The sequence below is a fragment of the Segatella maculosa OT 289 genome, from assembly GCF_000243015.1.
In the GTDB taxonomy this organism is placed as follows: Bacteria; Bacteroidota; Bacteroidia; order Bacteroidales; family Bacteroidaceae; genus Prevotella; species Prevotella maculosa.
The window spans coordinates 1-57671 of record NZ_JH594508.1; the positions used below are offsets into that span (position 1 = coordinate 1).

The window sequence follows — 57671 nt, forward strand, 5'->3', positions numbered from 1 at the left end:
GTGCCGTCCACGGTGATGCGTCCCATGATGGGTGCCGTACCGTCTTTCTTTACCTTGTCTTTCTTCAAATAGAAGATGACTGAAAATGTACTTCTCATTGCTTTTGTTCCTTTCGTTTGCAAAATTATTTACTGTGGAGCAGTTGTCCACTAAGCAAATCGAGGGGAACGCGGAATAAGAAACCGAAGGGTAGGAATTTTCAGCCTAACAGCCTATTTCAGAGCGAATTTCCTTGTTTCTCCACCTATCCATCCTTACCCTTGCAGGGGTTACGAATAGGAGATGGAACGCTGTCATAGTTTGGCATAAAGACCGTACATAGTTGGCATTACGCTGCTTTCCAAAGTCCTTTTAAGTCTTTGATTGATAACGTTATCGCTGCATTTTTCCAAATTTCAGATTTTATATGTACTTTTACCGTGTAAAAAGGCTGAGATTACCGCGCAATATGGCCCATTTTACGCGGTAATATGACTGAGATTGGAACGCAAGGTAGTTGTGGTTATTCGATGGGGAACAGACCGTAGAGTTCGGCATCAATGCGGTCGGTTATCTTTTGGAAGTCATGAGGGTTGTTTTCGAAGTCCGTATGGTCGCCATCTACGATGATCAGCCGGCCTTTATAGCCGCCTATCCAATCCTCATAGCGGTTGTTCAGCCCCGTGAGATAGTCTATTCGGATGCTTTTCTCGAACTCTCGGCCTCGCTTTCCAATGTGGTTCACCAGCGTGGGTATGCTCGAACGAATGTAAATCATCAGGTCGGGCAGGCTGACAAGCGATATCATCAGGTCGAAAAGGTCGGAATAGTTGGCGAAGTCGCGGTCGCTCATCATGCCCATAGCGTGGAGATTAGGGGCAAAGATGCGTGCGTCTTCAAAGATTGTGCGGTCTTGAATGATGGTGTCTTGCTGCTTTGAAATCTCAACCACCTCTTTGAAGCGTTTGTTGAGGAAGTAGATTTGAAGATTGAACGACCACCGTTGCATGTCGGCATAGAAGTCGTCGAGATAAGGATTGTTGTCTACGGGTTCGAAACGTGGGGTCCAATGGAATCTTTTTGCCAGCATTCCGGTGAGCGTTGTCTTGCCGCTGCCGATGTTTCCTGCGATTGCGATGTGCATAATCCGAATGATAGGGGGTTAAAACAAGCCGAACAAGCAGGCGTCTATCTTGTCGATGATGCCCGCAAAGTCTTTTTTGTTGTGCTCATAGTCGAGATTGTCCACGTCGACGACGAGCACTCTGGCTTTATATTTTCGATAAATGAAGTCTTCGTAAAGGGAGTTCAGGTTCTCAAGATACTCGAGAGGCATCTGTTGTTCGTAGTCGCGACCGCGTCCTTGAATGTTTTTCACGAGGTGAGGCACGCTCGCTTTCAGATAAATCATCAGGTCGGGGTAGCGCAGAATGTGGGTCATCGCGTCGAAGAGTCCCATGTAGACGTTGAAATCTCGCGCGGTCATATTGCCCGTTTTGTGGTTATTGGCAGCGAACACGTACACACCTTCGTAGATGGAACGGTCTTGCACGATGGTTGTTTCGTCTTGATGAAGCTGCAACAAGTCCTTGAAGCGTTCTTTCAAGAAGAACACTTCCATGTTGAACGACCACCTTGGGATATCTTTATAGTAGTCTTCAAGATACGGATTGTGGTCCACGACCTCGTATTTCGGCGTCCAGCCATAGTGTTTGGCCAGCATTCTGGTGAGTGTGGTCTTTCCGCTTCCGATGTTTCCGGCTATTGCAATGTGCACGTTTGCTGTTGTTTTGTCTGCAAAGGTAAGGCTTTTTATCTATATGGACAACAAAACGGCAAAAAGAAACCTTGCCGTTTGTGGGGCAATAAACGGCAAGGTTATGATGAAAATACAGCTCACGGGCTTTGTTAATGTACCTTGGTGATGAAGGCCCGCACGCGCATTGGGTTCAGGTTCTTGGGATTGGCAGCGAAATATATGCCGAAGCCATGGGGACCGCTGTTGGGATAGAAAATAACATGAAAAGCCGAAGCCAGGTTGACATGCTCATTACTTGCCCAATACCAGCCATGAGAAGGAAGACCACTACCCCAAACCGGATTGGTTCCTCCAGCCTGCACGCTGATAACCTTTACCAATCGGTCGTTCCATGCTTGATGTGTATTGTTTGGCCATGTGGTCAGTGAAGCAGGATTGAAGCCACCCATAGCTTGTGCGGCCAGTTTCCATTCGCCTATCGAAGGAAGATACCACGAAGTCAACATTCCTCCACCAGCCGTGAGTGGCTTTAATGGAGTGTAATGTGTCGCCTGATAGAAAGCCGGGAAGTTCAAGTCGTTGGCATGGGCAACGCCAGAGGCCGAATGGGCAGCTGACCAAGTATGATTGAAGCCGTCCATGTCGTTATAGACCGTAGCAAAGGCATCTGTGGAAACGACGTTCTGCTTCACGGCAGAGTTGCTCCAATTACAAGTACCGCCTGCATCTGTCAGTGCCATAGCCTTGTTACTTGAAATCATTGCAGCCACGGCAGTTTTCCCGGCCTTTCTTCCCACAGCCAACGTACTGATACTTCCATCTTGGAAGAGATAGTTGTAGCTATAGAACAGTTTGATTTTCACCTTATAGGACTCGTTCCGCATCAAGCTTGACCGAGGGAAGCCACTAAGTGGAAGGCTTTTTCCTACAAGAGACTTGCCATAGAGCGAACCCGAAGTGAAGTTGATTTTGAGGTTTGAAGCTGTCTGTACGCCATTAAAGAAACTACAGAGGAAATATCCGTAATCTGATGTTGAAGTGTAGGTATAGTTGGAGGCTTCGGTTGTGGCGTTGGGGAAGCTAAATTCCGAAGAGGTTACGGCACCTCCACTCGCCGCATAGTTCGACATCAGGTCATCATAAGTGAATGCAGTTATGCCATTGTTGGCACTTGCCGTGGCTTTGATGCCCGTTATGTCCCAATAGGTGGTCAGTTCGAAGCGCATGCGGGCAGCCTGATGCTTCATCTCGAAGTTCACGCGATAGTGCTTGCCGCTGATGGTTACTGTCTTATAATCGAGAAGTGCTCCGGCGGCATCGGCTTGTTGAATTGTATAATTGAACGAACCGTCGTCGCTCACCTTGTCATTGAAGCAGAAGAACGTATAGGTGCCGGGCGGAAGCTCTATCTCGTGCTGCGTACCCGGGTCAGGAGTAAAAGTCTTCGTAGCCCCAGTGCCACTCACAGTGCCTCGCAACGTGCCACCTACACGACCGACTCCCCACTTGAAAGCCGTAATCGTGTAGTGTTGGTTGCTGATGTCGGTGGCACGTGTAGCCTTGTGTGCAGCCTCTTTCTGTTCGCGCTCGATGCTCACTTCAGCTTCAATACCATTGCCCAAATCTACGGTTTGTGTCCCGGGCAAGGCCTCAGCAGCCCGCGACTCCACCTCCGTTTCCTCGCCATAGGGTTCTTCGGTCAGCGTGAACTGCGCTGCACTCATCACTATCTTACCGTCGTTCTTCTCATCGGCCTCTTCTTTATTGCTGCATGCCGCGAGCATCATCATACCCGCAAGGCAGAGCAAGGGAATTATCTTTTTCATCTTTGAACTTGATTTACTTTACTTTGAACTTTGATGTTTGAACATTGAACTTTATGATTAGCCCACTATTAGCCCATAAGCTCATGTTCTTCTCCTTTTTTGAGGTTCTTATATATCGAACTCTCCGCTATCGACGTCTTCGTCTCCCTCCCATTCTTCCTCCGTTGAACCGGGAACCTGCGGCTGCACGCTCGTGCAGAGGAACAGTTCTTCTTCCATCGGATAGACTTTGGTTTCGGGAACGATGTATTCCTTCTTCTTCATTTTATTATCTATAATCTATGTTGTTAGTATTTATCCTGCACTTTTTGCATATAGGGACGCAAGAACCATGCCTCCCTACGGTGAATAGCGTTTGTTTCGTTCTTATTTTGCTCATAATGGAACACCAGGTATAGGACAAAGGGAACTCCTCGGGAGTGCTTTACCTAAACGGATTGGGAGGTATTCCTCGCGCGCGTTAGAGTGTTTATAGGTCGCTCACCTGTATGCGTTGGCAAGTTATTTGGACCAGCCAAATAAAAAGCGTTGAAAGATGCAGAGAAACCAAAGCTTCTTTGCATCGCGCTTCCACCATTGTTATAATCGTTTGCTAATCTCATTGCGGCGGCAAAGGTAATGCTTTTTCCCTTAACTGCCAAGCCTGCCACCCACTTTTGTCGATTTGCACCTTCATTGACAACCCTTAGAAAGCAAACTTTTAACTTGAATGGTTGTCTTCTATATGGAGACTTCTCCAAAACTCGCCTTATCCAGTATCTCTATGAAGGCATTATATTATGGTAATTTGAGTTTAATTTCATTATTATTGGGTATTGTACGAACTGCCATATCTTTATAATTTTGCTCGCTGTAACAATTTTAATCTTCCAACTGAGAAGTTATCTTCATCTACAAACCCGACTGATGGTATTCTTGTTCTGTTCAGAAGAACGTATAGGAAAGCATATCGGGGGGAGGGATACAAAGCGGGAAGAGCAAACAAAAAACATAATTAAAAAACAATAGGAATGAAATTCATAAGAACAAGCACCCTGTTGCTCTTTATTGCCTGCATAACAGCAGCCTGCAGCAATGATGACAAAAGTGATGTAGAGATGACAAACGGCGTAGCCCTCTCCGTTGTTGGTAATGCTTTCATGGCAGAGGACGACACAGAGGGAATTACCCTTCATGTGTTAATGGCCTTCGCACCCAGCAAGAATGAAACCATTGAAATCGTTATGACGGGCAATGAAGGCGATATTGTGCGCATGGACCACAATACGTTACACTTCAAAGCTGGGCAAAAAGAGGCCACAGTGAAGGTTCTATCCAATGCAAAGCATGTGCTTTCTATTCCAAAGACACTAAGCATCAGAGTTGGGAACACGTCGAATCCTCATATAAAAGCGGCAGATGACGGGGTGAAAATCACTATTACACCTGATTCTGACATACCCACATTAACTTCACAGCAGCTGCAACTCATTGAAGGATATAAGCAGAAGTATGGCTTCGACCTGACCGCTCTACTTGGCAAAGTGCCCGTTGAGGCAACAGTCTCATTCAATACAGCGGACAAAGAGAGCTACTTCAAAGGTGAATCACAGGCTACCTTCAAAGGCTTCAGCATCATCACACTTAGCGAGAAAGCCACAGAAGAGACACCTGTACTGAAGATGGTAGACAATCCGATGGGACTAACCTCATTTTTCTATGACGTCCTGAAACGTAAAACAGTAGAGGACCATGAGTTCTTCCTCAAGCAGCCATACGGCAACGCCATTGTCCAAGCCATCAAATACGACGCAGCCAAGGAACAGTTCAGCGTGACACTCGATGATATCAAGCTTGTCCCGTCCTCTGGTAAGATTGATTTTATCGTTGAGCGACCTAACGTTTACGATGATAAGATTCATGCACTGCCTTTTGTCTATTATTTCTCAGCTTGGGAAAGGGTGAAAAAACTACGCGACGAAGGAGCGACCGTCTACATAAAAGAAAACGGAAAAACCGTAGGATATCAAGTAACCGACGAGTTTCTTTTGGCAGGCGGCTCAATAGATCCCCTACGCTGGCTTGCCGTCAGCGATGTCAGTCGCGACACTTTCAATAACTCACCTTCTGACTGGATAGAACCCAAGGGGAATTTCGACTTTACCAAGGGGACTATGACGTTTGTCTTCCCCTGGGACTTCGATACAGCCAATGGTTACGAACAGGTGCGTGTCACTTACACCATGCACAGAGGAAAATAAGCATCTTATTTTTATTATTCTGTTTCAATTCCCGATTTTCACAACTTATTTTGTATAAGAAGATTTCTATTATAAAATCATAAAACAACAAACAATGAAAAGAAAACTGTTCTTCCTTCTATTGTTCGGCTGGCTACTCACACCACTCGGTGTAGAAGCTGTTGGACCAGTGAAGTTCTTTTGTATAGAACTTCGTAATGGTTCAAAGGCCGAGTTTGCGCTTTCAACCCAACCCCAGATTTCTTTTTCGAATGGAAGTATGATGGCTACTACGACGGAGAAAACGATTACAGCAGCTTTGTCGGATATAGTCAGCTACACTTTTAGTGAGAAAAGTATCAGTACGAGCATATCCATGCCAACCAAACAGCGTGCAGGAAAACCACAGGTAGACTACTCCGCAGGACATATCCGCCTAAGTGGACTCACAGCAGAAACAACTGTCAGTATCGTGACTATGAACGGGCAACAGATCTTTAAAGGTCATTCATCACCAGACGGTATGATGGATATTGACCTATCGCTCTACCCTACAGGCATCTATATGATTTGTACACCAAACGGAAACGTCAAAGTGGCTGTAGGAAAATAACAATTTAATGAAAACCAATCAACAACAATAAAAAAACAGAAATGAAAAAATATCTACTCTCGTTCCTTCTCTCTTTCACATTCGGAACACTCTTTGCACAGACCTACCAGATGAAGGTGGTCAAAAAAGGTGGTGAAATCGTACAGATTCCTGCTGATGACATCGAAAGAATCTCTTTCGAAGCAAGTAATGCTCCACAGCCTGCCACACAGTATGTCACCCTCTTCGGTGTGAAATGGGCCACAGGAAACCTTCAATACGATAAAGGAACATGGAAGATTGCCGACCATCAGTGGGATTATTTCAAACCACGTTACGGACTCCACAGAAACGCTTCAGAAGCCTACAAATTTGAGATTGAACAGGCTGACGACCAGATTGACCATTTCAACTTCGGTGTTTGTGGCAGTAATGCACTCACCTATTCGAAAGATGTGTATGGTAACACAACAAAAACCGATATTGCCGGGAAGATGTATACAGACGACAAATTCCTGAATAAAACCACTGATTTTGAACAAGCTGCCTTTGGTGATATCGCTTATTGGGCTACAAAAGGAAAGTATCGCCTGCCACGTTATGTAGAGATCAGCGACTTGGTGCAGAAAGGGAAATGGCAGTTCGGGTATGTCATCGTAGACGATAATAAACGAATCTATGGATATTTGGTGACTGAACCAGGAGAAGGAGAATTTGCAATGACCATCAGATCCCCTAAAGAAATAACCCAAGACGACCTATCAAAGGGACTTTTCCTGCCTTGTGCCGGCTCACGATACGACGACACCAAAGCCGTAAAGTATGCTGGATATGGTGGCTATTACACTTCATCCATTCTGTTTGAAGACTCAAAAGACTATGCACGCAGCCTTAGCTTCGACAATGATGGCGTATACGACAACAACGGCGAGAATTGTCGCAATGGAAATTCTATCCGGCCTGTGGTAGTAGAATAAGTTTCCCTATAAGAATTACGTCAGTTCGGGATAAGAATATTCAGATGGAAACCTCGAAGAGGCAGCAGAACAAAGGCGGGGGCGAGCGATGTGCGTAGCCCCCGCTGTCGTGACGGGAGCGGCAGGAACCTTGAAGAGGTGACGGAACGAAGCAAAAGTTGTTTCCGTTGGTCCGTCGCCTCTTTGGGGGGTTCCGCCGACATATTCTTTAACTTTTGACTCTTAGCGGAACTTCCGCTGATACATTTCTTAACATTTAACTCTTAGCGGAATTTCCGCAGATACATTTCTTAACGTTTAACCTTGGGCGGAACTTCCGCCGACACGCATTTTGGCTTTTGACTTCCGGCAGGGCTCCCGCTCATATGTATTTTACCCCCTTGGCTTCCGGCGGAGGTCCCGCTACGTATTTTTTTGTTTCTCGAAGTCTCGGCGGAGGTCCCGAGGCTCTTTTTTGATTTTTTTCCTCATTGTGATTTATCCCGAACTCGCGTAAGAATTAAAGGCTGAAATCCTATTTGGATTCCAGCCTTTTATTTTTATACTGACAATAGGTCACAATGGCTTCAATTCCAAAGCCTCATTCATTACATACGAACACATCAGTAGGATGTCGTCATATCCTCGGGCACACAGATATAAAAATCAGCAATGCCTTTATAATCATCTTCCAGATGTGAGATATCCTCTTGTCTGACCGCCCTCACTACCGTGTAAGTCGTTCCTGGTTTGTATTGTAACAGATAAGGAATGATTCCATCATGATTGTCTGTATGAAAGTTACCATTGAAATGGATGAATTTCCCTTGCAGGTTCTGTGCTATTCGCCATGCCATTGTGGCATCTTTGATAGCCTGCGCCTCAGCAATCTGGCGTGGGTTTGCATTCTTATTCTTCCCCATTAACCCCATAAGGGCAAATCCCTGTTCCACACTCTCATTCGTCTGAAAGCATATAGGGAGTGGTGCCATATAGGCTTTAGCCTCTGTTGAGAGCGAATCAAGATAGCTTAAGCCGTGTTCCTTCACAGCCGTAGCATAGCGACGAGGTATATTCGTAGCCACAACGGGGATATGATGCTCACGCGCATAGGAAATCAAGGCTGCATAATCCGTGCTATAATTAGGCCAAAGGCGTACTTCTTCCTCGAAGCGATCGCCTGTTATCTGTCCCTGGAGATACTCATCTAAGATGAGCTGGTTGTCACTTTCAAACATCTCCATACCCATTTTCAGTTCCTTCCTATGAATCTTGTAGAGGCTATTGAGCAGTTTCTGTTCCAGCCAATGCGTTATTACACAGTTATGGATTTCGCCCACAAAGACTACATCAACCTTAGTAATCTCCTTTACCAATTGGTCGTAAGTAATAACCTTCCCCTTACTATCATACAAACGATAGGCTTCAGGCTGTGTCTGTGCCGTCCCTTGCATTGCCGTAAAGATGCTGACGAAACAAAAAAGTACTCGTAATTTCTTTATCATCTTCATTTCATTTGTGTTTTATAGACTACATATCTTTGGCTCCAAACAATCATCTCGTTTATCATCTTTTGTAATTTCTCAGGTGTAATATCGTTCAGACACGCTGCATAACGGTCGAAATCGCACAGCGATTCTCCATTCTTAACGAGTGTCATCAATGCTGTCTTCCATTCGGTTGGAGCCTTATCGTTAAGTATCTTCTCCTTTGTGACAAGGAACGAACGCTTCATCTTGCCGAGTTCGGATGTACTGATGGGTGATGCCTTTAGCTGGGCTATGATATCCTTCAATAACCTCTCTACCCGCTGCAGATTTTCATCTTTCATCGAAACGGTAATCATGAAATGATATTTCTGCTGTGGAATACCATTATAATAGAGGTCTACATAAGGCGAATAAACAAGATTTTCCCTTTCGCGTAACACTTTCAATACACGATCTTGCAGTACGTCACGGATGAGTTTCATACAGAGAGAGTTTTGAAGCGAGGGCGTGTAGTTACCTACAAAGATATAATTGACCAGTGTCTGATGATCGTTTCCGCCCTCAAAGCCTTTCTTAACCATCTCTTTGCCAATGTGGAATGGAGTGTTGTTCAGTGGTAATGGCGACGGCTGTACATTCATCTGAGCAAACGTAGCGACAGCTTTTGGTAACACATCCGCTATCGGGAAGTTGCCTGTCAGAATAACCGTGAGGCGTGAAGGGTCGGCAAACAAGCGTTTATAATAGGTTGTCAGCGTATCAATATCGAGAGTGCCCAACACAGACTTTGTAAGGTGTCTCCTGCTATTATCCACCGAATTACCTACCAGCGAGTCTATCGTACTTGCCATCAGACGGTCGGTATCATGTGCAAGCAGCTTATCAAGGATTGTTTCTTTGCCTAAGTTTTCTATCTCTGCTGTCACAGTCTCCTCAAAGTCCTTACGATTTATTCCAGGGGAACACATCTTCTGATACACTAAATTGAAGAGTTCCGTACTTTTGCCTGCAGGGGCTGAAGCCAGGAGCTGGTGCCAAAAAGCATCTACACCCACGGTCATCGAGAGTTCATCCTGTGTCATAACAGACAATAAAGTATCATTTTGAACCTTGGACAGACCACCCATATCCACATAACCGACAGCATCATGTAGCTTCAACTGCATTGGAAGCGAGAGATCAGCAGTGCCCCCCCGGCCTATTGCGACTAACGAGATTGTGGAGTCTTCGTCTATGGTTGGACGAAGAATGAGCCTTAATCCATTCTTCAACACCACCTCCTCAGCTCCTAAGTCAGCCCATTTCTGTCGGCTTTCAATACTGTCTGGGGTGAAAACTGCTGGTTGGGCTAAGCATAAAGGGACTATGAAACGAGGTTCGCTCAACTGTTCCTTCATACGAAAAACATAGGGAGTTAAAGGCCGTTTCTCACCTATGCGCCATGCGTAATCAGCTCTTTCAGCTGTGAGACGAGCTGTCTCAGAACTGTTATTGACATAGGTATAAGCATACAATCGGTTACGGCTCAAATGTTTAAGTAGCCCTTTCATGACCTGTTGCAGCTGCTTCCCCGTTGTCATTGCTACTTGTTGTCGCACCCATTCCACCTCGTCGGGCTTCCAAAGCGTACGGTCACCGGCAGTGATATAATCTACGAAATCATCACAGATATTAGCGGAAAGATGTTGGGTGGTGTCAGGTATGAGATGAACTAAGCGTGTACCTATAAGTTGTTGCAGTTCGTCATGTGGCACTCCAAAGCGTAACAAACGGTGACACTCGGCAGACGCAGCACTTAACTGATGTTCTAAATCGGCAGTAGATGTACCCCGAAACGACAATACGAAATGATCATTATCGGCTAAGTACCAGTCGTCTGACACGTTACATCTTATACTATCTGCTGCAAAACGCTCCGACAGACACTGTACAAGCATACGCCTACGCTGCTTCTCAACGGCATCTTGTAATGTCCGTCTCACACAAGTGGTATGCGGAATGATAAGTTCCAACTTGTCTTCATGCCGAACGCTATCCTCTATCTCCATCCAACTTGCTCCCTTGGCATAGCACATTGGGAACTTAGTCAGGGATTTACCTGTATTATCTGAAGGTATTGTACCTAATGTCCGAGACAGTTTCTCTATTACTTCCGTAACACTGACCTGTCCAACAATAAGCACAGTGGCGTGCGATGGAACGTACCACCGCTTATAGAAAGCCTTCAGCCGGTTACCGTCAATGCTGTTTATGTCCTGCTCAGTACCAAGAGGAATCCGCTCAGCATAACGGTTATGCCCCATCTTGAGACTATAGAAATCATCATTCTGCTGATACCCGCGCAGTTCTTCTACGATGACACCCCGTTCCTTCTTCACCCGTTCGTTGTCAAAATCAATATCACAAAGCCAGTCGCGAAGGGCTAAGAAGGTTGTGTCAAGTACTTCCCGAAGATCTGAATAATAAGGTAATGAAAGCCAATAGATCGTGCGATCGAACCCTGTAAAGGCATTAATATCACGTCCGAACTTCATGCCTTGACCTTCAAAATAATCAACAAGAGCACGTTTAGGAAAGTGTTTTGTACCGATGAAGGCACAGTGTTCCAGGAAATGTGCACTACCCCGCTGGTCGTCTTCCTCCTGTAACGAACCGACATTCATTACCATCCGCACCTCAACACTATGCCGTGGCAAGGCATTAGGCAATATGATGTAACGCAATCCGTTACTCAATCTCCCCTCAACAGAACCTTTCGGTAGAGAAATAAGACTACACCCGCTTCGTGAAGATTGTGCCAAAGCATGTCCAGAAGACAGTAAACCGAACATGAAAGATAATAAAAGAGTGTATTGAATGAATATGTTCTTCATCTTATCCATATTATTTAGGGACATAAAGAATAAACAACATACGCCTGTTCATAACCATCTCGAACTGTTATGGATTAATTAGAAGGCCATCCGGTGTTCTGTTCCACCTTGTTGAATCGATATTCAGACACCGGAATAGGGAATGTCCAACGATAATCATCAGGCGACACACTGCCAGCAACACCGTTTCCCCACTGAGATTGTCGCTTCAAAGCTGCCGAATGAGTACGCTTGAGGTCGAAGAAATTAACCCCCTCGCCTATAAATTCGCGTTGTTTGTCAACCAAAATAAGATCTAAAAGGGCTTGATTAGAAAGACCCGATGGGGCTTCTGCCACACCTATACAATGCCAATAATGATTGATCAAAGTGCGTGCAGCCTCTGTATCCCCCTTCCTGCAATAGGCTTCAGACACAATATAATAAGCCCCGGCATATCGCATTGTATTGATATAAGCCGTTGTCTGACTTAGTTTATTGCATCGATTGTACTTCCCAAGGAGTTCTCTGACGGAACCATTCATCATAAAAGGATAAGTGAATGAAGCCTTTCGCACATCAGACGAGCCAAGGCTCAACTGCGGATTAACCATGAAATAATCACCCTCCTGAACACTATATTGAATACCAGCATAGTAAGTTGAGATAATGTTAAAAGCAAAGATACGTCCTGGATAGCTGTTTACTGCCCACAAGCTGTTAACTCCTTCCGCTGTAAAATAGGTATCATTACTCTTGGCCAAGACCTTATCTCCCGAATCAATGGCTCCTTGATAATCTCCTGAATAGAGTGCTAAATCAGCTAAAAGATATTGTACAGCCTCTTGGGAGAGCCATCCATTACGAGAAGAAGTGTGGCTTACTTGTGCAGCATCGGTAAGCAACTCCTTGATCTTTACTACACACTCACGTATTGAAGAACGCTGCTTATCCTCTATTCCAAGTTGACTTTTCAAGATAATCCCAGGTGCGTCAGGATTCACATCGTATGCTGGGGCAAAGAGCCTAAGCAACAGGAGATAGCACAAGGCCTTTAAAGTCTTGGCCTCTGAAGCGATTGCAAGTTTCTCATTTTCTTCGTTTGGCGTCTCTGTCTTCACTTCATTCATGCGTTCAAGTAATCCATCACACTGCGCAATCACATTGTAATAATTCTGCCAAAGACTTGGAGCAAGCTTACGGATTTCTTTGTCATTCCAGTTATAAAGATTCAAAGCATCAACGTCCTTTATGGAAAGAGAAGTAGGAACGAAGTCGTTTCCCAACAAAGAGAACTCATACTCCTGGTGAGGAAAGGATGAATAAGCTGATGCCAGCAGCGATCGTGCATTGGAAACATTCGTTATTGCATCCGGATCAGAGAACTGATCTTGGGGCGGAATATTAAGACTGCAAGCGTATAATGATATCAGACACAACCCCACTGCAATGCTTTTGAATATTAATATACTTTGTTTCATATCGTGTTGTCAATGCGTCTTAAGAGCAAACTTACTCTGTTTCATAACGTATTATCAGAATGTTAAATTGAGATTGAATGTGAATATCGGTTGCATTGTACCAGCAAGCGTACCACTCTCCGGGTCGGACTCCTTGTATTTGGTCCATGTAAAGAGGTTAGAACCTTGTAATCCGAAATTTGCATATTGTATGAATGGGATTGTCTTGTGGAGCCAATTAGACGAAATCCGATATCGCAGCGATACGCTTGAAAGTCTTATATAGTCACTACTGCCCACTGTCCGTGTGTTAGGATAGAGTGCGAGGTTCTCTTCTGCAATGCTTTGCGTGTAGAATGGAGTCCAGTATTCCTTATTTTCATCCCCCCGCTTAAACCACATTTTCCGTGTTTGTCCAGACACGGCATTGTAGATGGCTTTGTCGCTATTGCGCACATACTGATAAGAGAAGCGTTGTTTTCCACCAAAGACATAGTAGAATGAGATGTCTACATCGAACTGTTTATAAGAGAAGCTGGCATAGAAGCTGCCAGAATAAGGTGGCGTCTGATGCCCCAAAGCAACGAAATCGCTTCGCATGAGCGGCTCCGTACCCTGCTTCTCAACCCCTTCCGGAGTAAGAAAAACGGGATAACCTGTGAGTGGATTGATACCTAACGAGTGCAAACCATAGATCATATCGTATGCTTTTCCCACCTCATAATTTGGCACTATGGATTGTTCATCAAGATAGAGCTTGTCCGTCCAATAGAGGCTTACTACCTTATTGTCATTATAGGCAATGTTCCCTCCCACAGACAGTCGGCTGTCAAACCCGTCTAAAATCTTAGCATTCAGCCCCACTTCTATGCCCCGGTTCTGCAACACACCTATATTGCGCTTAAGAGAAGAGAAACCCGAACTTGTGGCAATGGGTACATCCAAGAGCGCCTGTTCAGTGCGGCGGTTGTACCAATTGACATCAAGCGTAATGCGTTTTAGAAATTCTATGGTCATGCCTAAGTCCGTGGACTTGTTCTGCTCGGCCCTCAAATCCTTGTTATAAAGAGATAATAACGATAATATCCGGCTGTTTTCATAAGATTGTTCACCAAACATGAAGGTCCCGACAGTATTAGACACCGTCACACCATTGAGGTTTGCCGTGACGCCATATGATGCCTTCATATTTAATTTTGATAGAATCTTATTATCTTTCAGCCAAGAATAATTGGTTGGTGTCCAGCCTAAGCCTGCTGCCCAAGCCGAATTCCAACGCTTGTCTGACGGGAGAATTGACGAAGCATCAGCCTTATAAGTAAAGTAAGCATCATAAACGGTATTGTAAGTATAGCCTGCCACGACACCTATACCTATCTGTGCATTCTTGTCGCGAGGATTTCTCACAGATGGCTGACGTAATCCGTGCAATGAATTATTAATCGCAGAGGGAGCATCAACATTACCTACTCCATATCCAGTGATACCCACCGCATCATAGTCATAAAGATAATAATCGAAGTTTGCCCCCAGTGTAACATCGTGAACATCGGCGAACACGTGGTTGTAAGTAGTCCGGACATTGCTTGACAGATTGACCGTTGTACCCTTCGTACGGCTATAGATACCCCTTGCATTGATTGGAATACCGGTGTTTTGTTCGTTATACGATGATGCGGGAGTAAAGCTGTGGCTATCATCCTGGAGATAGTCTAAACCTGCAATGTATGCTAATGTCAAGTCCTTCCAGGGTGTTAACGTCAGGTTAACATCCACTCCGGCATTTTTATCAGAGGCATCGCTCTGATACTGCTTAGTGAGATCGCGATACGTTCTATTAGGGTAAGAGTAGAGTTCGCCTGTCTTTTGCTCGTAAGGATTGAGATTATAAACTAACGAAGTAGGGTCGAAAGATGAACCATTAGGCGACTTACTCTTAGCATACCCACCTAACACACCAATCATCAGGTAGCCTATCTTGCCCAGTTGCTGGTCCAACCCCATTCGGACACTAAAGCGTTGCTTGTTATTTCCTTCTATTCGCCCACCTTGATAAGTATAGTTTCCTGACAGATAATAGGTTGTATTTCCGTTTCCTCCCTTTATACTGATATTGTGCTTTTGGTAGAAATTATTATGAATGAGTTCTTTGAACCAATCTGTATGAATGTTCCTTAATGCGGACAAGCGCTTTTCTCCCTCTGCTATCAACTGTTCTTTATTCGGATCGGAAGCATGATAGCGTTCGTAATAATCCCTACTGAAACGATAGCCCGGTGTTGCTGGATTCTGTAACAGACGCTCTAATTCTAATTTCTCATCCGTATCCATGAGCCGAACACCACGTCTTCCACGCATCGTCAGACCCATATCAATGCCGTATGTGAGTGTCATTTTTCCCTTATAACCGCGCTGTGAGCTTATCTCCAATACGCCGTTGGCAGCTTTTATACCATACAAAGCACCGGCAGCAGCATCCTTCAACACCTTTATGCTTGCTATATCCTGCGGATTGAGATTATAGAATGATTCGGCCGAGATAATCTTTCCGTCGAGTACATAGAGTGGTTCGTTGCTCGTATTGCCACGTCGAAACGAGGAATTTCCACGTATTCTGATTTGCGGTTTACTACCGATATCACCCGTATTTATAACGTTCAATCCCGGTATCATGCCTTGCAAAGCCAGTCCCATGTCAATCATGGGTTTCTCACTAAGGCGTTTCATATCTATTGACTCCACTATTCCTGCTTTTGCACGAAGGTCAATGGCATTGATATTACTCCTCGCCTTTACTACGACCTCACTCAACCTATTCTCTGCCGCCTGCATCTTTACGTCTATTCGCTCACGCCCGTCATAATTCAATTTCTTTTGAGAAAACCCGATATAAGTAAAGGAAATCACCGAGCCTTTATCAAAGTCGCCATTTAATTGGTAACGACCTTTGATATCTGTAATAGTCGCAATCTGAGTTCCCTGAATCCGGACACTCACGCCTACAAGTGGATCATTATCGGTATCTGTCACATAACCATAGATCCTTCGTTCCTGAGCCTCAACTTCTTGAAAAGGAAGAAAGAGGCCCAGCAACGTAAAAAGACACCACATTTGAAGGTTCTTCATGCCGTAAAAGGTCTATCGTTTGCTTTCAACCCATTTATTTGTTTGGGCTACTATCCAAGCCACGACAAGTGGCGTGCAAGACGGAAGAATACCATCAGCACTATAGACAATCTCTACTCCTGTCTTCTTTACAAGATCACTCTGCACTTCTGTCATCTTATGACGGTCTGCCATATGCTTCACATCAGAAGTCAGATAGATACCTTGGACAATGATTCGCTTTTTCTTTTGGGACGCTTTGGTCAACAATGGCATCAGTTCATTGGCAAAATCATGTCCCATCTCGATAAGTGCATGGTCGACATAGTTGATTTTCGTGTGCTCCTTTGTGTATTTATCAACATTCTTGAGAACTTCCGCCCAAAATCCATCACGCTCCGGATCACCATGGGCAAGGAAGATTACAGCCTCGTTAGGAGCATCCTTCGAGAGGCTTTGCACACGGTTCAACATACTTTCCTCTAACAAATAACTATAATAAAACGTAGGACCGAGGATGATAGGTGCCTTGGTATGTACCAATTCCGTTTGCTCCTCTGCCAGCTCCTCCCGCACATAGGGATTATATTTATGTCCGAGAATATTCGGAAGATCTTCTTCAGTATGGCTCGATGGCGCCATGAAGACAGGAAGAGCAAAGATCGTGTCTGCACCCTCAGCTTCACAAACTTTCACTACTGATGCCACAGAGGGTTCCGTATATTCCATGAGTGCGACCTTGACGATATCTATCCCCTTGAGCTTTTTCGTAGCCAACTGCTCTTTGACAAGTGGTTCGAGCGCTAAAACAGGTTTCCGCCAAGATTCCATAGGAGACCCATGGGCTACAATTATCAACGCAGTTTTAGCACTGAGAGTTGCAAAAGCGGTCAGCATCAAAGCTAACGCCAACATGTTTTTTTTGTTCATTGTCTTACTTGAATTATTTTTTTTACCTTAAATCTTAGTTGAATATAATGAAGAAATATAAATAAAATGTTTGGCAAAATTATAGTATTAAACAGAATAAGACAATACCTAAAAATAATGAAATATGTTTAAAGAGTCAACCAGCAAGTGCAACATTCCGAATAATACTTGTAAAACTCCAGCCTCGATGTTGCGAAGTTCAATTTTTCCCTTGGTCTTCCGTTGATTTTAGCCTGAAGCTATCCAATGCAACCTGCGTGTAATCGCTCGGCAAATTCGCTTCCGTTGTCTTGAGATGCTCTCGCATGCAGGGCATGAGCAGCCTCCATACGGTCTTGGCCGGCGGCATGGCCGCATACTTGCGCCTTTCCATGACGAGGAAGTTCGTGCTGCGCTCTACCCTATGTGAGTTCGATATGAGCCCTACGGAGAAAAAACAGGAAAAACTGCGTCTCTGAAGCATCAGATTAACGGAAAACAAAAAAGGAACACTCGTCCGGCGGCTCGGAAGATAGTAAAACAAAAAAAGAATGCTCGCCCGACGGCTCAGATGGAAGCTAAATAGAAAAAGAACTGTTATCCGAGGCCTCAGATGTGAAATTAATTAACAGGAAGTGTTATTCGAGGTCTCGGATGTAAAATTAATTAACAGGAAATATTATCTGAGGTTTCAGATGTGAAATTAATTAACAAAAAGTATTGTCCGAGACCTCAGATATGAAATTAATTAACAGAAAACACTATCCGAGGCCTCGGATGGAAGAAAAAGAAAGCTTAAACTGTTTTCCGAGGGCTCGGATGATAAAAAGGAACTATCGTCCGACGCCGTAGAACCATCGGGTGGGTTCTTTTACCCCGATCTGGCATAGTCTGTTTCTCTTAATCATACTCCTCCTCTAATCGGGCTCTTTCCAAGTAGATTGTGTACCTTTGCTCACGGGTTAAGTGCTTGTACATATGACAATACAAAAGTAATTAATCCTTGGGAGACAGTGGTCTCCCTTTTTTATTTTTTGTATTGCCGGCCGTTTTTATTCCTCCGTGTTGGAAACGGATAACCTTGTCGTTTCGCGCCAAGAACGTCCACTTCCAACACGGAGGTCTACTCTTACGATCACCCATTAAGAAATTGCACTTCTAGCTTGAATGTTTACTCTTTACTAACGAAAAAGTTTGCAAAACGTTTGCACATTCTAAAAATATATATTACCTTTGCATTCGCTTTTTGGATAAAAGTTTGTAATTAAAAATCATTGGAGAGATGGTAGAGTGGTCGATTACAACGGTCTTGAAAACCGTCGTGCTGCAAGGCACCGGGGGTTCGAATCCCTCTCTCTCCGCTGGAAGTACTCTGGAGAAGACTTCAGAAAACACTTCACAAAATCAGTAAGTATCGTAGCTTCAATAAGTTGCGATACTTTTGTTTTATACTTACATGTTTTTTCAGAGTACGTAAGGAGGGTGCCGAAACACCCAAAATACTCTCCTACGGTTACAATCTGGTTACAAAAAGATGAGCCGAATAAAAATTGTAACCAAGAGTACGTACAGAGATTGTTTAGAGTACTTATATGTTGCTGTTATTCAAATGATTATGTAGAACTTTGCAGTGGGGTATATGGAAGTTCATTGCATCCATTTAGGCTATAAAACACCTTTCGATGTGGATACAATTTCCCATGAACCCAGCTACAATTAAAAACAGTCAATGTATGAAATCAATTTTCAGAACAGTCTTCTATCTCAGAAGCAACTATGTAAACAAGGAGGGCAAGACCCCTGTGATGTTGAGGATTTATCTTAACAACGAACGGTTGTGCATAGGTTCAGCCGGGGTCGCCGTTGAACAGAACCAATGGGACAGTACGCGAGAACGGGTGAAAGGACGCAATACCGAAGCCCTAAGCATGAACTTGCAGTTGGACAGTATCCAAAACGACCTGCAAACCATCTATCGCAAGTTGGAAATGACAAACGACCTGTGCTTGGAACGCATCAAGTCCGAGTATCTTGGCAGGCAGGGTAATGTCTGCACACTCATGCAGCTTTTCGAGAAGCATAATACGGACATACAGGAACAGGTTGGTGTCTCGGTGAGTGTGGCAACGTTGCAGAAATACAACGTGTGCAAGAAACACTTTGCGGCCTTCTTGAACGAAAAGTACAAGCGCTGTGACATTCGCCTGTCTGAACTGACATTCACTGTCATTCATGACTTTGACATTTATCTGCGTACAACCGCTGGGCAGAATCCCAATACGGCCACGAAAACGATGAAGACTTTCAAGACCATCACCATACTGGGAAGGAAGATGGGCGTGTTGAACCACGACCCGTTCATAAATCATCATTTCCACTTGGAACCGGTAAACCGTGGCTTCCTCACGGATGAGGAAATCATGAAGATTGCCAACAAGGATTTCGGTATCAACCGCCTGGAACTGGTAAGGGATGTTTTCATCTTCTCTTGCTTTACAGGTCTGGCATATATAGACGTGTCCAACCTTACGCCGGACAATATCGTAACACTTGATGATAAGCAGTGGATTATGACCAAGAGGCAGAAAACAAGTGTGGAGACAAATGTTTTATTGCTTGACATTCCCAAGAGTATCATTGCCAAGTACAGTCATAAGACCTATCGGGACGGCAAACTATTTCCCATCCTAACGAATCAAAAAACCAACGCATATTTAAAAGAAATTGCCGACCTTTGCGGTGTCAAGAAGAATCTGACCTTCCATCTTGCCCGGCATACATTTGCGACCATGTCGCTCAGCAAGGGCGTTCCTATGGAAAGTGTGTCGAAGATGCTGGGACATACCAACATTAAAACGACACAAATATATGCCCGTATTACCAATAAGAAAATAGAACACGATATGGAACAGTTGGCTGGCAAGTTAGACAAGTTCAAAGTTGCTATGGGCATCAACTCAAAATAATGTACAACCCTAAACCAAGAAGATTATGACAACAACAAAGAAAGAGCTTTCTTACTTCCGTTTGAAGTTAGAGACTTATCTTAGTGAGCATTTCCCTGAAATGCTGAGTGACAATCCATTCATAACGGCAAGAGCTGATGAAGCCCTAACTTCTTACTGCGATGCTATAGCACAAGGTTTTTCTCACCCAGAGGCGGAGACAATGGCAAGTGAAGTCTTATACCAAGGTTTGCACTTTTCCAAGTATGACACGCTTGTATCCGTCTTAGAGAATGAGTTCGAGAAAGAACTTCCTTCTCCTCTTCCTGAAAGACTAACACCAATGCTTCTGAAGAACAAAGCTGTGCAAAGCGTTTTCGATAAGTATGAACTGACGGACGACTTTGGTGCAAGTCCAGAGTATGAGAAACTCTACACCGAACTGACAGGGACAATCGTTCTGATCATCGAGGTTAATGGTCTGCCAACCGTCGATAGTGAGAACATGACTTGATGTAACACCATCGGGAGCTTTTGTAGTGTCAAGAGCCAAGATAACTATTCTTCCCCACACACCAAGAGTTTGAGCAAACACTTGGCTTTGTGAGGCAGAATATCTTGTAACTGCTCTTGAAACTATTAAAAGCTCCGATATGAATACAATCATCATGAATTAAGACGTTCTTAAAAGTGCGATTTCTCGCCGAGACAATAGAAGCGAGCTTCCATTGTCCTCACGGCTTAACGAAATCGTTCACACACCTGCCTTCATCAAGGCAGACGCATCGAACAAAACCGATAATATCAAGCAGCAGCCGATTTCTCCCAAGCAAGTCCGCCGCTTCGGTTGGACACGCTTCATCGAACTCGCTATCCTGCTTTCTATCGTTATCGGTGCCATTTGGCTTATCTCGAAGATTGTAACGCCGCAAGTTATAACTGCCATCTCTGTCATTGTAGGTTTTCTGATACTACGCTTTATTGTCCGGATAATTCTGAAAGTGACAATTACGCTGCTGAGCATTCTCTTCTGGCTGGCGATACTCTGTGCCATCCTGCTATGCGTGCTTTGAGAAGCACGGCTCTGCAATACCTTTCATTTATCGTTCATTAGGTGGTTATCTCACATTTCGAGATAGCCACCTTTTCTATTTTCCACTACAGGCGTTGCACTTTCGCTTCTTTTCCAATGCTCCACAATATGCGATAACAAGGAGACGGATGCTTTTCCCTTTTTATCCGCAAAGGTAGTACGGGGCTTGTGGCTTTCAAAAGGTCTGTGCCGCTTGGTTTGTCTGGAAAATCTCCACACCTACATTTCACTTCGGGTAGTATTTTCCGCCAAAACCTTGTGCAGGCCTCGCCCCGCTACCTTGATTTTGCTACAAAAAGGAATCAGCATACTCCGATCTTTGGACGCATAAAAAAAATGTCGCTATGGATAAGCAAAAAGTAAATACAACATCTTCGATGAACAGAAAAGGATATAGCTCCTCCTCTCATTACCGCATTAACCCTGTGGCTGAAAAAAGTGAGCAAGTGTTGGCAATTAAGTTTGTACAATGGGACGTTCCCCCGTTGGAGAGCCTTTGTAACAGCAAAGTATATCTCCTGCGTATGAAACTCTATCGTGGCGAAATGATGAGCCGTGAGGAAAAGAATTGGCTATGTGAAGCGGTGAACTCAAACACCTATTTCCGTACAGCTGTTCCCCTGCAAGGCTATCGCTTTGACTTCTTTGATGTACTGAAGAAATACCTTATCAATCAGTACGGGCAATGGACAGAGTATTACGCACCCGACAGAACAAGCCTAAGAGCCTACCTATATGGGCGTATCAATCAAATAGTAGAAATCCCAAAATACTAAGCAATATGAAAGGAACAGAACATTTCACACGGACAATAGCCGAGTATCTCAATCAGCGTGCTATGACAGACCCCTTGTTTGCCCCTAACTTGATGAAGCCGAACAAGAATATCGAGGAGTGCATCACCTACATTCTTAATGAAGTGCAGAAAAGCGGTTGCAACGGCTTTGATGATGATGAAATCTTCTCTATGGCTGTTCACTACTACGATGAGGACGATATAGAGGTCGGCAAGGCTGTTTCTTGCCAAGTTGCCGTTAATCACGTTGTGGAACTAACGGAGGAAGAAAAAGCCGAAGCAAGACAGGAAGCCATTAAGCAATATCAGCGTGAGGAACTTGCCAAGTTACAGAGCCGTAACGCACGAGTGAAAAAGACCGAGAACATAGCAACCCAAGTACAACCATCACTATTTGATTTTTAAGCCTATGAAACCGAGAAACAAATTTGAAAAGGCAGTTTTGGAACAAAGCAAGCATCTTCGCCCGATAACCAAGACACAGAGCAAATGGGCATTCCGTGAGTGCATAGACCACTTCTCCTACCGCTTGCCAAAAGGTCGTACCACTTGTATGGATTGTGGGCATAGTTGGGTAATGAACAAACATAGAGAAACTTGCACTTGCCCTCATTGTAGGGCAAAGTTGCAGGTCAAAGAAACCTATGAGCGCAAGTTGCAGCAGAAGCAATATTTCACCATACTTACCACTTGTGGAGAGTTTCAAGTATTGCGTATGTTCCTACTTATTGTGGGTATGGAGAAAGGTTACAAAGCACAGACTTCTATAATTGAGATTGGGCAATGTTGGTGGAATATGCAGGGACGAAAAGCCGTGGTTGCCATACAGAGGGTATTGGGACACTATGTTGATACCTTTTCCTATTATAGTCCTATGGCAATCCGTAACGATAATGAAGCCTATCAGCATATTGCCTACTCACCGATATATCCGAAGTTCAAGGTTACAGACATACTTCGTAGAAATGGTTTTAAGGATAATTTCTATGGTATCGTGCCTACCCAACTTATTCCTGCATTGCTTACAGACAGCCGTGTGGAAACATTACTAAAGGCAGGTAGCACAGACCATTTACGTTACTTTCTTGGCAACAGGAGGACTTTTGAGGAACTATGGCAGTCCTACAAAATTGCAGTTCGTAACGGCTATGAGATAGCAGACATTTCTCTTTGGAGTGATTATGTAGATACACTTAGAAGATTAGGAAAGGATATTCATAATCCAAAGTATTTATGCCCCACAGACCTTAAAGGCGAACACGACCGCAGGCACGAGGAACTTCTCAAACTGCGTGAAAGGGAGGAGATAGAACAGAAGCAGCAGAAGGCAATCGAAGATGAGAAACGCTTCAAGGAACTCAAATCCAAGTTTTTCGGTATCTGTTTTACAGATGGCACAATCCAAGTCCACGTATTGGAGAGCGTGCAGGAACATTTGGAAGAAGGTGTATCAATGCACCATTGCGTATTTTCTAATGCATACTACCTTAAGGAAGACTCCCTTATCCTTTCGGCTACCATTGAAGGCAAGAGAATAGAAACTATTGAAGTATCATTACGGACATTGGAAGTGGTGCAAAGTCGTGGAGTGTGCAACAAGAACACAGCATATCACGAGCAGATAGTAAACCTTGTGAATGCCAATCGAGGTCTTATAAGCCGAAGAATGAAAGCAACAGCATAAAGTATGAACCATTAAATTATCAGAGATATGAAGACAGAGATTGAGGACATCATCTACAACTATGCGGATGAATTGAAAATTGGCGGACAAGGTGAAAGCCAAATACTGCATATTCTCATTAGGGTTATTAATTAACCATATCCAAATCTACAGAAGAGGTTTGTCAGTTTCTTCAAAAAGGGTCTACCTTTTCGGCAAAAAAGGTAGACCTTTTTAATTGAAAAGGTAGACCCTTTTGACGAAAAAGGTAGACCCTTTTCTGATAATAGGTAGATAGTTTTACTCATTTAGGTGAACCCCTTTGCGAAAAAGGGTTGATAAGTGTCAAAAGAAATATGTGCTTTTCTTGGAGATAATCAAGAAATTTCTTACCTTTTTGATATAAATCTATTAACAAGTTGAGGAGGATAAAGCCCCAGCCTCCAAAGGCTTAACAATCGGGGGCAACACTAATGACTATGGCGAACAGACCCATTGCTTATACGCTAAAGGAGCGTAAAGGAACAGTTGGAAATTTGAAAGGGAAAATCGTTGTGCAGGCTCATCCTACAGGACGAAAGAGAGTTGATCATCGTAGTTTCTGTGATGAAGTGGCACACGCTACAACGTTCACAGGTGCAGAAGTCGAGGCTGTTCTCAGACTTGCAGCTGAGATAGCAAAGAAGCACGTTGAGAACGGAGACATTGTAGACTTCGGAGACATCGGGACACTTACACCTTCTTTCCAGAGTAAATTGGTTGAGAAGGGAAAAACGGAGTTCAACCCAAAGGTTCATATTACGAAACCTGTGGTACATCTCACCCCTTCAAAGAAGTATTTTACACTTACTGGCGTGAGCTACGAACGTGTTTCAGCACCTGACAAGAAGTCTGGTGAGGAACATCCCAATCCAGGACCTCAGCCAGAACCGCATCCATAAAATAAGATGTATGTGTGATTGCTAACTATAAAATTGATGCGTGGAGACGATGTACTCCACGCATCAATTTTATTTAGTAGTATGACTACTATTTTACAAATCCATTCTTATAAAAGTCATACCAAGCTGCAATCTTTTCCGAGGTATTGGCTTTCAGAAGTAAGAGCATTTCACGAGTGAACTCCAAGTGACCAGTAATATTTGCTGTAACGATGTTTTTATCACTTACAGCCTGTGCGTTCACATATCCTGTTTCGTTCGTGTATCTTTCACCACCCCATTGTTTAAGTTGGTCGAGACCATTACCCGTATGTTTTACGTTGTTCAAGAAGCCATGAGCACACAGAAACGATGCTCCGTTGCATATCGCTCCTACTATTTTACCCTTATCCAATGCTTCTTGTACCAATGGCGCAACAAGTTCTGCTTCAGGTGAATCCCATCGATTGCCACCGATAAGGACTAAGGCTGCATAGTCTTTGGGCATATTCTCAAAAGAATAATCAGGTAACGTTTTGAATCCACCAATGGAACAGACTGCATCTAATGTCGGAGCAACTGTATGCACTCTGTACTTGATTTCACTACCTGGTATTACGCCAACATGAAGGGCTGTAGAGAGAAAAGCACCTTCCCAATCTGTGTACTCATTCAATAAGACGAAGAGTACCTTTTTTGTTTCTTTATTCATTGCTTATCCTATTTAATCGTAATACAAAGTTACAATTTTTCAGCAAAATAGAAACAACATCATAGGAATAATTCTTGGTTTAATATAGTCAGATGATAAAGAACAACGCAAACTCAACCTTTCGGCGTTTGACTAACCCATTCAAAACTTTACCCTTATATCGGCAAAACGAAACATACTCCCAATAGAAGTTTCTATCTCCAGCCTCTATCTTTCGCAGTAGCTTACTCTTTGGGTGCTTACCATATCCAAGCAATCGCCCTACACCCACATTGTAGGCAAGCAAGGTCAGCAGCAGGGCATCCTTACCATACCCTTTGAAGTGTTCAAAGCATTTCCAAAGGTCGGCACGGAGCAGGGAGTCTGCCTGCCGTTCCGTCATATCCGCTGTGAAACGCTCTCCTGGTTGCAGCTGATGCCCATATCCAACATACGGATAATTCTTCCAGCCGTGCATACCCTCAAAGTATTTCACTACGACAACTGCACGCTCAAAAGGTGGCAAGTCTGCCAGCCGCACCCTGCGCTGGGCAAGGGTCGGCTGACAGAACAGGCAGAATACACAAAGTAAAATGAAAGCATTTATCGTTCGCATCAATTATGGTCTTAGTGGCGAGAAGATGCAGGCTTATCCTTGCCCTCTTCCCGCTCGTTGTTAAAACTAAAGGTCAGCTGCTGAACCCTGCCGAAATTATCCTCCACATATACATCAATCGTCTGACGGTCAGATGACAACGAAGTGTAGTACAAGCGGAACACATCCTTCGTCAGCGGATAGCGGTCGTTAGGCTTGAACACCATACCGTTATCATTTCTTAGCAAACCTTTGCCATCAGACTGGAAATAACGTATCGTATAGCGAGTGTCGGCAAACTCACCGCCTCGCTTCAGCGTGCAGCGTATCTCAGCCGTCTGCCCCCTTATGATGTCCTTCTGAACCGGCATTGTCTCCACCGTAAACGGATAAGACTGCTGAACATCCAAATCCCTATCACAAGCAGATAGGCAAAACACGGCAAGGGTCAGCACACCCATTACCCATATCGTATTCAATATCTTCTTCATCTTTTCTTCTACTTAAAAGTTAAACCTTAGTCCTGCTGAAACAGCCGGACGGAAACGATGCACGTCCGTTCCAAATAGGAAACGTCCCTGTGCCTTTACAAGAAAAAGAACCCTGTCCGTGAGGAACACTTCCACCGAGCCATGCACGGCACCGCCATAGACAAAGCGAGAGCGGTCGAGCAGTGTCGCCCCATCGGGCAGCAGCTTTTTGTCCTCATTCAGTTGCTCATAGCCACCCAAGGCGGATATGCCGCCATAAAGAAACACGTTTTTACCTCTATCGAAAAGAACGGGGTGCATATAGCCCACCTGCAAGAGTGCATCCTTGAGTTTTACGTTATAATCTCGGTACGGAATATTCTGCTGTTCATACTCTGCCATAACAAAGGTATAGTTCTCACGACCCAGATAACGGGTGAGTGATGCTCCCATGCCGAAATTGTCAGCTGCAAGGAACTTTTCTCCCTTGATAAGCGGAGCACTCGCTACGACCTCTATGCCCCTTTGCTTGGGGATAAGTCGCTGTGCCTGCGATGGCAAGCTAAAAGCCATTGCCACCACTGCACAAACCGATAAAATGATTTTCTTCTTCATAATGTCTACCATTTCAGTTTGAGGTTATCAATCTTCTTTGCCAGCTGCAGGTCTTCTGCCGTTACATGGAAGGTCAGTGTACGACCGCCATTTTTTTCATAGAGTGTCACTTCAAGCTGCTTGTCTTCTGCAAGAGAGAACTGCTCGAGCGCAAACACAGCGTGTTCACTGCCCATGCCACGCACCTGCATTACCTGATGATAGGCACGAAGCGGCTGCAACACCTGTTCCTGTATAGCGGTGCGCTTTGCCATCTTCTTATCCACCACCTTAAAGGTGATGAAATCCACTGAGTACGGCATGTTTGTGCCGTTTTCCATACGAATGTGGAAATACAGCAAGCCGTTATGGGCATACAAGCCACGAAGCAGGAACTTCATGCCGAACTGCTGTGCACCGATATGCTTGATAGTACGCTTGTCGTTCTGATAGATAGTTTGCATCATCAGCTTTACTAATACGGGTGACTCGTTACCAAGTTCCTTAAAGTAAATGTCAGAGCGGTTGCTTGGCAGCCTGCCTTCCGTCGTGGAAAGAAAGTCTTTCATCTCTATGCTGAGCTTCTCCGGCTCATCGGCATACTTTACGTTGAAAGCATAGAAAGAGCCGTCCTCACAGATGACACTCATATTTGTCTCCGTTTCAAAATCCTTCACCGAAGCCTTTACACGCAGTACGTTCTCAGCATCCTCCGCTTTCCCTGCGATGATGTTCTGTGAACCTAAGTCTACATAGCGGATAGCAGAAGGGAAGATAAGATGCACGGTCTTGTCAAAGGTAACGTCAAGACCATACGGTAGTACGACACGCCCCGTTGGTATGGCACGGCTCATACCTTGAAAAAGTTCGTCCGAAGTAAGCGGACGGCATGGTGTCAGACCATCATTGTTTTCCTGTGCTGTGGCTGTTGCTCCCACCATGGCAAGCATAGCCATTGATAAAATAATTTTCTTCATTGTTCCTTTTTTATTTGATGTTATTTTTTACTTATCATTTTCGATTGTTTTATTTGCTCTGAACCAAGAAAAGGCGGTAGCCACCCTTGAGCGTAACCTTGATAGTACGCAGTTTCTTCTGAAGCAGCTGACTTGCGCCCTGCATCACCCCGCGGGCAGCCTCGGAGATAATCTGCTCCTTGGCAGAGGAAACGAAGGTAAAGGAGGTTCCCATTGAACCACCGATGTTCGCCCCGACTTCCTTAAGCGCATTGATATCCTCCGAACCTGGGATATACACGCCCTCCTGTCCGTCTATATCGTATGCCGAGAGCTTGACGGCTATGATATGTCCGTCCACCTCAATGCTTTTGACAAGCAGGTGCATACGGTTACCCTCAATCTTAGCGACGGCTATCAGTCGGCTCTGTCGTGGAATACGCAAGCCCTGCACTTTGGCACTTTCAAGCAGACGGAGCACGACATTATCACCCTCTTTGAGCGTCGTTGTCCTGTCCACCACCACTTTGAGTGTGTTGCGCATCGTGGGTGCAGCCGCACTTGCGAGCGAATGGAAGCCCAAGTTGCGTGCTTTCGTGCCATACTCCTTGATGAAGTCAGCATCGCTCATCGGCTGCCCCAGTGAGGACACTACCTGTTTGCGTTCCGCCAAGATTTCCATTGCAGGCAAGTCGGCCGAACCTCCGCTTATATTACTGCCCATACTCTGACCTTTGTTCGTTGCCGTTTGCCCTTTACCCTCGGTAAAGTCATTACCCAAAGATGGTGGAACGGCAGAAGCCTTGGGAAGATACTTCGCTGCCATTTGATAGCTCTTTTCCATCAAGGCAAGCTGTCGTTTCTCTTCATTGTCCTCCTTGCTGTCTTTGGCAGAGAGTTCCTTTTTAAGGTTATCTATCTCCGAGCGCAAGGCTTCACGCTCCTGCTCGTGTAGATCGGGAGCGTAAAAGGAGTTCAAAAGGCGATTATTCTCCTCATAGCGATGCATAGAGTTTTCTATCTTTGCCGTAGAAGCAGCTGTCTCTGCACGCTGCTCCTCTGATGGAGCAGTGTTCTGTGCGAAATAGTCCGACAGCCTGCCCATCTCCTCGCGGGTCTGTTCCTCCTCGTGTGCCTTGTCGCCTAATTCATAGGCTTTGAGCTTGTTTTCGGTGAGCTTTTCTGTCGTTGCCTGCGGGATGCTGTCATTGAGTCCCTGCTCCGCTGCAGTCTTATCCTTGCCCGACGGTGCGAAGATAAACCACATCGAGAGGGCAAACAGCAGTCCTAATCCTCCGAAGACCAAGCCTTTCTTCATTTGTTCTTTCTGTTTATTATCCATTTTCCTTGAGTGTTTGATGATGTTGTAGGTAAAAATTGCCGTGTAACTCTTGTAAAGTACTGTCCGTCCGTATCGGACTGTCCGTCAGCTTTCCCATGGGGATGGGTAGTTTCTCCTTCTTTGGAGGAAGGAAAAACTGCGCTATCATCCAAAGCGAGCAGAGCAGATAGATGAAACTCAGCCCATAGACGATTTCCTTTCTCTGCCTTATCGTGAGCCGTTCACACCGATGGCGGAGCCACAGGTGAAAGCGCAGATAGTGACGTGAGAGTAAAAAGTTTCTTTTCCTTGCCATAGCCTTATCGTTTATAGGTCTGTATATCTCGGTTTTCCTTTACAAGGAAGTTCTCCATAAGAAAACCTTGCGGGTTATTGTCCGAACGGACAGAATTCTGCAGCGTACAGGTTGTAACAAGACTGCGCTCTGTAACGTTACTCTGACGGACGATAAACTCCCTTGCATAGGTCGTTACCGCATAAGGGTAAGTATTAAAGTTGCAGTGGATAGAGTCCACCTCTATGCGCTGATTGACATTACCCGATATGGCACGGTTATAATAGCCCTTCTCTGCCAAGTCTTTGTAATAGTTGAAAGCCGACTTGTCACACAGTACGAAGGCACGTTCCATATTCTTCTCAATGGCATCCTTGTCAGGCGCAATGGTGAAGAACAGCTCATGGAAACGACGTACATGCTCCCTTGCCTCTACGGGACGATTACGACTTGCATCCTGACTGAGGGCAAGCATGAGCGACTTACCCTGGTCAAGCACATAGATTTTCTCCCGTTGCTCCTTGGCGAAGCTGTACGAGGCATAGACGGCATAACCGCTTACTGCCACGCAGACGATGGCAAAGACAAAGGCATAGAGTCTTATCTGTCTGAATGAGGTCTCGATATTACCAAGTGATTTGAATTCCATTTTTTCTTTCCTTTTATAGCTGTTGATGAATTAAGCATTATTGCTCCATTTCTATTTTCCTTTAAGCAGTGCACCCTTGATACGTCCACCGACATTTCCGATGACCGACCCGGCACCTGCTGCGGCATATCGTCCGCCCGTGTAGGCACTTTGTGCACCGCGCTGTGCGGCTTGATTGACATTGCGACCATAAGAGCCGATACCGCCTCCTGCTTCGATAATCCAGCCTGCAACGGTGGGAACGCAGAAGTAACCTACGATACCGATAAGGAAGAAGACGATGTAGTACCACGTCCCCGAATCAGGCAGGTAGTTGGGGTCACTGAGCGCTTCGATGTCCTTCTGTACCATCAGCACCTGTATCTTGGTGAGCAGAGCTGTTAAGATAGAGCTGACAGGCAGCCACAGGTAGACAGAGATATAGCGTGAGAACCAAGCCGTGAGCGAACCCGACAACCCGTCCCATACGGCAATGCCGAAGACTATCGGACCGAGAATGGCAAGGACGATGAGTATGAAGGTGCGCAACGTGTCGATGATAAGCCCCGCGGCATGGAACAGGAGTTCCAAGAGGTCGTGTACCATTTTCATCACCCACTGCTTGGTCTGATAGGCAGCACGCTCGGCATACATACCCGCTATCGTCACGGCATCTTCAGGTCCGATGATACCCATCTCCTCTATCTTTTGGTCGAACTTCTCGTTGGATACCAAGTAGGCTGTTTCGGGATTGCGCAGGTAGGCTTCCTCCTGCAGACGGTTACGTTTGGCGGTAAGCTCCGCCAAGTTGGTCTCCTGTTGGTGCACCATGCTTTCCGTTCCCTGCACTACGGGCGAGAGAACGGCATTCATCGTACCCAGTACGACTGTCGGGAAGAACATGATGCAAAAGCCCAGCACGAAGGGACGGAGAAGCGGAAAAACGTCTATCGCCTCGGCACGGGCAATGGAAGCCCATACCCGAAGGGCAATATAAAAGAGTGCACCCAAGCCTGCAATACCCTTGGCAATGCCTGTCATCTGGGCGCAGAGCGGCATCATCTCATCATAGGTTGAGCGGAGCAGCTCATGTAAACTGGCAAAATCCATAAGCAAAAGTGTTTTATGAAAGTTCTTTCAAGTTCTTTTTTTGTCTGTGGATTTACCAATATCTGCTTGCCGTATTGCCGTAGAGTGCCTTGACAGAGGCAAGGTTGTTCTTCTCCCTTGCACGCACGTAGCTCACGGAGATGTTCTTTCTTGTGTAATACGACACGAGCGAGCGGTTTTCCCTAAGCGTGGTATAAATGCGGTCGATTGCCTGCATACGCTCGTGGTCGTTCATGGAGAAGACATTACTCTTGACGATGGACTTTAGTTCTTTGAGACTCTCACCGCTCTGTTCCAAGAGCTTGGCATAGCCCGAAGCCATCGCAGCAAGTTCTGAAGGGCGGAAATTCTTGTCCGAAAGCATCTTCTTATACGAGGTGACGTAAATCTCCGAGATGTCACCCACCATAAGGATGCACTCTTTGACCTTATAGGCATCACCAATCAAGTTGTTCACCTTCTTGAGTGCATCGTAATACTTCTTGGTGTCGTTGTAAAGTTTCTCCACCTCCTTAAAACCGTCAAGGGTATTCTTCACCGTCTTCGAGGCAGTTGCTATCTCCTTAACCGAATTGACGATGTTGCCGGCAAAATTGCCAGGGTCGGTTACTACCCACTGTGCGTGGGCTTTGGGAACAGAAAGGCTCAATCCTAAGAGAGCCATGAAAATGTACTTTTTCATTGTTACTATAGTTTTGATGGTTTGTACTTATTTCTTTTTATTGTTTCTTTTCTCTATGGCAAGCTGACGGATAGCCGTTTCGATATCCCCACCAAGCTGTGCAGCCCTGTTCATCACCTCCACTTTCTCGGTTTCCTCCGTGGTGTAGGTGAGGTATTCCTCCATGCTCACCTCCGTGGCATAGACGGCACTCTGCATACCGCCCAAACCTATCCACACTTCCTTGTAGAGTCGGTTCGGGTCATTGTTCTGGTTGATGGAGAGTATCTGGCTCTTTTCCTTTTCCGAAAGACCGAGCATCGCCTGTATGCCGTCGAACTTGGTCATGTACTTGCGCTGGTCAAGCAGTATCTTGCAGTCAGAGTTATTAATAATACTTTCCTTGACAATGGGCGACTGGATGATGTCGTCCACCTCCTGTGTTACGACAATGGCTTCCCCGAAATACTTTCTCACCGTCTTATAAAGGTACTTGATGTAGTCCGCCATGTTTGCCGAAGCGATGGCTTTCCACGCTTCCTCAATGAGTATCATCTTGCGGATACCCTTTAATCGGCGCATCTTATTGATGAAGGCTTCCATGATGATAATCGTTACCACAGGAAAGAGGTCCTTGTTGTCCTTCACTTGGTCGATTTCAAAGACGATGAAGCGTTTGGAGAGCAGGTCGATGTTCTTGTCCGAGTTCAAAAGGAAATCATATCGACCACCACGATAGTATTGCTTCAATGTAGTCAGTAGATTGTTGATGTTGAAGTCCGAAAGCGTTACCTTGATGTCTCGCTTTTCCATATCCTTGCGGTACACGTCCCGCAGATACTCATAGAAAGTATTAAAACAGGGGGTAACACTGTGGTCAGCACAGATCAACTCGATATAGGAGTTTACGGCTGACCCAAGTTCGCCTGCCTCGGTCTTAGTGATATGTTCGTCGGCACTCTTCCATAGCGTGAGCAGCAGCGTACAGATACTCTCCCTTTTCTCTACATCGAAGAAGTAATCGTCCGTATAAAAAGGGTTGAAGGAAATCGGACTTTCATTGGTATAGGTGAAATACACGCCGTCCTCGCCCTTGGTCTTGCGGTGGATAAGTTCACACAATCCTTGATATGAGTTACCCGTATCAACCAAGAGGACGTGCGCCCCCTGCTCGTAATATTGGCGTACCATGTGGTTGGTGAAGAAAGACTTGCCACTGCCCGAAGGTCCCAAGATGAACTTGTTACGGTTGGTGATGACACCTTTCTTCATCGGCAAATCCGATATGTCCAGATGAACAGGCTTTCCTGAAAGACGGTCTGCCATCTTGATGCCGAAGGGAGAGAGTGAATCCTTGTAGTTCGTCTCTGCCGTAAAGAAGCAGAGGGCAGGCTCGATGAAAGTATAAAATGACTCTTCTGCAGGAAAGTCTGCCGCATTGCCGGGTATGCCTGCCCAGTAGAGCGTTGCCGCATCAATGGTATTATGGCGAGGGTGGCATTCCATAAGAGCAAGTGCAGAGCCTACGTCATTCTTGATTTGGCGAAGTTCTTCCTTATCGCTGCTCCATGCCAATACGTTGAAGTGGGCACGGATAGAGGTCAATCCCTGTGAGTGGGCAATATTGAGATACTCCTGTATCCATTCCTCGTTGATTTGGTTGCTACGGCTGTAGCGTGCCAGCGAGTGCATGTTCCTTGCCTGCTTCTCGAAGCGTTCCAAGTTAGCGTCGCTGTCCTCGATGAAGAGGTACTGGTTATAGATATGGTTGCAGGGTAGCATCAACCCTACTGGCGAGGCAAAGGACAACCTGCAATCCGAGCGGTCGGTGGACAGTCGCTCATATCGGCTGTCCGTGCTTACTGTTGTCGGCAGGTCGTCCGTGTCGGAGAGTGTGTGTAGACAAAGCATATTGTCGCCCACGCGCACAAGATCTGCGCCCAGACGGATGTCCTCCAAAGACGCATGCCCTTCTTCAGATAGAGAGAAATACCTGTCGAGTAGTCCGCCCTTTTCATTTGTGCCTACCAACTCGTCTTCTGTCATGCGGACAATCCTTATCTGCTCGGTATCGTTGATGATACGCTCGAACTGGTCTACGGCTTCCATAAACTTCATCACCTCCTCCTTGTTGGTGATTTCCTTGGGTAACAGATGTCCACGGCAGAGCGAAGAAAAGTTGCTCTGCTGTGCCATACGCTGCTTGTTGGTCTTGGTCAAGAAGAGATAGACCGAGTGGTGGAGATAGGGACGCTCGTTGAAGTGCCTTTCGGAGGAACGGGCAAGGAAGCTCAGTCCGCCATCGGAGAGTTTTCCTTGGTAGTCCTCCTTAATGAACCAGTCCTGCTTGTGTACGATGCTGTAATTGGGTAGCACTTTTATAGCCTTATGCCAGGCAGAGTGCATCGCCTCATATTCGGCAGAGGTGACAGTGAAGAGTTCGGGCAGCTCCACACGGAAAGCTACCGTGATGTCAGCGTCCTTGCTCACCATACATCCCTGCTCTATGGAGAGTAGTGGGAACTTCGATTCCAAGGTCGTTATCTTGCTTTTGTTTCTCATTTCTTCGCTTTCTTTGGTTGAAGATTACGGATAAGGTGGCAGACCGTACGGCGGTTCACAAGGTAGCGTGGGTGCATACGTACTGCTCCTTTCTTCATCAGTCCGTATTGCCCGTACTTTCTATTCATGGTGAACGTTTGCCACACCACTATGGTGGCACCCACTACACCTATGACAAGACAGGCTATCTGACTGATGCCGCAGAGATAGAGAATGACCACGAGAATGAAGACTGCCAGCAAGCCTCCTGCAAAGAGGAAGAGGTACTGTGCCTTCAAGCCCTTGAACTCCACCGTCCGACCTACACCCTTGTTGATTTCAAATGCTGCCATCGCCTTACAGGAAGAAACTTCTCAGAATTGTGGCAGCCACAATGAGAAAGATACACGCACCGAACCAAGAGGCTGCGGTCTTGCTCGTATCGGGGTCACCACTTGAGAACTTGTTGTACACTTTTATTCCTCCTATCAGACCTACCACAGCACCGATAGCATAGATAAGCTTCGTTCCGGGATCAAAATAGCTTGTTACCATCTTTGTGGCTTCATTGATACCCGCCATGCCGTTGCCTTGTGCGTATGCTCCTATGGCAGTAGCCGTCAGCAGGAACAGCATTGTGATTTTCTTTTTGTTGTTCATTGTTCTTTTTATTTTATGTTGTTAATGATAAATCTTTGATGGGAGGAGACGGTGGAACTGGCTCTGTCTTATCGTATGGGATTGTTTTACCAGTGAGCCGCTTCGGCCGTTGCTCCTTCCCTGTTTGCAATATGGATTGTTTTACAGATAGTAGGAAAGCGGCTTTTCTTCCGTCGTTCCCTCGTTATTGTTTTCTTTGTCTGTCTCAGGGGCAGAAGTCATTTTTGTATCATTCTCCTGCAACTCCGTTTCTTCGACCTTGCGGATGGCAGCGAGTAGTTTTTGATGGTCTTGCTCCTGTCCGAGTGCGACTTCTTTCATGTATTCCATGAGCTCAGTCCCTCGTATCGCTTGCAGCGTTTCGTGAACCTCCGTTTCGTTTTCCTCATCGAGTGCATCATCATTCCTGTGCCAACCGTTGACACGGATAATGTCCCTTGCGAGGATACTGGACGGTGATACTTCGGGCTGAGAATCGTCTGCGATCAGGCTTTCACCTCGTCCGCCGATTTCCAATTGCAGTTCCTCACGGGCTATGGTGTCCTCATCTGGTTCGTCCATCGTATAATCGACATCCATCTCATTGTCGTCTTCATCTGCGGCAGTTCCCGACTTTTCGGTTGTATCCTGCCCTGTTTGGGTATTTTGCCCTGCAAAAGTATCAGGATTTTTGGCTGAATTTTCAGACGAGGAAATGGCGGGAACTTCAGGGATAGACGGGGAAGTGAAAGGTTTGCTCCTGCCTACTAGAATATGGCGGGCACAGTCTATTTGCTCTTGGGAAACAGAAGGTTTGGAACTTGCACTTTGCTTGTCGGCTTTCATTTCTTCAGTGTCTTTTCTTGGTTTTATGTTCAAACCTTGAAACAAACTCCAAAGGTATGCGATGCCCAAAATCACCCAAACAACACCCAAGAAAAGGAGAATATCTAAAAGAACAGTTTCCATATTCACAGGTATAAGGTGTTTTTTAATTTCTGCTTGTCTGCAATCTCATTGATAAGCTCCTGATGGGCTTTGAGGTGATTGGTAAGGATATTCTCTATGTAAGCCGTCAACGTCGTTTCCGCCTTTGTATCGCGGAGAACATTGCGGAGTATGGTTAAGGTCTCTGTGTTGATCGTGAACCCCGATTTGTTTCGGGATCGCCTTGGAATAAAGAACTTGGCTTTGTAATCCTCCCATTGTTCCTCTGTGCTCTGCAGCATAAAATCAGCAAGGTAATCAGTCTCTGCCAAATCCTTGCGGTCTTCCATAAGATGCTGAGTTCCGGACGCTGTTTTCTTTACCTGAGTGGGATTGTCCGTATTGTCTTCCTTGGTGTTTCTGTCTCTTATGTAAACCTGAAAGAAAATGACACTGCAATATACAATCAGAAGAATATTGCTGAATACCAAGAATAAAATCAGAAAATCGTTTGTTGTCATAATGCTATATTGTTATGGTTGTTTTACGCCGTTGTCTTGCCGTGGCATTGTTGAGCAGTTCCTTATGCTCCCTGAGGTGCTCACGGAGAATGTTGTCTATGTAAGAAGCCATCGATACCCGCTCACCCAAGTCTTGCAGCACGTTCCTTAGTACCTGCAAGGTCTCCACATCCATCGTGAAGGCTGTCTTTTCGCGGATACGGACAGCGTGAAAATAGCGTGTACGGTAATCATCCAATGAGAGCGCGGGAGTCTCATGGGGCATTTCCCTTGTCCTTTCCGCATTCGTTTCTTGGAGAAGCGAAGTTTTCCCTTGAACCGGCCTAACCTCCTTCGCCTCTTGTGGCTCGTTTTCTCCATCCTCATTGGGCGGGTCGAAGGCAAGCGTTTCCTTGGGCTTTCCTTTCATCACGCCGTCCTCCGACATCTCCTTGAGCTTGGCTTCCAATATTTTCCTCCGTTCGTCAATCCGTGCCATCGCCCGCCTCCTTCTTTAGTCTGATATGCGTAAGCAGGCTGTCAATCATCTCATCCAGCCCCGTGCCGGCACGCAGGGCTTTGCTTGGCGCAAGGTAGGTGGAACGGAATGCTCCACGGAAACCGTATTGTTCCAGCTCGTGACTGAAACGGTGGGCGGCATAGACATGCTCGTCAAACAGCGTGTAGCCCTCGTTCCTGATGTATTCGCTGTATTTCTCAATCAGCGTACTCTTTACCCTCCTGTCCACCTTGTTCCAAAGGAGCATGACATCCTTGATGCGTGCCCCGGTCATAGAAACTCCCAGGTCCTGCATGGTCTTGGCATAGGCAAGGCAGGAGACCATTGACTGCACATCTGCCTCGATGGGTGAAAGGATATAGTCCATTTCAAGTGAGAGTTCCAGAAGGTCGCTCGTCCCCGCATGCCCGGGAAAGTCGAAGACCACCAGATCGAAGCGTTTCTTGGAATTTTTGCGGATATGTTCTTCAGCTTTGGCGATGGCACTCTTCGGGTCTGCCTTAAGCACACGGTAGGAGACACGCCCCAGTGCAGAGAAATAGTTGTTCATCTGCTCGGAGACCAAGGGATCACCCTCAACAAAGGTCTTCTCCCTTTGGCGGAGCTTGTAAAAGGAATCCTGCGACAGGTCGCAGTCCACGATGAAGAGTTCGATGCCTTTCTCATAATAGAGGATGCTACTGACGATTTCTGCCAGCGTGCTTTTTCCGACACCTCCCTTCTGGGAGGAAAAGCCCAGAAAGATGGGCGATGAGTTTGTCTGTTCCATTGCGATAGATATTTTTATTTGTTGAACTGTCTTTTGGGCGATATGCCGTTTGAACGTTTGATTATTCGATAGAACAACTGATTGTTTATTTTGTCGTTTGTCTTACTAACCTATCGGTCATTCGATTTATCAATCATTTGGTCTATCAACCTTTCAGCTTGTCGAGAGATCGAAATGTCGAGAAATCGACATTTCGAATTGTCGAACTATCGATAAATCGAACAATCTGTTTCCCGAACTTTTTATCGTCCTTTTGAACGTTTGTTCGAGCGATTGTCCGCTCGTTCTGTCTGCAAAATAAAAGCTTTTTCGATAGATTTTTCTATGCCTGTGAAGTATAGGGAAATGAAAGGAAAAAGAGGGAATATTACTGATAATGAGATATTTGGAAATCCGCCGTAACTTTGCAGGCGGATAGAGAACATGGAGGTAAACTACCCGAAGCGGACACCCTTACAGGTGGATGCTTCCATCGCATCAGCTCTTGATATTGGCAAGGTGTGTCTTTGTAACACAAACCGCCGTTTGTACCACAAAGACCCTTGCCCCGAAGGGGAGATGAATTACTCCAAAGTCGTAATTAGAAGACCAAATGAATATGAATAAAGGTACAGAATATCGTTTAGAACGAAAAAAGGCAGAAAAGCCTCGTTGGGACAACTGGCATGTGCGGTTGCCCAACCCCAAAGACCAGCAAAGGGCGATTGATTTGTTTCAGCGTTCAGGGGCAGAAACGAAGTCGGATTTCGTACGCGCTCGTATTCTTGGAGAGCATTTCAAGGTAATAACGGTGGATAAATCCGCTGTGGAATATTACCGAAAACTCTCGGAATTGACGGCACAAATCCATAAGATTGGCGTGCTGTATAACCAAGCCGTGCGTGCCATCAACAGTTATCACAGCGTGAAGACTGCACAGATTATGCTTGAGAAGTTGGAGAAACTGTCTGCTCAAATCATCACTTTGCAGGAGCAGGCAATCAATCTTACCATTGACTACCGCAAAAGATGATTGCCAAGATTTCAGCAACAGAGAACCTTGGAGGGGCACTCGGCTACAACTTCAAGAAAGTGGAGAAAGGAGAAGCGAGCATCCTTCTTGCAGCTGAACTGTATCAAAGCAACGATGGTAATTACACGATGGAGGATGTACTGGCCGATATGCAGGCTTTGATACCTAAAAAATGCCGAACGAAGAAGACGGTGTTCCATTGTTCGCTCAATCCGCACCCGGACGAAAAACTATCCGATGAAACGCTTATGCAGATTGCCAAGGAGTATATGGAAGCACTTGGTTATGGCAAACAGCCTTATATCGTGTTCAAGCACAACGACATCGCCCGTGAGCATATACACATCGTGTCGCTTCGAGTGGACGGAGAGGGAAAAAAAATCAACGACAGGTTTGAAAAGCGAAGGAGCAAGAAGATTACCGATGCTTCGGAAAGGAAGTATAACCTTATTCCGAGTTCAAAGGTTAGTGAGAAAGCGGTAACAGAAACGCCCAAGGTGGATACCACAAAAGGAAATATCAAAGAGCAGGTCGCAAGTGTTGTCCGCACGGTGCTGAAGCGTTATAAGTTCTGTTCACTCGGAGAATTGAATGCCATCCTTTCTGCATACAATCTTACTGTGGAGGAAGTCAAGACTGAGTTCCGAGGAAAGAAATATGACGGACTGGTCTATGTTCCGACTGACGACAAGGGCTACAAAATAAGCACACCCATTAACGCCTCGGACATCGGGCGTGGTGTGGGCTATACTGCCGTGCAGAACAAGATGCAGAAATCCAAACAAGCTATCAAGCCATTGATATCAATCATAAGGTACAGGGTGTTACAAACAATGCGTACCTCTCCAAAGACAGAGGAAGAACTTCGACAGCGATTGGAGGAACAGAGCTTGCGTGTGGTAATCCGAAAGAACGAAGGCGGACGTATCTATGGCATTACCTTCATTGATGATAAAGAGGGTATTGCTCTCAATGGCTCACGGTTGGGCAAGGGATATACTGCCAATATATTCAATAGTTATTTCTCCAATCCAACGGACAACCCATTCTTGGACGAAACGCTGTACGGCAGTCCGTCTGTCCATTTGGAACAATCGGCAACTGGCCAACCTTTACAATCAAATGCAGAGGAAGGTGACAACCTTATTGATGAACTTATTGGGGACATGGTGAGTGACTCTTTCACATCTACGGGCAATGACGATTGGAAGGAAGCAGCTTGGCAACGTAAACTCCGTAGACAAAGTAAGGTAAATCTTAGGCACAGAAAACGTTAATATAAGCTCATTCAATAAACGGGCGTTTCTTTCTCCCCTCCTTTTGGAGGGGACGGGGGAGGCTTCAAAACAATATGACTATGGCACAAGAAGATGATTTAAGGGCATTGGGTAAGGTGATGGACTTTATGCGTGGCATATCGGTGATATTCCTCTTGATTAACTGTTATTGGTTCTGTTACGAGGCTTTCCATACATGGCACTTTACAATAGCCGTAGTGGACAAGATTCTGATGAATTTTCAACGCACGGCGGGCTTATTTTCGTCCATACTTTGGACGAAACTATTTTGTGTGGTGTTTCTTGCTCTTTCTTGTCTGGGAACGAAAGGCGTTAAGGAAGAAAAAATCACATGGCCGAAGATTTGGACAGTGCTTTTCTCCGGATTTGTCTTTTTCTTTCTCAACTGGTGGCTGTTGGCTTTACCGATAGGAAAGATTGAGGCAGCTTCGCTCTATATCTTCACACTCTCTGTGGGCTATATCTGTCTGCTGATGGGTGGCGTATGGATGAGCCGTTTACTCAAAAACAACCTGATGGACGATGTGTTCAATACGGAGAATGAGAGTTTTATGCAGGAAACCCGGTTGATGGAGAATGAATACTCGATTAATCTGCCCACACGTTTCTATTATAAAAAGAAGTGGAATAATGGCTGGATTAACGTAGTAAACCCCTTTCGTGCCTCAATGGTGCTCGGTACACCGGGTTCTGGTAAGTCCTACGCTATCGTGAACAACTACATCAAGCAGCAGATAGAGAAAGGCTTTGCCATGTACATCTATGACTATAAGTTCCCTGACCTTTCCGAGATTGCTTACAATCACCTGCTTAGTCACTTGGATGCCTACAAGGTGAAGCCACAGTTCTATGTAATCAACTTTGACGATCCGAGGAAATCGCATCGCTGCAATCCCATCAATCCTGCCTTTATGACGGACATATCGGACGCTTACGAGAGTGCCTACACGATTATGCTCAACTTGAACCGCTCGTGGATTCAGAAACAGGGAGATTTCTTTGTGGAGTCGCCGATTATTCTTTTGGCTGCCATTATATGGTTCCTCAAAATCTATGAGAATGGGAAGTATTGTACTTTCCCTCATGCCATCGAATTTCTCAACCGTCCCTATGCACAGATATTTCCTATACTCACTTCCTATGATGAACTTGCCAACTACCTTTCTCCTTTTATGGACGCATGGGAGGGTGGAGCACAGGACCAGTTGCAGGGACAGATCGCCAGTGCCAAGATACCGCTATCACGTATGATTTCTCCTGCACTTTATTGGGTGATGACGGGTGATGATTTTTCACTTGACATCAACAATCCCAATGAGCCGAAAGTGTTGGTTGTAGGCAATAATCCTGATCGACAGAATATCTATTCGGCGGCACTCGGTCTGTATAACAGCCGTATCGTGAAGCTCATTAACAAGAAGAAACAACTCAAATCCTCGGTGATTATAGACGAGTTGCCGACAATCTACTTCCGTGGGCTTGATAACTTAATTGCTACCGCTCGAAGCAACAAGGTGGCGGTTTGCTTGGGCTTCCAGGACTTCTCACAGCTTACCCGCGATTATGGCGACAAAGAGAGTAAGGTGATACAGAACACTGTGGGCAATGTCTTTTCCGGGCAGGTAGTTGGGGAAACAGCCAAGACTCTCTCAGAACGTTTCGGAAAGGTTCTCCAGCAACGGCAGTCTATGACCATCAACCGCAATGACAAGTCCACCTCTATCTCCACGCAGATGGACAGCCTTATCCCTGCATCGAAAATCAGTAACCTTACACAAGGAATGTTTGTGGGTGCAGTGTCCGATAACTTTGACGAGCGCATTGAGCAGAAAATTTTCCATGCTGAGATTGTAGTGGATAGTGCCAAAGTCTCTGCTGAAATGAAAGTTTATCAGTCTATACCCACTATCGCAGACTTCAAAAACGAAGATGGCTCCGATAATCTCAAAGAGGCTATCGAAGCCAACTATAAACGTGTTAAACAAGATATATTATCCCTTGTTAGTTCTGAGATAGAACGAATAAAAAATAATCCACATCTTAGTCATTTGATATAGCCTATATAATACATACAAATATTAGCAAAGAATGTAAGACTATATTCGTTCAAAATCGTTTAGAGAGTCTCTTATTCCTCTAAAGGATAAAGAGAATAAGTCTTTTCACGCCTATTATTGTCATTTACACCCAACTTATAGAGGATACTCTTATCCCGAACTTGTATCATCAATAAAAGGTTCGCTATTTATTAGATTTGTAATTATTTTGACAAAATGTAGATTTAAAATTGATTTAGGATGAAAACAAAAAATGCAAATAATTCAATAGTTTTGTTGTCATACAGATCATCTGTAATTCTTATATCTTAATTGTTATTAGCTTTTGCATTCCAAACAAGAAGAGTTAGAATAACAGACATCAATGCAGCCCCAATCCAAAAGTAATTGATATATGTAAAATCATATACTTCAGAACCATTTACAAAATGTTTATGACCTTCTATCAGCCATCCACTCATAATATCTTGAACACCAGCTCCAATATAACTGGCTACTCCAACGACACCGAGTGCAGCACCTGCTGCATTCTTAGGTGCAAGGTCGACAGCCATCAATCCTCCAAGGAAACAAATCAATACACCTATGCCTAAGCCAAAAAGCACCATGGCAATGACATCAATGACGAAATGTACACCAGGCACAAGCAGAAAGAGGCATAAGGCTACAACATTCAGCAGTCCGAAAACCAATGCAGGAACATTTCGAGAGCCCTTAAAGAGCTTGTCAGATATAAGTCCTGAAGCAATGGTTCCAACAATACCGCATACCGAACTAATGGAGATAATAAAGCTGGCATCCAGTGTTGAATAGCCTTTCATCGTTTCAAGATAGAAAACACCCCAGCTATTAACGGCATATCGGCTAATATACATGAAAGCTGAGCCTAAAGCCAGAACCCATATAGCAGGATTACGCAGGACAGCCTTTTGCGCTTTATTGAAATCGGTATTTCCTTTCTCATTATTCAATCTTTTCTGTTCCAACAAATAGCCATACTTCTGTGGCGTATCTTTCATACCAATTTGTATGACCATAAAATATGCGATACCTATCACGCCTGCACCAATCAATGCATAACGCCAGCCAAACTGTGTCGCAATGATTGCAATGGTAATGAAGGTGATTGCCTCACCGATGTTATGGCTGGCACTCCAAAAGCCATAGTAAGTGCCTCGGTTGCTACTGTCAAACCATCTTGACAGAGAGACTACACCCGAAGCAGCCCCCATGGATTGGAAGAACCCGTTGATGCCCCAGAACAACGCGAAAAGGAAAAAGGAATCGGTAAAACCGAGAATGAGGTTAACCAATGCCGAGACCAACAACCCCGTTACCATCAATCGTTTTACATTACTTCTATCGGCAATAAAACCGTTACATAGCTTACCAATCGCATAAGTGAAGAAAAGGCAGGAACCGATAATTCCTATCTGTGTCTCTGACAGGAAGCCTTCCTCTACCATTGGTTTGCGGATGACATTCATGCTGAGTCGGCAAACATAATAGACCCCATAGCCCAACGTTGCGGTGAGAAAGGAAATGATGCGGACACGCTTGAACCTTTCTTTATCCGTCTCGGGCTTGCCAGCCGGAGACGGGATTTTATAGAATGAAAGTACTCTGTTAAAAAGTTCCATCAATCGTGTAGTTTACGTGAACGTAGGTATTCAATCAAATACTGTGGACGGTCGGTCTGAATAATTCGTGCACCAAGTTTATCGATAAGGTAGCCATAACCTTTATCGGGATTTTCCAAAGACATATCATCGTCATGTCCACCAGCCATAGTATCCCAAAGGGTATTATACCAGATTAGCGCCTTTCCCTTGAGTTTTACCGGTAAAGACAGTGGAATGGTATTTGTGTCCTTCTTAAACAAAAGCTCAAAAGCAACCGGGTGCATATCACTGATAAACTTTTCAATTTGTTCAACTGCGTTTGGTTTATCAAGATCAACAATGGGCATATAAATCACTTCCTTAAGGTAATCACCATATTGCTTTTTTACCTCCTCGGCAGATTTGGTACCCTTCATGACAATTTGTCTGGTCGTACCCGTTTCCTGCATTAATTTATACACTTGATCAAAGTATCTGTCGGCCTTGTCAAGATTCAGCATCACTTTCCCTTTGGCATGCAGCAACGCCTCCCTCAATGTCGGCACACGATGAATTGTACGAATGTTACAGCCATTTTTCAAGTGTAAGGTCTTGATATAAGCCAATGTCGTGTCTGCAATGAGTCCCTTTCCCGTAGTTGTCCTATCGAGTTTAGGGTCATGCATGAGGATAAGCTGTCCATCTTTTGTACGTTGCACATCTATTTCAACGATGTCAACTCCCATTTTTGCCGCATTATCAATGGCTTCGAGCGAGTTTTCGCAGAAATTGCGCCAATCGCCACGGTGTGAAGCAACAATTACAGAGCGATTATCTCTGTTGAGTAGTTTCTCTCTGATTAAATTTGCACGGTTTTCGGCTGCCGTGCTGAAAACAGCGACTGCCGAGAAAACGAGCAATAAGAATTTCTTTTGCATGTGAATTGAAGTTATAAGTTAAGGAATTATTGATTTCTGCCTGATGGTCTCTTGCTACCACCTATTAATCTTTATCAGATATTTCTTTAATAGCATAGGGTTGTCACTGAAGATAATATCTGCTCCATGGTCGATTAGCCACCCGTAGCTGTTGTCGGGGTTGGTAACCGCCATCTCGTCGTCGTGCCCTGCGTTAAACGTATCCCATAGTGAGTTAAGCCAAATACGATAGCCGGCCCTCTTGCACTCAGGGATTTTCTTGAGAATAGGGAAATCCTCGCGCGTGAAAGAGAAACTCATCACGGGCGACGAATAGTTCTTGATAAAGTCTTCCAATCTTTTATTATCCGCGTCGCCCCCTTTGCAAACAAGCACGGGCATGAGCATGAGGCCGTTCAGGCTTTCTCCATAATTTCTTCTTGTCACCTCGCTGCTGTCAGTTGTCCGCAAGACAATCTGCCGTTCGCAACCATGCTTCTTCGCAAGTTCTGCCACTTGCTTTCCGTAAGGTTTCCATTTGTCTACTTGAATAAGTATCTTATCCTTTGCGAGCCGTAGTATCTCCTCGAAGGTCGGTATCTTTTGGCGGGTCTTCACACCAATGGGAGTTAACAGGTTAAACTTCCGGAGCTCGTCCATCGTGTGGTCGGCCACCTTTCCAGAGCCTGTTGTCGTGCGGTCGAGGGTGTCATCGTGCATAATGACCAACACGCCGTCTTTTGTCATCTGGAGATCCACCTCGATACCGTCGAGACCTTCGTCAATACAATCTTGGAATGCTTGAACAGAATTCTCCGCCGAGTTACGCCAATTGCCACGATGGGCGAAAATCATCACATGTTTCGACTTGCCTTTATCGTGCATGTATTGAAGCAGCGTATCAACCCTGCATGTCTGTCCCACTGTCGCTGACGGCGTTGTCATAAGAAACAGTGCGACAATGCTTTTCTTAAAAATTTTCATAAGCTTTCTTATTGATGAATTGATTATGTCCCAAAGCAAACATTGGCCAGCTTGCCTTGGAACCTTTTATATTAATCAAAGTTAGTACTATCCGTCCAGCCCGGATTTTGTGTCAGCATACCACCAGTCAGTACCCGCTCGCTTGCTGGGATAGGCCATAAATAGTCGCGGTTTTCCTCCCAAGTGATGGCGATGTTGCTCAGGGCATGTATGTTCCCCGATGTATTATTGGTAAGCATGATATCCTTGCCTATTTTGAACGCCGCCCCTTTGAAATTTCCCTTGGTTGTAGTGTATAGCAACACATCAGCCTTTCCATCTCCATTCATGTCATATTCGCCCGGACCGGGGAAGTAACAACCTTCGAATTCCTTGGTCAATTGTTGCCCTTCTTTCCAACGGAAGATATCCCACAAGCGGAATCCTTCCAATGCAAGCTCCACGGTACGCTCGCGTCTTATCTCCAAGATGACACCGGTGTTCGCACTTCTTGTGACATTCGGATAATATTGCAAGAGCAGATTGTCCGGATTGGAATTGGATACCGCCATATTCAAATGAGGCATACCGACTCTATCCCTTATTCTATTGATTGATTTATCCAAATCAGCCTGTGTCAAAGTGCCGAGCTCAGCCTTTGCCTCAGCAAAATTCAGATAAACTTCGGCTGCTCTAAAAAGCGGATAATCCGTGATGGCTTTGAGTGAACCATCATAGGGCGAAGCATTCACATATTTTATCGGTCGGTAACCTGTTAAAGCACTGAGGTCATTAGCCGTCTCCTTCGTTGCCCCCACCTGAATATATCCGGGACAAAGTACGGTCTGTGCCATGCGCGGGTCCCTGTTTCGGGTTTCTGCTGCATAGTCCATCGTCCTCCAGCCTACCTGATCCTCGAAACGTGTTCCGTCAGCCATCAAATAATGATTCATAAATCGCTTTGTAAAGCTTTGGCGATAGATGATGATGTTGAAAGGAATGCTGTGGCGCACATTTGCAGTATTGCTATGTCTTTTTGCCAGTATAATTTCATCACCGACAGCGTCAATGCTATTGAACAATGTCCGATAGGGTTCGGCCCCATTGGTGTAGAGCCTATAGCCACTATTATCAATGAATTGCTCTCCGGCGGCTACAGCTTGTTTTAAGTATTTCTCAGCATCGTTCATGCCACGGTATTTGCGGAATGTTCCTTCATAGAGAGCCACACGACTCTTCAGTGCCAAAGCTGTCCATTTGGTTACACGCACCTGATCTTTCTTTGTTGGGAGCATTCCAATGGCTTTGTCTAAATCCTGCATCACTGAATCCATAATGATTTCCCTGTCTTGACGCGGCTTAGCGAGCAACTTGTCGTCATTAGAGTTCAGTACTTGATCATACCATGGAACATCACCATAGCGTTTCACCTTATCAAAATAGAAATAGGCACGGAAGAAATAGGCTACCCCATCATACTGCTTTCTTACATGCTCGTCAGGACATTGATTGGAGTGCTGGAGATAATAGTTGATATCTCTCAAGCGTTCCCAAGTCCATCCGTTTTCGCTTGCGGCACTGCGTTGTCCCATCAGTGTCTCACCCAATTCAGAACTGATATTGTCATCGGCATTCTGTTTGGCAAGGTCGTCAACATCGGGAAACAAGCTATAAAAATGGTTTGTCCACAACTCGAGCTGCGGCCCGTTCTTGAAATACGTTTTCGGACTAAGCGTATCTTCTGGAGCCAAATCCAAGTTACAAGAAGAAAAAACGAACAAGCCCAATAAAGTCAGGCTACTGAAAAAATTATTTTTATTCATGATGATACAAGTTTAAAAAGTTATGTCTGCTCCTACAGATATGGATTTAGAGAATCCGTAACCCACACCAGACTTACTTTGGTAGGTAGAAGTACTGTTCACCAGTTCTGGGTCAACAGCCTTTGTATATTTCTTCATCGGCGACCAATAAAACAAGTTCTCACAAGCCACGTAGACTCTTGCCTTCTTTAATATTTTATTATTCTTGATGGGCAAGGTATAACCTATGGAAAGATTCTTGAGCCGCAAATAAGCTGCATTTTGTAAATACCGGTCGTTATACACGTTGAGTGCACCTGCACTGTAGGCTTGGTTACCACGTGGTCGGGGGAAGTATGCGTCGGGGTTAGCCTCCGACCACACTTTACTTTCAAAGTCAGTTGGGATGAAAGAGACTGACGGCAAGGAATAAGGCCCCCAGAAGGTGTAGGCATATTGGGTTGGATACCAATTCTGCTTACCGACACCTTGGAAGAACACCGAGAAGTCAATGCCTTCATATTCTGCTCCTAAGCGGAAAGAATAAGAGTATCTTGGCAGATTATTACCGATGATACGCTTGTCACCGGGGTTATTGACCGTTCCAGAGCCCTCCGATATGACATTGTCACCATCTAAATCCAGAAACTTCACGTCGCCGGCACGAAGACGGTTGTCTGTTTTTGAGTTATAGACTCTGTTGTTTACCGCTTTATCGTTTATTCTTGCTTGATATTGGGCTGCTTCATCATCAGACTTAAACAGTCCGCCAACTTTATAGCCCCACATGTCGCCCAACGTCATGCCCTCATAATAATCGGATATGAGTTTGTTGGGATTGTCAAACTTGGTAATCGTAGACTTATAGTCGCCTATGGTTGCCGACACATGATAACGTAAAGGTCTGCCTGCAACCTTAAACTGATCGTTCCAGCCAACATATAATTCCCAACCATTCGTACGTAAATCTGCACAATTGGCTTTGGGGGCCTCTGCACCGAAGACAGCAGGTAGTGTCAGTGAATGAGTGAGCATGTCCTTCGTATATCTGATGAAATAGTCGGCAGTAACTGTCAACCTGTTTCTCAAGAATGCCAAATCAATACCAAGGTTGTAGGTGGTTATCGTTTCCCATGTCAGGTTTGCCGACTTAGGATTCGAAACACTTGCGTAATAAGCTCTATTGAGTCCATCAAAGGTATAGCTCATCGAATTGTCTGTTGAAATCTCGTCGAAATATGCATAAGTGTCAACCTGCTGGTTTCCGAGACTTCCCAATGAGAATCGTAACTTCGCATTATCCCAGAAACGATGGAGCGGTTCGAAGAATTTCTCATCACTCACTCTCCAGCCAAACGAAGCTGACGGGAAGAACCCCCATCTGTCATGGCTTGCAAAACGAGACGTACCGTCCCAACGACCACTTGCCTCGACAAGGTATTTGCCCATATAATCGTAGTTGAGACGACCGAAATAACCGAGTGTGCGGAACGCATTGATCTCTTGTGTCGTAACGGTCTCTCCTGTGGCAATGCTCATGGAAGCCAATTCTTTGCTCAGCAAATCATTCTTGGTGACAGAGAGTTCGTTGCTACGATAATCTTCATATTGCATACCACCGACGGCTTTGAAGTTGTGTCGTTTGTCCCATGTGTGTTGATAGGTCCCGTATATGTTAAGGTTATGGTCACGGATATTGACGTGGGTTTCTTGATAATAGTCTTTTATCGTTCCAGACGTGAAAGTCTGCGTGACCCCTTCCTGTCGTGAATATTCAAAAGGCATGTCACGGTAGCTGCGCACACGGTTGCGGTCTTTATAGGCATATGAGAATGTGAATATCAATTCCTTGTTCACTTCCAAATCCAACTGATTGGTAAGCACCAAGTCTTTGTTTGTACGCCGGTTCCTCGCTTCGTTTGCGGTCAGGAAACCGGCATGGCCCCCACCAAGGGGCGAATTGCCTGTCATCTGATTGATATATTGCACGATCGTCCCATCAGGATTACGCGGCACAACATTGGGGAACAGATTATAACTGAGGAAATACAGCGTCTGCTGCTCGTCCTTGAAACCGGCATATTTGTATTCAGTCGTATTGAAATTGACATTCCCGGTATAGGTGAACAATTTATTCAGCTTTGCACTGAGCTTTCCACGGAATGAATAGTTGTGGTATTTGTCGTGATATATTTTGAAGATACCATCCTGATCCAGTATTCGTCCGCTTACAAAATAGTTCATTTTGTCATTACCGCCCGTGACGGATACATTGTGTTCGTTCTCCGGCCGGGTTTGACGGAAGAAATAATTGTACCAATCAAAGTTCGCATAATACATATAACGTCCTCGGTTATCCGTCATAACCCATGGCCGATTAGGGTTCTCCGTCTTGTCATTCCTTCGGTCCAGTAACATCTGCATGCCTTCGTCATCATAAGAAAGCCATTGCTTGTTGTTATAAGATTGGTAATATTTATTTACCAAAGACACATAGTCATAACCGTTGCGGATAAAATCGGTCGAGGTGGTGTTTCGTTTCCAGCCTATACGCCCGTTATACATAATGGTGGCTTTTCCTTGCATATCCTTACCTTTCTTGGTTGTGATAAGGATAACGCCCGAACTGGCCTTGGCTCCATAGATGGAAGAGGCAGACGCATCTTTAAGTATGGAGACAGACTCAATATCGTTAGGGTTGATTTGGTTGAGACTCACTTCCATGCCATCTGCCAATACAAGCGGGGTACCGCCATTGATAGAGGCCACACCACGAATGTCAACGGAATAGTCGGAGTCAAGTGAGCCCGAATTGAAAGTCAGGTTCACGGACGGATCGGCACCTTGCAATGCACCTGCAGATGTGGTGACAGGACGGTTACCGATGTCGTCAGCGCTAATGGTTGCCACTGCACCAGTAAGATTGGCACGTTTCTGCGTTCCATAGCCCACTACCACCACCTCGCTCAAGGCCTTACTGTCTTCTTGAAGAACTATTTTTGCAAGTTTGTGGTCTAAGGCCTTCAACGTAACGGGTTGAAAACCGATGTAAGATATTGAGATCTCGGCATTCTCGGGCACGTCTGCTAAAACATAGTTGCCATCAAGGTCCGTAAAGGCTCCATTGGTCGTACCTTTGACCATTACTGTGGCGCCGATAATGGGATCGCCGTTGGCATCTGTGATTTTTCCTGAAACTTTTCTCTTGTTGTCGTTTGAAGATTTGGAGCGGTTCTTTGACGCTTTGGGGCGCACTGTGACGTAATTTCCGTCAATCTCATATTCGCAGTCGGCACTCTGCAGCACGAGCTTAAGCAAATCCAAGGCGTCCCCCTCTGTCTTAGAGACGGAGTGTGTGCGTGACGTGTCTATCAATGTAGCGTTGTAGACAATGCGGTACTTCGAGGCTTTCTCGATTTTTTCAAACGCTTGCTTTAGTGTCACTTTGTTCGATCCCAGAGAGACTGTCTGGGCATGAACCGTCATGCAGCCTGCAAGAAAAGCCCCTGCGACAAGGGCCGAGAGTCTTCGTGTGTTCATAAACTTTGACTTTTGATTGTTGGTTTTCTTTTGTTTTTTGGGTTTTTATATTTCTAAAGACCTTAAAAATTGCCGTTACACCCAACAGAAAATAAAAAATATCAAAAATAAGACCAAGAACCGTAAATCCAAATCCGTTTTTGAAAAGTCTGTCCGTATTGGACAAGTTTCCCGTCGCAGTCGCCCTCGCCGAGAAATCAACCAAATCTATCCAGATCTTCCAAATCTTTTTACGCATCAATATTTGTTCGATTTGTTTCGATTTGTTCGCTAACGCTCAACAACCCGTGTGTGATTTCTGCCTGCAGGGCACTCTTTTCCTTCGTCATTTGTGCACACCGGTTGAGCAGACGCACGAGCCGTGCGTCCCTACATGCCTCTCGCCTGCAAATCATCTTGATAACAGGACGAATCATAAAGGTCAAAGTTCAATGTTCAAAGTTCAAAATCAAAGTCCCTACATACCGCACAACAATCAACTTGTTCACCCGTTTGCTCGTCAACTGGCAACTAAATAGATAATCAACAACCTACACCTCGTTTTCCAATCTCAGCTATTTCGTCGTGCAATATGGCTAGTCTCATCGCGCAATATGACTCGTATTACCGCGCAATCTCAGCCATTTTACACACGACAGGCAACATGGTGCCTCGCTCGCCCGGCATGCGTTTACCGACGAACCTCAGTATATGACAACACTGTCTCCATCAATTTTGTATTGGAAATCAGGAAAGATGTTGCCTATGACCCTAAGGGCTCCTTCAAGAGTCTCCCCACGGTTGAAGTGTGCAGTGACACATTGACGACGGTTCTTCCTTGAACGGATAGAAATTTTAACGCCGTAAACCTCAGAAAGCTTGTTCATCGTTTCTTCCAACGTCATATTGTCAATGGTGATTTGTGCCGTTTTCCATGCGGGCACTAACTTTGGAAGTCCTCTGCCCACGTTGACGCTTCCGTTCTTCACGTTGTACGAAAGACTCTCGTCTTCCGAGAGCCTGTATGTGGTGCGTCCCTTTTCCGGGTGGAGTTCCACACAGCCGGTTTTCACATAGACGTAGACCTCGTCTGTCGTCATGTAGGACGACACAGTGAACGAAGTGCCTATGTCGGTTATATCAAAATAGGGCGTTATAACGTGAAACGGCTTCGCACTATCGTGATGAATGTCGAAGAAAGCCTCACCGACAAGGTAAAGTCTGCGTTCTTTGCCATCAAAGGTTGCCGGATATTGAATTACCGTTCCACCTTTCATATCCACCTTCGTCCCATCGGGCAACACGAATGTCTTGCGTTCTCCTTCTTGGGTATATTTATATTGTAAGGTGAGAGCTTCTGCCTGCTTCATGTTATTAATGACATAAAACTCGGCCAATCCGACGAATATAAGTACAGGCAGGAAGACTGCTGCGACTTTCAGCCACAAACGGTTTCGCAAGAACATACGCTTTTTCTCTATACGTTCCTCCGTTTCTATCTCATCCCACAATTGTTGATAGGCTTCCGTGGCGATACTGTCGTCCTTCGTCGCTGCCAACCGCTTCAAAATCTTTTCTCTTGTTGCCGGTCTTACCTCATGATGAGCGTAATATGCGATTATTTTTCTTATCGTGTCTGTCATATGAAACGCTTATGATTTGTTTTTCCTTTTTCTGAAAATCATTCTTTTATTCTATAAAGACATATCGGGAGCGAGCTACACCCAAAAGAGCGAGACGAACAGTATCAGGAACAGTTCATTTTTAATATCTTTTAGCGCAAGATTGAGATGATTCTCGACCGTTTTCTTCTGTATGCCGAGCCTTGAGGCTATCTCTTCGTTTTTCAGATGCTGCTCTCTACTCATGCGATAGATCGTTTGTCGCTGCTCGGGCATATTCTCTACGACCATTTCTATCAGCAGTTGCGTGTCACTTGCCACCAGATTGTCGTGAGGGGTCACGGCATCCGTTTCTTCCGGTATCTTGTCCGAGTCATTATTTTTCATCTTTCTCGAAGACAGATAATCCAGAATGGAATTCTTTGAAAGCATGAAAAGATAGCTGTCCAAGCTGGCGACCTCTAAAAGCCGTGCTCGCCTCAGCCACACTTTCATAAAGATGATTTGACAAACGTCGTCGGCATCCTGAGCATTCTTTAGCAGCATGAGGGCAAACTGATGGACCTTGGGGAAAAAGGTCCGGTGCAATGCCTCGAAAGTGCGTGCATCCCCCTCTGCCAACTTTTTTATTTCATTCTGATTAAAAATCATGCTTTCTTTTGCTCTAATAAATATTTTCCTGTGACAAAAATACCTAAAATTAGTTAGTTAGCCAAATAAAATAATATTTTATCAGTATCTCTTATATGAACTTATAAAAAAGATATATATTATTTTTCGGTTTTTTCATTTAACACGGATATATAATGTTTTATTTATCAATCTTTATAATGGTTAACTTCATATTCTTTCCTTTTATTTCCCGCTTTTCCCAAAAGTGTTCCAATCTTTTTATATACCTATAATTTAGCAGCTTGATAACAGTATTCATCATTAAAATTATCAAGCAATGGAATCAAACAGCAATGACAATTACGTGCTGGTCTTGGAAGACCGCACGGAAGTGAAGAATGAGCAGGAAGCGGGCAAGCTGTCCGTCGTGTCTGGTGTTGACGACAAGGGAAACCTTAAAACCACCGAGGCAATCGCAGCCAATCAAGCAGCATTCCTAAAGTTCAACAACAAGGACGGACTTCTGAAGAACTTCATGACCAACTTCCTTAAACAGTTCAATAATCCGACTCATTTTGGACTGTACAAGGTATTGGCAGACAATGTGGAGCAGGGCGTGGACAACCTGCGTACCATGCTACAAAGCCGTGAAAAGCCAGAAAGCAAACAGCAACTGGCAGAGATGGGCATTCCCTTTGAGGACTATCTGCCCCAGCAGAAGAATGCCACCGCTATCTACCCCGAAAAGGTGGATTGGAAGATGCTCGACAATCTCGGTCTTTCCCGTGAGAGATTGGAGCAAGGCGGAGAGTTGGAAAAAATGCTTAACTGGCAAAAGACAAATCTCTTGACGATTGCCGTACCTATTGGAGACACTACTATCTACACCGAAGCCCGCCTTGCTTTCCGCACGGACGATAACGGCAATATTGGTTTGGCAATTCATCCTTTGAGAAAGGAACCGCAACTCGATTTTCCCTATATGGGCTACAAGTTCTCTCCCGAAGAAAAGGAGGCACTTCTCACTACGGGCAATCTCGGTAAAACCATCGAAGTGACACCCAAGACTGGCGAACCATTCTCTGCATACGTCTCCATCGACCCGCAGACCAACGAAATTATAGCCCTGCGTGCCGACCGTGTGAACATCCCCAAGGAAATCAAGGGCGTTACCCTTTCCGATGCCCAGTATAAAGACCTTGTGGAAGGCAAAGCCGTGAAAGTGGAAGGCATGACTGCCAAGAGCGGCAAGTCCTTTGATGCCACGCTTCAGGTCAATGCCGAGAAGAAAGGCATTGAGTTCATCTTTGGCGACAACAAGAGTTTAAGAGAACGACAGGAACACAAACAGACACAGCAGCAAGGCGTCCCGCATAAGCTTTGCGGCTTGGAGTTATCAGAAAAACAGCGTGAAGCCTTGGATAGCGGTCGTACACTATTTCTAAAGAATATGGTGGACAAACAGGGGCAACCTTTCAACGCATACGTTCGCATGGACAAGGAACAGAATAGACCACGTTTTTATAAATGGAATCCTGACAAGAAGCAGGAAACCGGCAAAGGAAAGGTGGTAGCTGTGGCAGAAGAACACAAAACACAGGTTGCGGTCAACAACCACGGCAAGACCAACGAAGCCACCAAAAACGTGAAAGAACCGCTGAAAACGGGACAGACACAGCCTACTGCAGAGCAGAAGCAAAAGCAGGACGAGAACAAGCAGAAGAAGTCCCGTGGACGTAAGATGTAACCCTTAATTCTATTATTGACTATGACAACTTGTATTATTGCCGAGAAACCCTCGGTAGCTAGAGACATAGCCCGCATTGTGAGGGCAACGAACAAGCAGGACGGATATATGGAGGGCAACGGTAACCTCGTTACATGGGCTATGGGACACCTCATCGCCCTTGCCATGCCCGAAGCCTACGGTTTTTCTGCCTACAAAGCTGAAGACCTGCCCATTCGTCCCAATCCCTTTCAGTTAGTGGTACGACAGGTACGTAAGGATAAGGAGTATGTATCAGACCCAGCAGCACTCAAACAGCTCAAGGTGATACACTCCTGCTTTGACAAGGCAGATCGTATCATTGTCGCCACCGATGCAGGGCGAGAGGGTGAGCTCATCTTCAGATATATCTACCAACACTTAAACTGCCATAAGCCTTTCGACCGCTTGTGGATTTCCTCCCTCACAGATAAAGCCATCCGTGAGGGCTTGGCAAATCTCAAACCGGGAAGCTGTTACGACAATCTCTATTACTCTGCCAAGGCAAGGAGCGAAGCCGACTGGCTCGTGGGAATCAATGCGAGCCGTGCCCTTTCCATTGCCCGCAGGGGAGGCTATTCATTGGGACGGGTACAGACCCCGACATTGGCTATGGTCTGCCGTCGGTACATAGAGAACCGTGATTTTTCTTCCGTGCCTTATTGGAAACTCTCCGCTCTCATGGAGAAAGAGGGCGTGTCGCTGAAAGCCATTGGCATTACAGACTATGAGAGTGAAGCATCGGCACAGACAGCCCTCACTACGCTTCGCAGTCAGAGCCAGCTTACAGTGGAATCGGTCGTAAGAAAGGTGGCTGGTACACCGCCACCACTCTTGTACGACCTTACTGCCTTGCAGAAGGATGCCAACAGACGCCACGGCTTTTCTGCAGACAAGACCCTCTCGATAGCCCAAAGCCTCTATGAGAAGAAAATCACGACCTATCCCCGCACTGGCAGCCGATACATCAGCGAGGATGTCTTCGAGGAAGTCCCCGCCCTGCTGCGCAAGGTAGGCATGCCACTATCAAATCCACTTAACCGCCATTCTGTGGACAATACCAAAGTTACCGACCACCACGCCATTATTCCGACAGGTGAAACACCATCAGGATTGTCGACGGACGAGATTACCATATATAATATGGTGGTAACCCGCTTTGTCGAAGCCTTTTCTCCCAACTCCGAGGAAGAGCGTATGCAAGTGCGGTTTACTGACGGTATCAACATCTTTACTTGGAAAGCGTGTAGGCAGATTTCCTTGGGATGGAAAGTCGTACAGAAAGAGCAGGTTACTGATGCAGAGAAAAAGAAAAAGGAAAAGGAGAAGGAAAACGACAATGAACAGGTTTTACCTTCATTGCCTGATTTGACGGAGGGAGAGGTTTTGTCACTTGTTTCTGCTGAAATAACCGAACATAAGACCAAACCTAAACCTCTCTACACAGAAGCGACACTGCTTTCTGCTATGGAAAACGCAGGCAAGGAAGTGGAGGAAGACGATAAGCGCAAGGCAATGGCAGAGTGTGGTATCGGTACACCTGCTACCCGTGCCAACATTATCGAAACGCTTATCTTCCGTGACTATATCCGAAGAGACAAGAAAGCCATCATACCGACAGAAAAAGGCCTAGCTGTCTATGAAATAGTCAAGGACAAGAAGATTGCCAATGCGGAGATGACAGGCAGTTGGGAACTTGCCCTTGCCGCTATTGAAGCAGGAAAGATGCCATCTGATAAGTTCTCACAAGGCATCAACTCTTATGTAAGTACCATCTGTGAGGAACTCCTTTCACTTACTCCCGAACAAAAGTCCTATCCTGTTTACCGCTGCCCAAAATGCGGACAACAGAGTGTCGGCATCTATGCCAAGGTAGCCAAGTGCAGGCATGAGACCTGTGGCTTCCACGTGTTTCGTGAAGTCTGCGGCATACTTCTCTCTGAAGATAACATCCGTGACTTGATAAGATCCGGTCGTACGCCTATCCTTAAAGGACTGACCAGCAAGGCTGGCAAGAAATTCAATGCCCGACTGGTTCTGGGTGAAGACTACGACACTTCCTTTGAGTTTGAGAACAAGAAAGGAAAACAAAGAGGAAAATAATCCCGACAGAAACGGAGATTTACAGATATAGATCGGGAGGTAATACTTATATCTCCCGACCTTTTTACCTCCACCTTTTAAAAGAAAACCCTATGGCATACAATAAAAAAGAAGTCCTGCAAGCCAACACGGAAGCTATCCGTGTGGTCTTGCGCTTAGAGAAAGAACGCCGTGAAGCCACCGAAGCTGAGAAAAGTATTTTACAAAACTATCAGGGCTTCGGTGGCTTGAAATGTGTACTCAACCGCACAGATAACCCCGATGACATCCGCTATTGGAGCAAGTCAGAGCAGAATCTCTTTGAGCCGACACAGCAGCTCAAGCAGATGATTTATCGTGATGCCGTTGATGCCAACACCGCCAAGCGGTACTGGGAGAGCATCAAGGCAAGCGTACTGACCTCCTTCTATACCGATACCCGTATCGTTTCTGCCATCTCAGATGCACTTGCCTCCACAAACGTGCAGGTAAGACGATGCTTAGACCCGTCAGCGGGGATGGGAGCATTTGCCGAGACCTTTGCAAGGCAGGCTGGAGTCGTAGATGCAATGGAGAAAGACTTGCTTACTGCTCGTATCAGCCAAGCCCTGCACCCTTATGGCAAAGGCAATATCTTCGT

At 45.3% G+C, this 57671-nt stretch carries 51 protein-coding genes and 1 tRNA gene (1 of these 52 running past the window's edge); 17 read left to right on the top strand and 35 right to left on the bottom strand.

The annotated features are described in order from the left end of the window. From HMPREF9944_RS13495 to HMPREF9944_RS13135, 5 genes are all read right to left on the bottom strand, one after another. On the bottom strand, positions 1–98 hold a 98-nt coding region (locus HMPREF9944_RS13495), incomplete at its 3' end, for an Arm DNA-binding domain-containing protein (RefSeq protein ID WP_008565502.1). A gap of 404 nt (positions 99–502) precedes the next feature. Then, positions 503–1123 carry a deoxynucleoside kinase gene (locus HMPREF9944_RS09955; RefSeq protein ID WP_008566112.1) on the bottom strand — a complete coding sequence of 207 codons (621 nt, stop codon included), beginning with the start codon at positions 1121–1123 and terminating at the stop codon, positions 503–505. A gap of 18 nt (positions 1124–1141) precedes the next feature. Next, positions 1142–1756, bottom strand: a complete 615-nt coding sequence (locus HMPREF9944_RS09960) for a deoxynucleoside kinase (protein WP_008566113.1) — start codon at positions 1754–1756, stop codon at positions 1142–1144. Positions 1757–1887: 131 nt separating this feature from the next. Then, positions 1888–3564 carry a hypothetical protein gene (locus tag HMPREF9944_RS09965; RefSeq protein ID WP_008566114.1) on the bottom strand — a complete coding sequence of 559 codons (1677 nt, stop codon included), beginning with the start codon at positions 3562–3564 and terminating at the stop codon, positions 1888–1890. A 108-nt stretch (positions 3565–3672) separates the two neighbouring features. Next, complete coding sequence (locus HMPREF9944_RS13135; protein ID WP_008566115.1) at positions 3673–3828, bottom strand: hypothetical protein; 156 nt, start codon at positions 3826–3828, stop codon at positions 3673–3675. A 746-nt stretch (positions 3829–4574) separates the two neighbouring features. Here HMPREF9944_RS13135 and HMPREF9944_RS09970 point away from each other — a divergent pair. The 3 genes from HMPREF9944_RS09970 to HMPREF9944_RS09980 all read left to right on the top strand — a co-directional run bounded on the left by HMPREF9944_RS09970 (position 4575) and on the right by HMPREF9944_RS09980 (position 7352). Further along, complete coding sequence (locus HMPREF9944_RS09970; RefSeq protein WP_008566116.1) at positions 4575–5804, top strand: DUF4929 family protein; 1230 nt, start codon at positions 4575–4577, stop codon at positions 5802–5804. Positions 5805–5898: 94 nt separating this feature from the next. Beyond that, on the top strand, positions 5899–6396 hold the full coding sequence (locus tag HMPREF9944_RS09975; protein WP_008566117.1) for a hypothetical protein: 498 nt from the start codon (positions 5899–5901) through the stop codon (positions 6394–6396). A 41-nt stretch (positions 6397–6437) separates the two neighbouring features. Then, the gene (locus HMPREF9944_RS09980) at positions 6438–7352 is read left to right on the top strand and encodes a hypothetical protein (protein ID WP_008566118.1); all 915 of its coding nucleotides are present in this window, start codon (positions 6438–6440) and stop codon (positions 7350–7352) included. A gap of 602 nt (positions 7353–7954) precedes the next feature. Here the strand turns inward: HMPREF9944_RS09980 and HMPREF9944_RS09985 are convergent. The 6 genes from HMPREF9944_RS09985 to HMPREF9944_RS13015 form a co-directional block, all read right to left on the bottom strand. Further along, positions 7955–8842, bottom strand: coding sequence for a ChaN family lipoprotein (locus HMPREF9944_RS09985; RefSeq protein ID WP_008566119.1), 888 nt, complete (start codon positions 8840–8842; stop codon positions 7955–7957). Further along, positions 8839–11694, bottom strand: coding sequence for a M16 family metallopeptidase (locus tag HMPREF9944_RS09990; protein ID WP_008566120.1), 2856 nt, complete (start codon positions 11692–11694; stop codon positions 8839–8841). Before HMPREF9944_RS09990 ends, HMPREF9944_RS09985 begins: the two co-directional genes overlap by 4 nt. A 74-nt stretch (positions 11695–11768) precedes the next feature. Further along, entirely contained in the window at positions 11769–13154 is a 1386-nt protein-coding gene (locus HMPREF9944_RS09995) for a RagB/SusD family nutrient uptake outer membrane protein (RefSeq protein ID WP_008566121.1), read from the bottom strand. A 54-nt stretch (positions 13155–13208) separates the two neighbouring features. Continuing rightward, complete coding sequence (locus tag HMPREF9944_RS10000) at positions 13209–16259, bottom strand: SusC/RagA family TonB-linked outer membrane protein (protein WP_044113638.1); 3051 nt, start codon at positions 16257–16259, stop codon at positions 13209–13211. Positions 16260–16271: 12 nt separating this feature from the next. Further along, on the bottom strand, positions 16272–17168 hold the full coding sequence (locus tag HMPREF9944_RS10005) for a sirohydrochlorin chelatase (RefSeq protein ID WP_008566124.1): 897 nt from the start codon (positions 17166–17168) through the stop codon (positions 16272–16274). 199 nt (positions 17169–17367) lie between these two features. Then, positions 17368–17541 (bottom strand): hypothetical protein, encoded by a 174-nt coding sequence (locus HMPREF9944_RS13015; RefSeq protein WP_155814675.1) that lies wholly within the window; start codon positions 17539–17541, stop codon positions 17368–17370. Between the two features lie 882 nt (positions 17542–18423). On the opposite strand from HMPREF9944_RS13015, the gene HMPREF9944_RS10010 reads away from it, so the two are divergent. From HMPREF9944_RS10010 to HMPREF9944_RS10050, 8 genes are all read left to right on the top strand, one after another. Next, positions 18424–18508: transfer RNA gene (locus HMPREF9944_RS10010), tRNA-Ser, on the top strand. 372 nt (positions 18509–18880) lie between these two features. After that, entirely contained in the window at positions 18881–20113 is a 1233-nt protein-coding gene (locus HMPREF9944_RS10015; protein ID WP_008566125.1) for a site-specific integrase, read from the top strand. Between the two features lie 25 nt (positions 20114–20138). Continuing rightward, the gene (locus HMPREF9944_RS10020; protein ID WP_008566126.1) at positions 20139–20606 is read left to right on the top strand and encodes a DUF1896 domain-containing protein; all 468 of its coding nucleotides are present in this window, start codon (positions 20139–20141) and stop codon (positions 20604–20606) included. A gap of 181 nt (positions 20607–20787) precedes the next feature. Next, positions 20788–21165, top strand: coding sequence for a hypothetical protein (locus tag HMPREF9944_RS10025; protein WP_406674633.1), 378 nt, complete (start codon positions 20788–20790; stop codon positions 21163–21165). Between the two features lie 364 nt (positions 21166–21529). Next, complete coding sequence (locus HMPREF9944_RS10030) at positions 21530–21961, top strand: hypothetical protein (RefSeq protein ID WP_008566127.1); 432 nt, start codon at positions 21530–21532, stop codon at positions 21959–21961. A 5-nt stretch (positions 21962–21966) separates the two neighbouring features. Next, the gene (locus HMPREF9944_RS10035; protein WP_008566128.1) at positions 21967–22386 is read left to right on the top strand and encodes a PcfK-like family protein; all 420 of its coding nucleotides are present in this window, start codon (positions 21967–21969) and stop codon (positions 22384–22386) included. A gap of 4 nt (positions 22387–22390) precedes the next feature. Next, on the top strand, positions 22391–23665 hold the full coding sequence (locus HMPREF9944_RS10040) for a PcfJ domain-containing protein (protein ID WP_008566129.1): 1275 nt from the start codon (positions 22391–22393) through the stop codon (positions 23663–23665). A 458-nt stretch (positions 23666–24123) separates the two neighbouring features. After that, positions 24124–24585: an HU family DNA-binding protein gene (locus HMPREF9944_RS10050; protein WP_004384181.1), complete on the top strand. Its 462-nt coding sequence runs from the start codon at positions 24124–24126 to the stop codon at positions 24583–24585. An 88-nt stretch (positions 24586–24673) separates the two neighbouring features. Here the strand turns inward: HMPREF9944_RS10050 and HMPREF9944_RS10055 are convergent, their stop codons facing one another. From HMPREF9944_RS10055 to HMPREF9944_RS10135, 17 genes are all read right to left on the bottom strand, one after another. Then, complete coding sequence (locus HMPREF9944_RS10055) at positions 24674–25276, bottom strand: type 1 glutamine amidotransferase family protein (RefSeq protein WP_006045095.1); 603 nt, start codon at positions 25274–25276, stop codon at positions 24674–24676. An 88-nt stretch (positions 25277–25364) separates the two neighbouring features. Then, on the bottom strand, positions 25365–25871 hold the full coding sequence (locus tag HMPREF9944_RS10060; protein WP_008566134.1) for a glycoside hydrolase family protein: 507 nt from the start codon (positions 25869–25871) through the stop codon (positions 25365–25367). Positions 25872–25882: 11 nt separating this feature from the next. Further along, positions 25883–26341, bottom strand: coding sequence for a DUF3872 domain-containing protein (locus HMPREF9944_RS10065; RefSeq protein ID WP_008566135.1), 459 nt, complete (start codon positions 26339–26341; stop codon positions 25883–25885). 12 nt (positions 26342–26353) lie between these two features. After that, positions 26354–26947, bottom strand: coding sequence for a conjugal transfer protein TraO (locus HMPREF9944_RS10070; RefSeq protein ID WP_044113641.1), 594 nt, complete (start codon positions 26945–26947; stop codon positions 26354–26356). Continuing rightward, positions 26941–27891, bottom strand: a complete 951-nt coding sequence (gene traN, locus HMPREF9944_RS10075; RefSeq protein WP_008566137.1) for a conjugative transposon protein TraN — start codon at positions 27889–27891, stop codon at positions 26941–26943. The genes HMPREF9944_RS10070 and traN overlap by 7 nt, the downstream gene beginning before the upstream one ends. A gap of 49 nt (positions 27892–27940) precedes the next feature. After that, positions 27941–29212, bottom strand: a complete 1272-nt coding sequence (gene traM, locus HMPREF9944_RS10080; protein WP_008566139.1) for a conjugative transposon protein TraM — start codon at positions 29210–29212, stop codon at positions 27941–27943. Further along, positions 29205–29507 (bottom strand): hypothetical protein, encoded by a 303-nt coding sequence (locus tag HMPREF9944_RS10085; RefSeq protein ID WP_008566141.1) that lies wholly within the window; start codon positions 29505–29507, stop codon positions 29205–29207. Before HMPREF9944_RS10085 ends, traM begins: the two co-directional genes overlap by 8 nt. Before the next feature lie 4 nt (positions 29508–29511). Next, positions 29512–30135, bottom strand: coding sequence for a conjugative transposon protein TraK (gene traK / locus HMPREF9944_RS10090; RefSeq protein WP_004353758.1), 624 nt, complete (start codon positions 30133–30135; stop codon positions 29512–29514). A 51-nt stretch (positions 30136–30186) separates the two neighbouring features. Further along, positions 30187–31224 (bottom strand): conjugative transposon protein TraJ, encoded by a 1038-nt coding sequence (gene traJ, locus HMPREF9944_RS10095; RefSeq protein WP_008566146.1) that lies wholly within the window; start codon positions 31222–31224, stop codon positions 30187–30189. 52 nt (positions 31225–31276) lie between these two features. Then, complete coding sequence (locus HMPREF9944_RS10100; protein ID WP_004353763.1) at positions 31277–31906, bottom strand: DUF4141 domain-containing protein; 630 nt, start codon at positions 31904–31906, stop codon at positions 31277–31279. 27 nt (positions 31907–31933) lie between these two features. Then, complete coding sequence (locus HMPREF9944_RS10105; protein ID WP_008566148.1) at positions 31934–34447, bottom strand: TraG family conjugative transposon ATPase; 2514 nt, start codon at positions 34445–34447, stop codon at positions 31934–31936. Continuing rightward, positions 34444–34779, bottom strand: a complete 336-nt coding sequence (locus tag HMPREF9944_RS10110; protein ID WP_008566149.1) for a DUF4133 domain-containing protein — start codon at positions 34777–34779, stop codon at positions 34444–34446. The genes HMPREF9944_RS10105 and HMPREF9944_RS10110 overlap by 4 nt, the downstream gene beginning before the upstream one ends. A 4-nt stretch (positions 34780–34783) precedes the next feature. Further along, entirely contained in the window at positions 34784–35086 is a 303-nt protein-coding gene (locus tag HMPREF9944_RS10115; RefSeq protein WP_004365152.1) for a DUF4134 domain-containing protein, read from the bottom strand. Positions 35087–35227: 141 nt separating this feature from the next. After that, positions 35228–36034 (bottom strand): hypothetical protein, encoded by an 807-nt coding sequence (locus HMPREF9944_RS10120; protein ID WP_008566150.1) that lies wholly within the window; start codon positions 36032–36034, stop codon positions 35228–35230. A 2-nt stretch (positions 36035–36036) separates the two neighbouring features. Then, positions 36037–36513 carry a DUF3408 domain-containing protein gene (locus tag HMPREF9944_RS10125; RefSeq protein WP_008566151.1) on the bottom strand — a complete coding sequence of 159 codons (477 nt, stop codon included), beginning with the start codon at positions 36511–36513 and terminating at the stop codon, positions 36037–36039. Between the two features lie 4 nt (positions 36514–36517). Continuing rightward, positions 36518–36991, bottom strand: coding sequence for a DUF3408 domain-containing protein (locus tag HMPREF9944_RS10130; RefSeq protein WP_008566152.1), 474 nt, complete (start codon positions 36989–36991; stop codon positions 36518–36520). Beyond that, positions 36978–37781 carry a nucleotide-binding protein gene (locus HMPREF9944_RS10135; protein WP_008566153.1) on the bottom strand — a complete coding sequence of 268 codons (804 nt, stop codon included), beginning with the start codon at positions 37779–37781 and terminating at the stop codon, positions 36978–36980. Before HMPREF9944_RS10135 ends, HMPREF9944_RS10130 begins: the two co-directional genes overlap by 14 nt. 592 nt (positions 37782–38373) lie before the next feature. On the opposite strand from HMPREF9944_RS10135, the gene HMPREF9944_RS10140 reads away from it, so the two are divergent. The 3 genes from HMPREF9944_RS10140 to mobC all read left to right on the top strand — a co-directional run bounded on the left by HMPREF9944_RS10140 (position 38374) and on the right by mobC (position 42148). Beyond that, positions 38374–38793 (top strand): plasmid mobilization protein, encoded by a 420-nt coding sequence (locus HMPREF9944_RS10140; protein WP_044113643.1) that lies wholly within the window; start codon positions 38374–38376, stop codon positions 38791–38793. Beyond that, a complete protein-coding gene (gene mobB, locus HMPREF9944_RS10145; protein ID WP_008566155.1) occupies positions 38790–40070 on the top strand; it encodes a conjugal transfer protein MobB in 1281 nt (426 codons plus the stop codon). The genes HMPREF9944_RS10140 and mobB overlap by 4 nt, the downstream gene beginning before the upstream one ends. Before the next feature lie 80 nt (positions 40071–40150). After that, a complete protein-coding gene (mobC, locus tag HMPREF9944_RS10150) occupies positions 40151–42148 on the top strand; it encodes a conjugal transfer protein MobC (RefSeq protein WP_008566156.1) in 1998 nt (665 codons plus the stop codon). Positions 42149–42456: 308 nt separating this feature from the next. On the opposite strand, the gene HMPREF9944_RS10155 is transcribed toward mobC, so the two are convergent. From HMPREF9944_RS10155 to HMPREF9944_RS10195, 7 genes are all read right to left on the bottom strand, one after another. Next, positions 42457–43788: an MFS transporter gene (locus HMPREF9944_RS10155; protein ID WP_008566158.1), complete on the bottom strand. Its 1332-nt coding sequence runs from the start codon at positions 43786–43788 to the stop codon at positions 42457–42459. Next, positions 43788–44687, bottom strand: coding sequence for a glycerophosphodiester phosphodiesterase family protein (locus tag HMPREF9944_RS10160; RefSeq protein ID WP_008566160.1), 900 nt, complete (start codon positions 44685–44687; stop codon positions 43788–43790). The genes HMPREF9944_RS10155 and HMPREF9944_RS10160 overlap by 1 nt, the downstream gene beginning before the upstream one ends. A gap of 54 nt (positions 44688–44741) precedes the next feature. Next, positions 44742–45650, bottom strand: a complete 909-nt coding sequence (locus HMPREF9944_RS10165) for a glycerophosphodiester phosphodiesterase family protein (RefSeq protein ID WP_008566161.1) — start codon at positions 45648–45650, stop codon at positions 44742–44744. Positions 45651–45721: 71 nt separating this feature from the next. Beyond that, complete coding sequence (locus HMPREF9944_RS10170; RefSeq protein ID WP_008566162.1) at positions 45722–47452, bottom strand: RagB/SusD family nutrient uptake outer membrane protein; 1731 nt, start codon at positions 47450–47452, stop codon at positions 45722–45724. A 12-nt stretch (positions 47453–47464) separates the two neighbouring features. Further along, positions 47465–50971 (bottom strand): TonB-dependent receptor, encoded by a 3507-nt coding sequence (locus tag HMPREF9944_RS10175; protein WP_008566163.1) that lies wholly within the window; start codon positions 50969–50971, stop codon positions 47465–47467. A 683-nt stretch (positions 50972–51654) separates the two neighbouring features. Further along, positions 51655–52518: a FecR family protein gene (locus HMPREF9944_RS10190; protein WP_244861151.1), complete on the bottom strand. Its 864-nt coding sequence runs from the start codon at positions 52516–52518 to the stop codon at positions 51655–51657. A 150-nt stretch (positions 52519–52668) separates the two neighbouring features. Beyond that, positions 52669–53223, bottom strand: a complete 555-nt coding sequence (locus HMPREF9944_RS10195) for an RNA polymerase sigma-70 factor (protein ID WP_008566165.1) — start codon at positions 53221–53223, stop codon at positions 52669–52671. A 298-nt stretch (positions 53224–53521) separates the two neighbouring features. On the opposite strand from HMPREF9944_RS10195, the gene HMPREF9944_RS10200 reads away from it, so the two are divergent. The 3 genes from HMPREF9944_RS10200 to HMPREF9944_RS10210 all read left to right on the top strand — a co-directional run. Further along, positions 53522–54931, top strand: coding sequence for a DUF4099 domain-containing protein (locus HMPREF9944_RS10200; RefSeq protein WP_008566166.1), 1410 nt, complete (start codon positions 53522–53524; stop codon positions 54929–54931). Positions 54932–54952: 21 nt separating this feature from the next. Beyond that, complete coding sequence (gene topB, locus HMPREF9944_RS10205) at positions 54953–57052, top strand: type IA DNA topoisomerase (RefSeq protein ID WP_008566167.1); 2100 nt, start codon at positions 54953–54955, stop codon at positions 57050–57052. Between the two features lie 92 nt (positions 57053–57144). After that, on the top strand, positions 57145–57671 hold the 5' end (the start) of the coding sequence (locus HMPREF9944_RS10210; RefSeq protein ID WP_008566168.1) for a helicase-related protein. The gene runs 5815 nt beyond the window's last position; only the first 527 of its 6342 coding nucleotides appear in the window; its start codon is at positions 57145–57147; the stop codon falls past the right edge of the window.

Bases quoted from the DNA above. Each gene is read 5' to 3' on its own strand.
- HMPREF9944_RS10105 (WP_008566148.1), bottom strand. From the start codon at position 34,447: ATGAGAAACAAAAGCAAGATAACGACCTTGGAATCGAAGTTCCCACTA.
- HMPREF9944_RS09985 (WP_008566119.1), bottom strand. From the start codon at position 8,842: ATGAAGATGATAAAGAAATTACGAGTACTTTTTTGTTTCGTCAGCATC.
- HMPREF9944_RS10130 (WP_008566152.1), bottom strand. From the start codon at position 36,991: ATGGCACGGATTGACGAACGGAGGAAAATATTGGAAGCCAAGCTCAAG.
- HMPREF9944_RS13015 (WP_155814675.1), bottom strand. From the start codon at position 17,541: ATGGAAAGGCGCAAGTATGCGGCCATGCCGCCGGCCAAGACCGTATGG.
- HMPREF9944_RS10115 (WP_004365152.1), bottom strand. From the start codon at position 35,086: ATGAACAACAAAAAGAAAATCACAATGCTGTTCCTGCTGACGGCTACT.
- HMPREF9944_RS10135 (WP_008566153.1), bottom strand. From the start codon at position 37,781: ATGGAACAGACAAACTCATCGCCCATCTTTCTGGGCTTTTCCTCCCAG.
- HMPREF9944_RS09995 (WP_008566121.1), bottom strand. From the start codon at position 13,154: ATGAAACAAAGTATATTAATATTCAAAAGCATTGCAGTGGGGTTGTGT.
- HMPREF9944_RS10040 (WP_008566129.1), top strand. From the start codon at position 22,391: ATGAAACCGAGAAACAAATTTGAAAAGGCAGTTTTGGAACAAAGCAAG.
- HMPREF9944_RS10120 (WP_008566150.1), bottom strand. From the start codon at position 36,034: ATGGAAACTGTTCTTTTAGATATTCTCCTTTTCTTGGGTGTTGTTTGG.
- HMPREF9944_RS10100 (WP_004353763.1), bottom strand. From the start codon at position 31,906: ATGAAAAAGTACATTTTCATGGCTCTCTTAGGATTGAGCCTTTCTGTT.
- HMPREF9944_RS10005 (WP_008566124.1), bottom strand. From the start codon at position 17,168: ATGAACAAAAAAAACATGTTGGCGTTAGCTTTGATGCTGACCGCTTTT.
- traM (WP_008566139.1), bottom strand. From the start codon at position 29,212: ATGGATAATAAACAGAAAGAACAAATGAAGAAAGGCTTGGTCTTCGGA.
- HMPREF9944_RS10065 (WP_008566135.1), bottom strand. From the start codon at position 26,341: ATGAAGAAGATATTGAATACGATATGGGTAATGGGTGTGCTGACCCTT.
- HMPREF9944_RS10140 (WP_044113643.1), top strand. From the start codon at position 38,374: ATGAATATGAATAAAGGTACAGAATATCGTTTAGAACGAAAAAAGGCA.
- HMPREF9944_RS10170 (WP_008566162.1), bottom strand. From the start codon at position 47,452: ATGAATAAAAATAATTTTTTCAGTAGCCTGACTTTATTGGGCTTGTTC.
- HMPREF9944_RS13135 (WP_008566115.1), bottom strand. From the start codon at position 3,828: ATGAAGAAGAAGGAATACATCGTTCCCGAAACCAAAGTCTATCCGATG.
- mobC (WP_008566156.1), top strand. From the start codon at position 40,151: ATGGCACAAGAAGATGATTTAAGGGCATTGGGTAAGGTGATGGACTTT.
- HMPREF9944_RS09980 (WP_008566118.1), top strand. From the start codon at position 6,438: ATGAAAAAATATCTACTCTCGTTCCTTCTCTCTTTCACATTCGGAACA.
- traN (WP_008566137.1), bottom strand. From the start codon at position 27,891: ATGAAGAAAATTATTTTATCAATGGCTATGCTTGCCATGGTGGGAGCA.
- HMPREF9944_RS10030 (WP_008566127.1), top strand. From the start codon at position 21,530: ATGGATAAGCAAAAAGTAAATACAACATCTTCGATGAACAGAAAAGGA.
- HMPREF9944_RS09955 (WP_008566112.1), bottom strand. From the start codon at position 1,123: ATGCACATCGCAATCGCAGGAAACATCGGCAGCGGCAAGACAACGCTC.
- HMPREF9944_RS10195 (WP_008566165.1), bottom strand. From the start codon at position 53,223: ATGATTTTTAATCAGAATGAAATAAAAAAGTTGGCAGAGGGGGATGCA.
- HMPREF9944_RS10000 (WP_044113638.1), bottom strand. From the start codon at position 16,259: ATGAAGAACCTTCAAATGTGGTGTCTTTTTACGTTGCTGGGCCTCTTT.
- HMPREF9944_RS10050 (WP_004384181.1), top strand. From the start codon at position 24,124: ATGGCGAACAGACCCATTGCTTATACGCTAAAGGAGCGTAAAGGAACA.
- traK (WP_004353758.1), bottom strand. From the start codon at position 30,135: ATGGAATTCAAATCACTTGGTAATATCGAGACCTCATTCAGACAGATA.
- HMPREF9944_RS10015 (WP_008566125.1), top strand. From the start codon at position 18,881: ATGAAATCAATTTTCAGAACAGTCTTCTATCTCAGAAGCAACTATGTA.
- HMPREF9944_RS10125 (WP_008566151.1), bottom strand. From the start codon at position 36,513: ATGACAACAAACGATTTTCTGATTTTATTCTTGGTATTCAGCAATATT.
- HMPREF9944_RS10200 (WP_008566166.1), top strand. From the start codon at position 53,522: ATGGAATCAAACAGCAATGACAATTACGTGCTGGTCTTGGAAGACCGC.
- HMPREF9944_RS10035 (WP_008566128.1), top strand. From the start codon at position 21,967: ATGAAAGGAACAGAACATTTCACACGGACAATAGCCGAGTATCTCAAT.
- HMPREF9944_RS09965 (WP_008566114.1), bottom strand. From the start codon at position 3,564: ATGAAAAAGATAATTCCCTTGCTCTGCCTTGCGGGTATGATGATGCTC.
- traJ (WP_008566146.1), bottom strand. From the start codon at position 31,224: ATGGATTTTGCCAGTTTACATGAGCTGCTCCGCTCAACCTATGATGAG.
- HMPREF9944_RS10070 (WP_044113641.1), bottom strand. From the start codon at position 26,947: ATGGTAGACATTATGAAGAAGAAAATCATTTTATCGGTTTGTGCAGTG.
- HMPREF9944_RS10165 (WP_008566161.1), bottom strand. From the start codon at position 45,650: ATGAAAATTTTTAAGAAAAGCATTGTCGCACTGTTTCTTATGACAACG.
- HMPREF9944_RS10060 (WP_008566134.1), bottom strand. From the start codon at position 25,871: ATGCGAACGATAAATGCTTTCATTTTACTTTGTGTATTCTGCCTGTTC.
- HMPREF9944_RS09990 (WP_008566120.1), bottom strand. From the start codon at position 11,694: ATGAAGAACATATTCATTCAATACACTCTTTTATTATCTTTCATGTTC.
- HMPREF9944_RS10055 (WP_006045095.1), bottom strand. From the start codon at position 25,276: ATGAATAAAGAAACAAAAAAGGTACTCTTCGTCTTATTGAATGAGTAC.
- HMPREF9944_RS10155 (WP_008566158.1), bottom strand. From the start codon at position 43,788: ATGGAACTTTTTAACAGAGTACTTTCATTCTATAAAATCCCGTCTCCG.
- mobB (WP_008566155.1), top strand. From the start codon at position 38,790: ATGATTGCCAAGATTTCAGCAACAGAGAACCTTGGAGGGGCACTCGGC.
- HMPREF9944_RS09970 (WP_008566116.1), top strand. From the start codon at position 4,575: ATGAAATTCATAAGAACAAGCACCCTGTTGCTCTTTATTGCCTGCATA.
- HMPREF9944_RS10085 (WP_008566141.1), bottom strand. From the start codon at position 29,507: ATGGCAAGGAAAAGAAACTTTTTACTCTCACGTCACTATCTGCGCTTT.
- HMPREF9944_RS10160 (WP_008566160.1), bottom strand. From the start codon at position 44,687: ATGCAAAAGAAATTCTTATTGCTCGTTTTCTCGGCAGTCGCTGTTTTC.
- HMPREF9944_RS09975 (WP_008566117.1), top strand. From the start codon at position 5,899: ATGAAAAGAAAACTGTTCTTCCTTCTATTGTTCGGCTGGCTACTCACA.
- HMPREF9944_RS10020 (WP_008566126.1), top strand. From the start codon at position 20,139: ATGACAACAACAAAGAAAGAGCTTTCTTACTTCCGTTTGAAGTTAGAG.
- topB (WP_008566167.1), top strand. From the start codon at position 54,953: ATGACAACTTGTATTATTGCCGAGAAACCCTCGGTAGCTAGAGACATA.
- HMPREF9944_RS10110 (WP_008566149.1), bottom strand. From the start codon at position 34,779: ATGGCAGCATTTGAAATCAACAAGGGTGTAGGTCGGACGGTGGAGTTC.
- HMPREF9944_RS10175 (WP_008566163.1), bottom strand. From the start codon at position 50,971: ATGAACACACGAAGACTCTCGGCCCTTGTCGCAGGGGCTTTTCTTGCA.